This window comes from Sphingomonas sp. PWP1-2, assembly GCF_049898305.1.
Taxonomy (GTDB): Bacteria; Pseudomonadota; Alphaproteobacteria; order Sphingomonadales; family Sphingomonadaceae; genus Sphingomonas; species Sphingomonas glacialis.
Genome location: NZ_JAFCXM010000007.1, coordinates 112,944 through 166,712, shown reverse-complemented (window position 1 = coordinate 166,712; position 53,769 = coordinate 112,944). Strand labels below are relative to the sequence as shown.

The window sequence follows — 53,769 nt, the reverse complement described above, 5'->3', positions numbered from 1 at the left end:
GCGCATTCCGCTGGCTATGCGGAGGGCGTCGCCGCCGCGCAGGCCGAGATGGCGGTAACGGGCGAACGTGACCGGACGCTGCTCGCCTCGCTCGCGCAAGCGCTCAAGTCGGATGATCGCATCGATCGCGACGCAGTGGCGCAGCGGTTGCGCCAGACGGTCTTGTTTCTTGTCACCCGCCTCGTCGGCGAAATCGGCGTCGAGCCCGACTTGCTCGCGCGCCGCATCGAGGCCGCGGTCGATCTGCTGAGCGATGCCGCCGAATCGGCGATCCTCCATGTCCATCCCGACGATGTCGCGCTGCTCGAGGGCAAATTGCCGCGCCAGATCTTCGCGGTCGGCGATGCGAGCCTGGCGCGCGGTTCGTTCCAGCTCGAAAGCGCGTCGACGATCGTCGAGGACGGACCCGAGCTGTGGCTCGAACAATTGGCGCACGCGATCGATCGCGTCGCGGTGCCGGCGGCATGATGTCCCCTCTTCCTGCGTCCCATCCGTCACCCCCGCCCTTTGGCGGGGTCCACCGTGATGCACAGCCATCGGTCGCAGCACGCGCGTCCCGGTGGGCCCCGGCACAAGGCCGGGGTGACGGTGGCACCTCGTCATGCTGAACCGCTTCACCGACTCATACCTCGAATCGCTCGGCATCGCCGACTTCGCGCCTGCGCCCAAGGTCGCGGGCCGGCTCGCTTCGTTCGACGGACTGCTGATGGAAGCGGTCGGGCTCACCGTCCCGGTCGGCACGGTCTGCCAAGTCGGCGATCGCCACTCGGGGGTCGAGGCCGAGGTGATCGGCTTCCGCAACGGCCGCACGCTGCTGATGAACCTCGGCGGCCCCGCCGCTTTGCTCCCGCAAGCCCCGGTCCGCCCGGCCGGCGCCCCCGGCGAGGCCGAAGTCGGCGCAGCCCTGCTCGGCCGCGTCGTCGATGGCGCGGGAAAGCCGATCGACGGGCTCGGCCCGATCCGCGGCGCAGGTCGCTGGCCGCTTGCGGGAAAATTGCAGTCGCCGCTCGATCGCGGCCGCGTACTCGCGCCGCTCGACGTCGGCGTGCGCGCGATCAACGGCTTGCTTACCGTCGGCCAAGGCCAGCGTATCGGCATCATGGCGGGCTCTGGCGTCGGCAAATCGGTGCTGCTCGGCATGATCGTGCGCGCCGCCGAGGCCGACGTGATCGTCATCGGCCTGATCGGCGAGCGCAGCCGCGAAGTCGCCGACTTCCTCGAAACCAAGGTCGCGGGCGACGCGCGCAAGCGCGCCGTCGTCGTGGCTGTGCCCGCCAACCATTCCCCCGTGCTGCGCATCCGCGGCGCGCTGCGCGTCCATGCGATCGCGGAAGCCTTCCGCGCCGAGGGCAAGAAAGTCCTGCTGATCATGGATTCGCTCACCCGCGTCGCGCACGCCGGGCGCGAGATCGGCCTGGCGCTCGGCGAACCCGCGAGTGCCCGCGGCTATCCGCCGTCGGCCATCGCGATGCTCCCCAATCTGATCGAACGCGCCGGGACCGACGTCCATTCGGGCGGATCGATCACCGCGATCTACACCGTGCTCGCCGATGGCGACGACGGCAACGACCCCGTCGTAGACTCGGCGCGCTCGATCCTCGACGGGCATATCGTGCTGTCGCGCCAGCTCGCCGAGCGCGGCGTCTATCCGGCGATCGACATCGGCCCGTCGGTCAGCCGCGTGATGACCGACATCGTCGACAAGCCGCACCTGAAAGCCGCGCGCACGCTGCGCCGCCACCTCGCGACGTATGAGGAAAATCGCGATCTCGTGCTGATGGGCGCATATCGCGCGGGCGCCGATCCGGCGATCGACACCGCGATCGCGTGCCACCCGGCGGTGATGGAATATATCAAGCAGGACCCCGACGAGCAGGTTTCGTTGCCCGATGCGGCGGCGGAACTGATCGGTGTGTTCGGCGCCGACTGAGATGGCCAAGCCGACCAAGCTCGAGCGCATCCTGCGCGTCCGGACGCTCCAGCTGGGCCTCGTCCAGGCCGAGGAAGCGCGCGCGCATGATCGCACAGCGAGCGAAACGGCGCTCAAGGGCCGCATTGCGCAGCTTGTTGCCGGTGTCGCCCCCACGCCCGAGCCCGTTGCGGGCTTCTCGCTCGTCGCCGCAGCGCATTTTCGCGAGCGCCTTCATCAATCGGCGCACGCCGCCGAGGGCCGCCTGCGCGCAGCGCAAGCCACCGCCGAGCGCGCAGTCGAAGCAACGCGCGAGGCGCGTCGCGACCAGAGCGCGGTCGAAAAGCTGATCGCGCGCGCCGATGCGCTCGAAGTGCTCCGCGAAATCCGCGCACTCGAAGCCGCGCCGGCCGGCCGCAAGAACCGGCACGATCCTTGCTGATCACCGGGTAACGGCCGTTTGCGGCCTGCCCGGAGTTCCGATGATCGATCCTCTGCCCGCTTTGCCCTCCCCCGTTGCTATCGGCCCGACCGCCAGTGCGGCCAAGGCGGCAGCGCGCGCGCATCCAGCGCGATTCGGGCAAACGCTCGCGTCCTTCCTCGATTCGCGAGCCGCCACGCACGATCGCGGTGCCGGCACACCGCGCGAGGACGACCGGCACGACACTGCCGCCGACGGCAACGCCTTGCCGAGCAAGACCGCTTCAGCCGACGTCACGCCTCCGATCTGGATGGCGCCGCCGGTGGCGCCGTCCCCGCTTTCCGCGCCCGTCGTGATAGCCGAGCTCGCGCCACCTGCTGACGGCCAGCTCGTCGGCGGCATAAGCTCGGCGGCGCCGACGCCGACCCCAGTCCCGCCATCTGCAGCCGCGGGACCACCCGCGCAGACAATCGCCGACAGCACCGGCGCGATCGTCGCGCTGACGCCGCCAGCCTCCACGCCGCACACCACCGCTGCGTGGTCGAGCCCGCGGACCGGCAGCCAGCCTCGGCCCCTGCCGGCGCTGGCGGATATGCCCGAGCTATCCGGCACGCTCGCGGCAACCGGCGCACCCACCAACCAAGACGCGCGGCTCGTTCTGCCACCGCTCGATCCGGCGATCACCGCCGCGCTCGACACTGCGCTGACGCGCGCGGCGGTGGCGCGACAGGACGCGGCGTCGCCCGCTCCCGCCACCGCCGACGCCCCCCAACCGCTCGCACTCGCTTCGTCGGGGCCGGCCGACGCGGCGGTCATCGCGAGCGCCGTGCCACAACCCGCCGGGCGCGTGTTCGCCGCCGCGCTCGCCACCGCCTGGCGCGATCGCGCCCAGCGCAGTGGCGATCCCGAGGCATCCGCCGATACGATGACGCCAGGCGTCGGCGCGCCGACGCACGCGGGCGACGCGGCGAGCGTACCGGCTGCGGGAAATGCCAGCCAGGCCGGGCTCGATCTCACCCGCGACACCGGGCTGCAGCGCATGATCGAGCATATCGAGACGCTGCGCGACGATGCCGACGCGCGCGACACGCGGATACGGCTCGTCCCCGATGCCCTGGGCAGCGTCGATGTCGCGGTGCGGCAGGTCGGCGACCGCGTCCATGTCCACTTCACCGCCGCGCAGGAGGCGACGCGTGCGCTGATCGCCGATGCGCAGCCGCGACTGAGCGAACTCGCCGCCGCGCGCGGCGTGCGGATCGGCGACACCAGCGTGTCGGCCGATTCGGGCAGCGGCACCGGCGGCGCGCCACAGCCGCGCCCCGCCCCATCCATCACGCCAGCGCCGCGCGCGCTGGCTGAAGAGACCCAAACCCCATCCGACGCTCGCGTCGCATAAGCTTTGAAGGAGTCAGATCATGAGTGAGACCGTCACGGAAACCCCCAAGAAGAAGAAGGGCGGAATGATAAAGATCATCCTGCTCGTGGTCGGCGCGCTCGTGCTCGTCGGCGGCGGCGTTGGCGGCGCGCTGTACGCGATGAACGCCGGACTGATCGGCGGTGGCAAGGGCGCCGCCGAACCGAGCGGCCCGCGGCTCGTCCCCAAGACCGAGCAGAAGCGCGCCGGATCGGGCGAAGGCGGCGAGGCCAAGGAAGGCGGCCACAAGCCCCCCACGGGCACCGGCGGCGACAAATATGCCTCCAATTATTACGCGATGGACAAGGAGTTCACCTCGAACCTCCAGGACAGCGTGCACTTCGTCCAGGTCGGCATCGCGGTGTCGACTCCGTACGACGATACCGTCGTCGAAAACATCAAGACCAATGAAATCGCCGTCCGCTCGGCGATCCTGATGGCGCTTGGCGACACTACCGAGGAGCAGGTTTTTTCGAGCACTGGCAAGCAGTTGCTCCAGCGTCGCATCGCCAAGGCGATCAACGACACGCTCAAGCAAAAGGAAGGTTTCGGAGGCGTTGGTAACGTTTACTTTACCAATTTTGTTGTTCAGTGAGGCATGGTTAACGAAGGCCTTCAGCACGCACCAAGCGACCGGCGCGAACGTCCGCGCCGCGAGGCCGCGCATGCGACGCTCGGGGCCGCCAATCTCAACCCGTTCGGCGATCTGCATACGGTGCAACATCTCTCGGCGCGGCTCGCGCGCGGGGTCCGTGCCGTGTTCGAGCCGCTGCTGCGCCGCGAATGCCGCACCTGGGCCGAGCCGCTCGTCGTCCAGCGGCTCGCCGATTACCGCGCGGAACGCCCCGACGGGCTGACCGCATGGCTGCCGCTGACGATGGCGTCGGCGGGCGCGCTGCCCTCGGGCCAGGCGCTCGCGGTGCTCGACGGGCGCTTCGTGCTCGAACTGCTCGATCTGTTCTTCGGCGGCACCGGCGCGGTGGCCGGCGATATCGGCAGCGAATTCACGCCCGCCGCCGAGGCGATGATGACCCGGCTCGGCGCGATGCTCGCGCTGCCGATGCAGGCGGCGTGGGAACCGCTCGCGCGGATCGAGTTCACCCCCGGCCGCGTCGAGGCGAACCCGTCGCTGATCCCCGAACTCGATGTCGAGGATGCCGTGGTGATCACGCGCTTCGGGATCGCGGTCGGGACGGCTAAGCCGGTGTTTCTCGACCTGCTCTATCCGGTTGCGGCGTTGAAGCCGCACGGCCCGTCGCTCACCGGCAAGGTCCACAAGACCGCCGAGCCCGATCCCGCGTGGCGCAACAGTCTCACCCGCGCGGTGATGGACGTGCGCTTCGAGGTCCGCTCGGTGCTCGCCGAGCCGATGGTCTCGCTCCAGCTGCTGATGGACCTCAAGGCCGGCGACGTGATCCCGATCACCGTCGGCCAGGACGTGCCGGTGATGATCGGCGGCGACCGGCTCGGGGCGGGGACGGTCGGCACGTCGAACGGCAAGGCCGCGATCCGGCTGACGACAATTTCGAACGATTTAGAACGTGATCTCAGGGGTGGACTGCAATGAGCGAGATGAGCGGCGGTTTCCCCGTCGATACCAGCCTGGCGGCCAATTTTCGGCTGCTGCAGGATGTCGACGTCAAATTGACCGTCGAGATCGGCTCGACCTCGCTGACGCTGCGCGAATTGCTCGCTTTGGGCGAGACGAGCGTGATCGAGCTCGACCGTCAGGCCAACGAACTGCTCGACGTGCTGGTCAACGGTACGCTGATCGGGCGCGGCGAGGTGGTGATGGTCGGCGACCATTTCGGTGTGCGCATGACCGAGCTGGTCAGCCCCGAAAAGCGGGGCTGACGCCATGATGTGGTCGTACATCCTCAAGCTTATCGTGCTGCTGCCGCTCGTCTGCGGGCTGATGATCGGGTGCCTCTATGCGTGGCGCAAGCTCGAGGCGCGCATGCCGGGCCAGCCGTCCAACCGGATGCTGAAAGTCGTCGAGACGATGATGATCTCGCCGAGCGTGCGCGTCGCGGTGCTCGATTTCGAGGGGCGCAAGCTGCTCGTCTCGGTCAGCCGCACCGGCGTTGCGCTGCTCGATCGCGGCGACGGCAAATGAGCGTGCGCGTCGTCCGCAAGGGCTCGGGGCCAGCGCTGATCCGCACGCCTGCGCCGCGCGTCGCGCCGTGGGGCAAGATCGCGCTCGTCGTGCTCGGCATCCTGTTCGCGCTGATCGTCGCGCATCCTGCCTTCGCGCAGGCCGCACCGCTTGCCACGCCGCCCGCGCCCGCGCCCGGCGCAGGTGACGCGGCGGACCGCGCGCTGAAGGATCTCGGCGGCGGCAATGCGCCGCTCGCGCTGTCGCTGCAGCTGCTCATCGTCATGGGGCTGCTGACGATCCTGCCCGGCATCCTGCTGATGATGACAAGCTTCACGCGGATCATCATCGTGCTGTCGATCGTCCGCCAGGCGATGGGGCTCCAGCAGACCCCGCCGAACCAGGTGCTGATCGGGCTCGCATTGTTCCTGTCGTTCTTCGTGATGGCGCCGACGATCAACCAGATCAACGCAAGCGCGATCCAGCCTTATGCCGCCAACAAGATCGGCGCGACCGACATGATTAAGGCGGCGGGCGTTCCCTTGCACGCCTTCATGACCAAGCAGACGCGCAAGAAGGACATCACGATGTTCGCCGGCATCGCCAAGAGCGGGCCGTATCAGAATGCCGAGCAGATTCCGTTCTCGGTGCTGCTGCCGGCGTTCGTGACGAGCGAGCTCAAGACCGCGTTCCAGATCGGGTTTCTCGTGTTCCTGCCCTTCATCGTGATCGATCTCGTCGTCGCGACGGTGCTGATGTCGCTCGGCATGATGATGCTGTCGCCGACGATCATCTCGATGCCGTTCAAGCTGCTCCTGTTCGTGCTGGTCGATGGCTGGGCGCTGACGATGGGCTCGCTTGCCAACAGTTTTGTGAACTAGCGCGATGGACGCGGATTATTTCCTGACGATCGCCAACCAGACGATGTGGGTGCTCGCGCTCGCCTCGGCGCCGATCCTCATTCCCGCTTTGTTGGCTGGGCTGATCACCGGCATGATCCAGGCGGCGACGTCGATCAACGAGCAGACCTTGTCGTTCGTGCCCAAGCTGCTGGTGGTGGCGGTTTCGCTGCTGGTGTTCGGGAGCTTGATCATCGGGCTGCTGTGCGATTTCACGCTCGGGATCTTCGAGCGGATCCCGGACCTGGTGCGATGATCACCGTGGGGGGGCGCTCTTCTGCTCCCCTCCCGCTTGCGGGAGGGGCTGGGGGAGGGCCTGTCACAAGCGCTTCGCACGCTTCCAGGTCATTCCCTCCCCCAACCCAGTTCGAGGTGAACGATGCCCCGCATCGTTCAGGTCATGCCGGGGGCATGACCGACCTCGAACTCGCAAGCGGGAGGGGGATTTGAGTCCCTTAGGCTTCGGCCTGTCGATCGAACCGCAGCTCTGGGCGTTGATCTTCGTGATGGTCCGCGTCGGTGCTGCCTTCGTCGCCGCGCCCGTGTTCAGCGCCGTCGCGATCCCGCTTGTCGTGCGCGTCACGCTGTCGGGCGCGATCGGTGTGCTCGTGCTGAGCGTCCACCCGATCGCCCCGCCCGAACACGTCTTCGCGCTGGCCACGATCCTTTCGGTCGCCGCGGAAGCACTGGTCGGGCTCGCGCTCGGCTTCGTGCTGCAGATTGCGTTTGCCGCGCCGATGATCGCGAGCGAGCTGATCGGCACGTCGATGGGGATCGGCTTCGCCTCCGCCATCGACCCGCAGAACGGCAAGTCGACCCCGGCGCTCGGCCAGTTCTTCTCGATGATGCTCACGCTGCTGTTCCTCAGCGTAAACGGCCACCTGATTCTCGTCGAGATGATCGTGAAAAGCTATGTCGCGCTCCCGCCCGGCGGCGCCTGGCTGAAACCGCAGCAGCTCGAGAACATCGCCTTTTTCGGCGGCTACACCTTCCTCGCCGGGCTCCTGCTCGCACTCCCGGTCGGCTTCCTGCTGCTCTGCCTCAACCTCGTCGTCGGAATGATCTCGCGTTCGGCACCGTCGCTCAACCTGTTCGCGGTCGGGCTGCCGGCCAGCCTTGCGGTCGGCGTCGTCGCGCTCGCGCTCGGCTTTCCGGCGATGGGCGATTACCTGCTCGTCATCATCGATGAAGGCCTGGCCGCGACACAATCGCTGGTGCTCGGCTGATGGCAGACGAATTCGGCGAAAAGACAGAAGCACCAACCGCCAAGCGCAAACGCGACGCGGCCGAAAAGGGCGACGTCCTCAAGTCGCGCGAACTCGCGACGGCGCTGATGATGCTCGCCGGCTGCGGTTGGCTCGCCTTCATGGGTCCCTCGCTGGTCGGCGCGTGCAAGGACGTGATGACCGCGAGCTTCGCGTTCGATCACCGCGACATCGAGGATTTCTCGCCCTTCCGCCCGCTCGTCCAGAGCGGCTGGAAGCTCGCGCCGTCGTTGATCTCGCTGCTCGCGATGACGATCGTCGCGGCGATCGTCAGCCAGGCGGGGCTCGGGCATCTCAGCTTCAACGGATCGCTGCTCGCCCCCAAGGCGTCGCGGATCAACCCCGGCGCGGGATTGAAACGGATTGTCGGGCCGCAGGGCTGGATCGAGCTTGGCAAGTCGCTGCTCAAGGTCGTACTGCTCGGCGCGATCGGCTGGCACATGCTCGATCAAGTCGCGCATGCGACGATCGGGCTCGCCTCGACCAATATCGGCACCGCGGTCGGCGTGCTCGGCAGCACGTTTACCGGCGTGCTGTTCGCGATGGCGGGCGGGCTCGTCGTGATCGCCGGGATCGACGTGCCGCTGCAGATCTTCCAGCTGCTGCGCAAGTTGCGGATGTCGAAACAGGATCTGCGCGACGAGCATAAGGAGAGCGAAGGCTCGCCCGAAGCCAAGGGCGCGATGCGCCAGCGCCAGCGCGAGATGTCGAAACGCTCGATGCGCAGCGCGGTGAGCGAAGCGCACGTCATCCTCACCAACCCGACGCATTTCGCGGTCGCGCTGCGCTACAATCGCGAGACCGACCAAGTCCCCGTCGTCGTCGCCAAGGGCCGCGGCGTGATCGCGCTCGCGATCCGCGAGCTCGGTGCCGAGGCGCGCGTGCCCGTGCTCGAATATCCCTCGCTCGCTCGCGCGGTCTATTACACCAGCCGCGAGGGCCAGGAGGTCCGCGACGATCTCTACGTCGCGCTCGCGACGATTCTCGCCTTCGTCTTCGGGCTCAACAGCCAGGCGGGCGCCGCGGCAGTGCCGCCGTCGGTCCAGGTTCCGCCAAGCGCGCGCTTCGACGAGAATGGCGTGAAACAAAGCTAAATTTTCGAGGCGTTTCGTCGTTCTTCCAACTGAGCGCTTTTCCGGGACGATGATATGGTGACGACCACCGCGACCACTCCGACGACCTCGACCGCCACGGTGTCGGGCTCGTCGATCCTGACCTCGCTCGGTGCCGGATCGGGGGTCGATACGGCGAGTCTGATCAAGTCGCTGGTGAGCGCACAATTCGCCGCGAAGAACGCCTCGCTCAGCGCGCAGGACACCGCGCTCACCGCACAGATTTCCTCGGTCGCCAAGGTACAGAGCGCGATCACCAGCTTTGCCTCGGCGCTGACCTCGCTCGTCACCGGCGGATCGCTCGCATCGCAGCCGACCAGCTCGGACGCGTCGGTGCTGACGGCAACCGCGCTGCCCGGCGCAAAGCTGGCTGGTCTGTCGACGCAGGTGACCGTCAACGCGCTCGCCACCGCCCAGACCGCGATCGCGGGTTTTCCAAGCGGCGCGCCGACCTTCGACGCGGGCACGCTGACGCTCACCTTCGGCACGGCGGCCGACAGCGCGGTCTCCTCGCTCACCACACCGTCCGCTCCGATCCAGATTGCGATCGCCCAGGGCGCCAAGCTCACCGATGTCGCCGCGGCGATCAATACGAGCGGCAAGGGTCTCACCGCGAGCGTGGTGACCGACGTCAACGGCGCGGCATATCTGTCGATGAAGGGGCCGACCGGAACCGCACAGGCCTTCACGTTGAGCGGCACTGGCAACCTGTCGCAGTTGAACGTCGGCGGCGGCAGCGGCACCGCCGCCGCGAGCATCAACAGCAATGCCGGCAATGCCAATCTGACCGTCGACGGCGTGAGCGTCGACCGCACGAGCAACACGATCAGCGACCTTGTCGCCGGGGTGAAATTGACGCTCACCGGCGTCTCCCCCAGGACCAGCACGACGACGTCCAGCGGCACCACTTCGGTCGCCAAGCCCGTCTCGCTCGGCAGCACGACGCCGCGCGACGGGATCGCGCAAGCGGTCACCGATTTCGTCACGACCTACAACCAAGTGCTCGCCGAGCTGAAGACCGAAACCGACCCGGCGACGGGCCCGTTGCGCAGCGATTATAACGCGACCAACTTGCTGCGCTCGCTGCGGGGCCTCACCGTGACGCCGCTGTCGAGCGGGGGCGCGGCGGGCGATCCGGTCAATCTCGCCTCGATTGGTGTCGCGACCAACAAGGACGGCACGCTCAGCGTCGATTCGACCAAGCTCAACACCGCCTTGCTCAAGACCCCGGCCGCGGTCGAGGCGCTGTTCGCCAACGGCACCGGCGCGACCGGCGGCGGCCTCGCCGCCGCGCTCAACGCGATCACCAGCGCGGCGACCAACAACAAGGTGATCGTCAACGGCCAGGCCCAGAGCACCGGCCTCGTCGGCAGCACTGCGCTCTACACCGCCAAGCTCGCCAAGGTGAACGACGCAGAAGCACAGGTGACGACCGATACCGCCGCGTATCAAGACCGCCTGACCAAGCAATATGCCGCTTCCGACGCGATGGTCGCAGCCTATAAGGCGAGTGCCAAGGCGCTGCAGTCCCAGATCGACCAGTGGAACAAGACCGGCGGATGAGCGTCGCTTATGCCACGGCCTTCGGCCGCAATCCCGAGGCGACGTATCGCCAGATCGAGCTTGCCGGGCAAACCGCCGAGGCCGATGGGCCGGCGTTGGTCCAATTGCTCTATGACGAAGCGATCCGGGCCTTGCGCGGCGCGGCCTGGGCAGCCGAGCACGGCAATTACGCGATGAAGAGCGACAAGGTGACGCGCGCCACTGCAATCCTCTTCGCGCTCGAGGCCGGGCTCGATTTCACCGCGGGCGGCACCGTCGCCCCGGCGCTCGCCAAATTGTACGGCGGGGCGCGGCACACCGTCGTCACCGCCGCGATCGGCCAGGATCCGCGGCCGTTCCGCGATGTTGCCGACACGCTCGACGAAATCGGCCAGGCGTGGCGCGCGGTGCGCGCGGCCTGATCCGTCAGCCGAACCAGCGCTTTACCGAGAAATAGCCGATGATGCCGACGGTGATCGCGATGCAGATCCCGCCGATCACATCGAACGCCCAAGGCTCCTTGGCGAAGGGCAGTCCCTCGACATTCATCCCGTACAGGCCGGTGAGGAAGGTCAGCGGGAGGAAGATCAACGCGACGATCGAAATCAGCAGCGAGCGCGAATCGATCTGTTCGGCGCGCAAATCGGTCAGCGCCTCGTGCATCAGCGCCGAGCGCTCGCGGATCGATTCGAGTTCCTCGGCCATGCGCGCGGCGCGATCGGCGGCGGAGGCGAGATGCAGCCGGTCGTCATCCTGCAGCCAGTCGCACGGCAGCGATGCCAGCTTCTCGAGCGCGGCGCGCTGCGGCGTGAGGAAGCGGCGATAGCCGATCGCGGCGACGCGCACCTTGGTGACGTTGCGGCGCAGGACGAACACCTTGTCGGCGTCGAGATCGGCCTCGCAATCATCGAGGCTGTCGCCGAGATCGGCGACTTCGGGGTCGAGCTCCTCGGTAATCGCCACCGCGAATTCGGCGATGAGGTCGCCCGGGTCGCGGATCGTGCCGCCTTCGATCTGTTTGGTCACGTCGTCGACGGCAGTCAAAGAGCGCCGCGTCACCGAGATCACCCGCCCCGCCGTCGCCCAGATGCGCAGCGAGGCAAGCGGGTCCGATGTCGTCATCGCCTCGTTCGAGCGGCCGCGCAAATTGAGGATCGCGCCATCGCCGAGTGCCTCGCAGCGCGGCCGCGATTCGCTCGTGGTCAACGCCTCGACGACATAGTCGGGAAGCTTGGCGACGTCGCCCAGCCATGCCTTAGCTTGCTCGTTATTGCTGGTGAGATGCACCCAGACCAGATCGCTCGGCGTCTCGAGCGCGTTCTGGATATCGACGCGTTCGGCCGTGCCGTCGGCCACCCGGTACGCAAACCCGCTCATTCCATCTCCACCCACAGCGTCAGTCCTGGTTCGCGCGTAACGGGCGGCGCGTCCGAAACGATCCGCACGGCGTCGGCGCGCGATCGATCGAGGATCGCCGCGGGCGCGTGGGGCGGCGCGTAAATCCGGTCGGCGAGCGCGAGCGCGCGCGCTTCGCCGAGTGTCAGATCGTCGGGGTCGGCCGAGCGCACCCGCAGCGTGACGAGCCGATCGGTCGGCGCGGCGGGCGCCGTCAGCCACGTCTCGACGGCATCGGGCCCCGCCGCGAGCGGATCGAGCGCACCGCCTTGCGCAAACGCCGCGCCGAGCGCGCGCCGTCGTGTGTCGAGCGCGGGCAACGCCAGCCGGATCGCGGCGCGCAAGGCATAGAGCCGGTCGGCGAGCGGCCCGAGCGTCGCCGGGAGCAGCCCCTCGAGGCGTTGCCGCAGCGCCGCTGCGAGGCCAGCCGATGCACCGCCGGTGCCGATCGCGATCAGCACCGGGCTGCGATCGATGATCGCGGGCAGCGTGAAATCGCATTGGTCGGGCCGGTCGACCGCGTTGACGAGCACACCGCGCGCTTGAAGCCGCGCGATCGCCGCCTGCGCTTGCGCTTCGTCCTCGATCGCGACGATCGCCAGGGCGGCGCTCGCTTCCTCGCCGACGATCACCGCGCCCGCGCGTTCGAGCAGTCGCCGTTTCGCATCGGCGGGCTCGCCCTCGCCGAGCAGCATCACCGGGCGGCCCGCCAGCCGCACGAACAGCGGCAGGCTGTGCAGGCTCACGCCTTCAACCAGTCCGGAATGCGCTCGGCGGCGAGGATCGTCTCGGGCAGGATTCGGTCGGCGACGACCGCGAAGCGATCACCATCGACGAGCACTTCGGGCACCAGCGCGCGGCTGTTATAGGTCGACGCCATCGTCGCGCCGTACGCGCCGGCGGTGCGGAAGATCGCGAGATCGCCGCTCTTCACCGTATCGATGTCGCGCGCCATCGCGAAGGTGTCGCCGCTTTCGCACACCGGGCCGGCGATGTTGGCGGTCATCCGCGCGCCCGTCGGCTCGACCGCCTCGAAATCGTGCCACGCATCGTACATCGCCGGGCGCGCGAGATCGTTCATCGCGGCGTCGACGATGACATAGGGGTTGATCGCGCCGGGCTTGACCCAGATCACCTTGGTCAGCAGCACGCCGGCGTTCCCTGCAATCACGCGGCCGGGCTCGAACATCAGCCGCACGCCCCACCCCTTGGTGACGCGCGCGACCATCGCGCCATATTCGGCCGGGCTCGGGAACACCTCGCCCCCGCGGTATGGCACGCCGAGCCCACCGCCGAGATCGACGCGCTCGATCGGATGTCCCGCCGCACGCAGCTCGGCGACGAGCGCGCCGATCCGCGCATAGGCCGCCTCGAGCGGGGCGAGCTCGCTCAGCTGGCTGCCGATATGGATCGCCACGCCGCGCAGCGCGAGCCCCGGCAATCCGGCGAGCCGCGCGAAGATCGCCGGGGCCTGGTCGATCGGCACGCCGAACTTGTTCTCGCGCTTGCCGGTCGAGATCTTCGCGTGCGTCCCGGCATCGACGTCGGGATTGACGCGCAGCGTCGCATCGGCGCGCATCCCACGCGCGGCGGCGAGCCCAGCGAGCACGACGCCTTCCTCTTCAAGCTCGAGATTGAACTGGCCGAGCCCGACATCGAGCGCGGTCGACAATTCGCCGATGGTCTTGCCGACGCCCGAAAACACCACGTCCTTCGCCGGGATCCCCGCCGCCAGCGCGCGCGCCAGCTCGCCGCCCGACACGACATCGGCACCATAGCCCTCGCGCGCGAGCACGCGGAGCACGGCAAGGTTGGGGTTGGCCTTGATCGCGTAGGCGAGGTGGACATCCCCCGCCGGCGCCAGCCCTTCGCGAAACACGCGCGCATGGCGCTCGAAGGTCGCGGTCGAATAGACATAGACGGGTGTGCCGACCGCTTCGGCGATCGCCGCGAGCGGCACGCCCTCGCAGTGCAGCGCGCCGTCGACGAGCGAAAAATGATCCATCGAATGAAAGCCTGTCAGTTGGGAGGCGGAAGGCTGAACTCGTCGCTCCGGCGTTCCGCGGAATTGGTGAGCACCTCGTCGCTGCGCATCGGCCGTTCCTGATTGGTCGGTTTGAGCAGCTCGGCGGGAGTCGGCGTCTCTTTCGCGCCATATGGCGCGACGGGGAGCGATCTCCCCTCGGCCGGTTTCAACCCCGACGCAGCGCCACACCCGGCGAGCAGCAGCGCCGCGCAGAACCCCAGAGCCAGACCGTGCTTCATGCCGTCTCTCCCGATCGTGCGGCGGCGATCGCTGCGCGGACGCGGACCGGCGCGGTGCCGCCGAAACTCACGCGGCTGGCGACCGAGGCATCGACCGACAGCACGTCGTAGACGCGCTCGTCGATTCGGCTGTCGATCGCCTGCAATGCGGTCAGCGGCAGCGCATCGAGCTTGAGCCCGAGCGCCTCGGCGCGTGCCACTGCCTGGCCGGTGATGTGATGCGCCTCGCGGAACGGCACGCCCGCTTCGCGCACCAGCCAGTCGGCGAGATCGGTCGCGGTGGCGAAACCCGCCTCCGCCACTTCGCGCATCCGCGGCGTACGGAATGTCGCGCTCTCGACCATCCCGGTCATCGCGACGATCGACAGGCCGAGCAGGTCGTGCGCCTCGAACACCGGCGGCTTGTCGTCCTGCATGTCCTTCGAATAGGCGAGCGGCAGGCCCTTCATCGTCACCATCAGCGCTGTCATGCAGCCGAGGATGCGCCCTGAATGCCCGCGCACCAGCTCGGCGGCATCGGGGTTGCGCTTCTGCGGCATGATCGAGCTGCCGGTCGACCATTGATCCGACAAAGCGACGAAGCCGAACGGCTGCGACGCCCATAGCACGAATTCCTCGGCGAGCCGCGAGAGGTGCAGCGAGCATTGCGTCGCGCAGGTCAGATACTCGATCGCAAAGTCGCGATCCGAGACGCCGTCAAGCGAGTTGCGCGTCGGCCCATCGAAGCCGAGCGCTGCCGCGGTCATCTCGCGGTCGATCGGGAAGCCGGTGCCCGCGAGCGCCGCCGAGCCGAGCGGCGACAGGTTCATCCGCTTGCGCGCATCGGCGAAGCGGCTGCGGTCGCGCGCGATCATCTCGTGATACGCCATCAGATGATGGCCGAGCGTCACGGGCTGCGCGCTCTGGAGATGCGTGAAGCCGGGCATGACGCTGTCGGCATGCTCTTCGGCGCGCGTCAGCAGTGCGTCCTGGAACGCGGCGAGCGCGGCCTCGACCTCGTCGATCGCGTCACGCACCCACAGCTTGAAATCGGTCGCGACCTGATCGTTGCGCGAGCGCGCGGTGTGGAGCCGCCCAGCGACCGGGCCGATCGCCGCGGCGAGCCGCGACTCGCTCTGCATGTGAATATCTTCGAGCGCCATGTCCTCGGCGACGCCGTGCGCCTCGTAATGCGCCGCAACCCCGTCGAGACCCGCGGAAATCGTGGATGCATCGGCAGGCGAAACGATACCCGTGGCACCCAGCATAGCGACATGCGCCTTCGACCCGGCGATGTCCTGCCGCCAGAGCCGCTTGTCGAACGGGATCGAGGCATTTATCGACCGCATGACCGCGGCCGGACCCTCGGCGAAGCGCCCACCCCACATCGCATTGGACGTGCCCATGTTGTTTCGCTCGGTGATCGCTTCGGTCCTGCTGCTCGTGCTAGCCGGGTGCGATAAGCAAGTCTCGTCCAACGGGCAAGCAGAGGTCGCCGCGAACAGCACCGCAACCGCCGCCGCTACGGCCCCCGCCGAGACCAGCAAGATCGACCGAAGCCACAAGGGCGAGGCCGCGCCGACGCTCGGCTTCGAGGATCCCGCGGGCAAGAAGACGACGCTCGCCGCGTTCAAGGGCAAGCCCGTGCTCGTCAACCTGTGGGCGACGTGGTGCGGCCCGTGCGTCAAGGAAATGCCGACGCTCGACCAGGCCGCCGCAAGCATCGTCGTCGCGACGATCAGCCAGGACAAGGACCGCCCGACCGTCGCCGCCTTCTTCGCCAAGGAAAAGTTCACGCGACTCCAGCCGTATCTCGACAAGGAGCTCGGCTTCAGCCTGGCCTATAACGCCAGCCTGCCGATGAGCATCCTGTTCGATTCGGCCGGCAAGGAAGTGTGGCGCAGCACCGGCGGGATGGACTGGACCAGCGCTGTCGCCAAGGCGGCGCTCGCCGAGGCGAAATAAGCGGCGCTACGACCCACTGCGCCTCGACGTAATCACCCCACGCCGTTCGGGCTGAGCATGTCGAAGCCTGCTCGCAATAGACAGGGCGCCCCCTGGCGGGAGCAGCCCTTCGACAGGCCCAGGGCGAACGGGGTGATGGTCGAGCGCGACTGAAACCCTGTCGTCGCGCCTCAGATGCAGCGCGAATCGCGCTCGGGGGCAGCGGCGCCGCGCGTCTTCCACTGGCCATCAGGACCCTTGTACTTCTCGCCCGGCGCGGTCTGGCCGATCAGATTGCAGCCGCTGGTGAAGGCGAACTGCTCGACCGTCGCACCCGAGCTCGCGCTCTGCTGCGTATAGGCCGCCTTGCGCTGGATATTGATGCTGTTGACCATCGCGCGCACTTCGGCGCTGACGCTGCCGACCACGCCGAGATAGCCGTCGGGCTGCTCGCCGACCTCACCTGCGGCGCGCGCCGCCTGATAGGCCGGGCTGCGCTGCGCCAGCGCCGCGGTCGCGGTGCCGATCAGGGCGATGGCGGCAAGCGGGGCGGCAAGGCTGGTGAAAATGCGTGTCATCAGAAAATCCCCGGTTGTGCCTGGATCAAACTCTTGGCCTGACCGTCGAGACGGTAGACGACTTCCTGCGTGACGCTGATGTTGAGGTTGATCACGATCGGCTTGTCGGGCGCGCTCACGGTTACGCACGCGCTCTGCGCCAAAGCGGCCACCACTATCGCGGCCATCGTCATCGTCCTCGTCATCATGCGCGTGGTCGGTCGATCCTTGGTCTTCGTCAATGCTGTTTCGTTCATGGCACGATCCTGCTGTCGGAAGGCTGAATGGGGGTAGGCGGCTTGGCCCGCTTGGTCTGCTCCTCGAGCAGCGTCGGCAGGTTGCGTTCGATCAGCCGGCGCGGGTCGTAGAAGCTCTGCGCCGAATCGATCAGCTGGCGGAAGGGCGCGCTGATCCGCACGTTGAAGATCAGCGGCAGCTTTTGCAGCCGGTCGAACAGGAAATTGCGCTTGGCGCCCGCCCCCTGCCCGATCCCGGCAAAGCGCACCTCGGTAATCATCTCGCCGGCGAGCGGCCCGTTCATCACGATCTCGAGGCTGCGATAGCGCAGCGATTTGAGCGCCTGGAACGCGAAATTGCCCCAGAAGCCGACATCCTTCTGCGTCACCTCGCCGACATAGGCGACCGTGCCGCCACCGGGCCGCACGGTGAGCCTGCCCTGCGCGATCCGCCCGCCGGTCGAATCGAACACCATCGGCAGCGCGCCGTCGAAGATGCCGGTGGCGTTGAGGTTCTTGAAGTCGAATTGCTGGAGGAACTGGTCGGCGCGCATTCCGTCGACGCGGAAGGTCATCCGCCGCTCCTGCGCCTTGTCGAAATCGAGCAAGGTCGGCTCGAGCGTCAGCGTGCCCCCCGCAAACGGCCAGCGCCCCTGCTCGACCGCGATCCGCGTGCCGCGCAGCAATTGATAGCGCACCACGCCGTCATTGACCGCGATCCCCGGGTTGAGCGTCTTGATCGTCGCGACTTGGCCCGGCGCGCTTTCGAGCGCGAGCAGATCGGTGAAACGGACTTCGCCCTTGATCCCCGTCGCCGGGCCGAACGCCGCGGCGAGATCGGTGCCGGGGGTGCGGAACACGCCGTCGCTCGTCACGCCCTGCGGCGTCCAGCGGATATGCCCCTCGCCATTCACCGACCCGACGACGTTGGCGATCACGCCATAGGTCAGCCGCGTCAGCGCATCGGGCTGGAATTGCGGACCGAAGACGATGCCGGGGACAGTGAGATCGGCATGCCCTGCCCCGGCGCCCAGATCGTGCGCGATCGTGACATCGGCGACCTTGACGCTCTTGCTCGGCTCGAACAGCGTGCCGCGTGCCGCGATCCGGTTGTCGGCGAGCGTCAGCGCGACACCGCGCGCGGCGAGCGGATGGAAGCGCGGATCGGTCGCGCTGTCCGCGACGATCAGGCCCCCATCGAGCGCCAACACGTTCGCGGCAAAGCGCCAGCGCCCGGTCGCCGCGGACAGCAGCAACGGCACCGCGCCGATCTGTCCGCTCGCCCCATCGAACGTCCCCGCGAGGCCTCCAGCCGCGAGGCTTCCGCCGAGCGTCGCGACATCGAGCCGCGTCACCCGTTCGGGCGCGCCCAATCGGACGCCGAGCCCCGTCGCCGCAAAGCGCCGTGCGCCGAACAGCCATTCGCCGTGCTGCAGCGTCACGCCGATCGGCGCGAAACCGAGCCGCCCGGCGAGGCGGATCGGACCGATCGTGCCGCCGCCGCGCACCGCGCCCTGCTCGAGCCGCAGCAGCGCGCCGTCGCGCGGGCACAACGTCACGCTCGAGCGCGGCAGATCGAGCCCGCCGAGCGCGAGCCGCTCGAACGCCAGCGGCGCGCAGACCGGATTGAGCGTCAGCCCGGCGCGCCCGTCCCAGCGCGCGTCGAGCGGGAGGCTGAGCGCGGTGACCTGGCCAGTGCCGAGCGGCCCGCTGAGCGCGGCACGAGTCGTGATATGCGTCGCGCCGCCGGTGGTCGCGCTAAAGTCGATCGGGGTCAGTGCGAGCCGCGCAGCGCCGGCGGCATATGGCGCGACGATCGCTCGCCCAACCAGCGGCGCGCCGAACCCCGCCTGGCGCACGCGGACGCTGGCGTCGGGCAACCCACCGCCGCCGAGCGTAACGGTGCTGTCGATCCGCACGCCGCCGGGCCAGCGGTAGAGCAGGCCGTTCCCGCCAGCGAGCGTTGCCCGCGCACCCGACGCCGCCGCAAAGGCGAGCCGCGAGACGATCACTTGCCCGCGCCCGGCATTGAGGATCGTCGAGACGCGCGCATCGACATCGCCCGATCGGCCCGCGGCCTGCAGCGCAGCGACCGCTTGCGCGACGATCGGCCCGATCGGAGTTCCGGCGCCCACCTCACGCAGCGGGTCGAGCCGCGCGCGCCACGCTGCTGGCAGCCGCGCGCGCGTCGCCTGCGCGCGCCCATCGAACGCGAAACCGCCGTCGGCGTAGCGATAGCGCCCGGCGAGCGCGGTCCGCAGCGCCGCGACGCCCGCCGCCGCGGCAGGCCCCGAGCGCAGATCGAGATCGCCCGAAACATCACGCGCCGAGCCGACGAAATCGACCGACCCCGCCAGCCCGCGCAGCTCAGCGCCGCCGCCATCGAGTGCGGCGATCGCCAGCCGCGCCGATCCGCGCCCGCTGTCGAGCTTGGCGGCAAGCGTCGCCGTCAAATCGGCGCGCGCCGTGGTGATTCGGGCGCCGCCGCAGTCACCGCGCGCGAGCGTGACGGGGCCGGTCAAGCTCGGTTGCGCCGCGCGCACCTGGATTTGCAGCACCGCATCGAGCGTAGCGAGACGGCAGTCGCCGAGCTCGAACGCCGCCGCTTTCGCACCGAGCGTTCCGGCAAAACCGTCGTCGAGGCGCCCCGCCCCGACCACGTGCAGCGCGACCGGGCCGTACGGGGTCGCAAGCGCGATGCGGCCATCGGCGATCTCGGCCTTGATCGCTGGAAGCGCGAACGGCTTGCCCGACGGCGCGGGCAGCAGGCGATCGATCGTCCCGAACGACACCTTCCCGTCGGCAAGCGTTGCGCGCATCGTCACACGCCCGACGCGGATCGCAGTGACGCTCGCGCCCGAAACCCACAGGCTGGTGTCGACCTCGATCCAGTCGGCCAGCAGATCGGGATGGCGCGGATCGCCGATGCGGACATTGGTCAGCCGCTGCGTGCGAAACCCGATCTGCGCGATCTCATAGCGCGCCGGAATGCCGCGCGCGGCGAGCGCATCGTCGATGAAATGCTCCGCCACGGGTTTGCGCGCGAGCCACGCTGCGCCGAGCATCGCGAGAAACACAAGGACCGCACCGCTTATCCAGCGCCAGCGGCCGCGGCGGGGAAGGGAAGCGTCCGCAACCGCCGCTGCGCCTGGTACACTGTCGGTCACCCGCTATCCCTATTGCGCGACGCTACCGCTCGCAAGCGATCGCGCTGGCGCTCGGTACGTTGAGGTGTGCGATTGCGCCACCGAGCGCGTCGAAGCTTTGTCGAATTCGGTGCCGTCCGACGACCTGAAAATAACAAACCGCAATATCGAAATATAATACGATCCCTCCTTACTCGGATACTAACCTAAGACGTTCAGATACTTTATCGATTACTTTTTGGAACAATAGTGGCGCGATCGTCACCGATCGGGAATATGCAGGGTTTGAAAATCGGTTTTTGCGAGAATCAGTTCGAAAAACCATCATGATCGCGAGGTGGGCAGTGGCAATTGTTTCCTTCGAGCCGAATTTCATCTTCATCAAAACTCGGAAAACCGCCGGAACTTCGCTCGAGGTGCATCTCGCGGAAGCGTGCGGTCCGACTGCGATCGTCACGCCAATCTATCCCGCCAACCCACTTCACGCGCCACGCAACTGGACGCATTACTATAATCACATGCCGGCTCGTGAGATCCGGGTCGCGCAGCCGGAGCGATTCGTCTCCGCCTATAAATTCGCCTTCGAGCGGCATCCTGTCGACAAATCACTGTCCTACTACGCGATGCTGCGCCACTCGCCGCACCATTACAGCGCGACCGGACCGCAAAGCTGGCGCGACTATGTCGATCAAGGCGAATTCCCGGTCGACGACGGCCTTTACACCGATGACGATGGCACACTGATCGTCGACCGCCTCTATCGCTACGAGGAACTGGACCAGAGCCTGATCGACATCTCGGACCGGACGGGGCTTCGCCATCGCCCGCTCACGGCCCGCGAGAAGACCGGCTTTCGCCGCGACGATATCCCGAGCTTTGCCGAGGTCATGGCGGATGCGGCGATACGCAATCGGATCCTGCAGGCCTTTGCCTCGACGCTGAGTCATATCGCGTATTGAGCCGCAACCCGCCTGCCTCCACCGCGCGCCGCGATCGGTCGCGGGCCAGCGTCGCCGCTTATTGCAGCGGCGTCGTCGTGGTCGGCGGATCGCCGGTCGGAATGACGTTGTTGCCGAACGAGCGAACCACACCGCCCGACAGGATATCCAGCGACTTGACGCTTCCCAGGATCTGGTCGTTCGCGATGAACACGTCGTTGCCCGCACCGGTGACCTTGACCCCGTCGGTGGTATTCCCAACCAGCAGCGAATTGAACAGCTTCACATGGCCGAAGCCCGGCGTGGAGTTCACGATGATGCCATTGAGGCTTCCGGTCAGCAGGCTCTGATCGACGGTCACTCGCGACTGGTCGACGGTCTGGACCAGGATGCCGGTATCGAAATTGCGGATATCGCAGTCGCGGATGAGGACTTCCGCCGCCCGCGTGACCAACACCCCCGACAAAGGCGGCACCGAACCGGCATTCTTGAGCCCTTCGAGGTCGAGCCCTTCGAGGACGACCTTGTCGGTCGCCGCAGCGTTGATGACGATACCGTTCGTACCGGCGACCAGCACCCCGGCTTCCACGCCGACCGCGCGCAGCGTGATCGACTTGGTGATCGTCACGCCACCGAAACCGCCCGAATCGATGACATTGATTTCGCCGCCCGCTGCGGTCTTGGAGATCGCCCCGGCGAAGGTTTTGCACGGCGCCGTGCGCGAGCATGGATTGGCATCGTAGCCGACCCCGGAAACCCAAGTCCGCGTCGCCTGCGCGAACGCCGGGGTGGCACCCGCCAACAGCACCACGACGAGCCAGACGCAGAGATTTCTAACAGTGCCGCGCATAATCCCCCCGCAAAGACGAGCGTACGCACTGTACAAAGCAAGAGAATGTTTATCACACCCACAGCCCGCACCTAAACACTTATTTTATCGGTATTTCCACAAGCATATTATTAACACGCGTAATTCCGGGAAACGACAGTCGGATACTGGAGAAAAGGTGCGCCTTTCGCCACCTGCCGTTCCTTCTAGGGGAATTGCTGCACGCGCGTCGCGACAAACACGCTCCGCTTCCACAGTCCCGCGCCGAGCCTGCACCCACGAAATACGCGCGCAAGCCCGGACAGAGGCTTCTCCAGCGGTCGATTTGCTATGCTGGAATGTGCTCCGCTAGACCGAGCGGACAATGGCTGGATGCCCCGTGAGGACTATAAGTAAATGTTCGCCGACATTCGCTACTGCCCGCGAATGCCCTGAGCGTTCTCTCTGGGTTCCGGTTTGATCTTTCGCCATGTTCCGCTAGTGTTCGCCGGCAACCGCGCTAAAGTGTGGTATCGGATGTGGGGCCAATATGGGTAAGTTGACCGTCGCCTTCGTGAAGAGCGCCAAGCCGGGCCGTCACGGAGACGGCAAGGGGCTATGTCTGATCGTGAAGCCGTCCGGCGGCAAGTCTTGGGTGCTGCGCATCCAACACGGCGGCAAACGCCAGGATATAGGCCTCGGCTCCCTCGACTTGTCAGCGCGCTCGCCCGAGGACCGGCGTGAGTCCGAGAAGATGTCCATCTTATTACGGCGCGATCTGACGCTCGCCGAGGCGCGGGAGAAGGCGGACGAGCTTCGGAAGTTCGCCAAGTCGGGCCGTGATCCCATCGCCGAGCGTGATCGAGATCGTGCGGCCACACCCGATTTCAAGAAAGCGGCGGAGCTTGCGCACGCCGCGCTCAAAGATGGATGGGAGGCGAAGAACGCCGCCGCCTTCCTTTCGCGACTTGAGACTCACGCCTATCCTCTGCTCGGCAAGGTGCCGGTCGACGAGATCGATAGCGGTGAGATTCAAGACGCTCTTAAGGCGATATGGCTGAGCAAGCCTGCCATGGCGCGGAAGGTGCGGCAGCATATCGCCACCGTGCTCAACTACGCTAAGTCGAAGAGCTGGCGTGATAGCGAGGCGCCGAGCAAATCGGTCAGCGTTGGCCTCCCAAACCAACCCGAGGGCGGAAACTTCGACGCCATGCCCTACGCCGAGGTGCCGGCATTCGTGGCCGATTTGATGTCGAAACCCGACACCAACGGCAGGCTGGCCTTGTTGCTTGTCATCTTTGCCCCTGCCCGCCCCGGAGAAGCCCGGCATGCACGGTGGAAGCATATCAATTTCGATAAGCGCGAGTGGAGCCGCCCCGCGGAGATGATGAAGAACAAGAAGGCTCACACCATTACGCTGAATGCGCCGGCGATAGCGCTGCTTAAGCGCTTAAAGGACGAACGATCGCCGAAGCCGGACGATCTGATTTTCCCCGGCCGCGGTGGCAGCCCGCTATCCGACATGACCCTTACTGCCGCGCTGAAGACTGCAAAGCAGCCCTACGACGCGCACGGTTTTCGCAGTTCGTTTCGCGATTGGGCCGCCGAGAAGATGCCGGCCATGCCTGATCCTGTCGTGGAAGCAGCGATGTCCCATCTGGTGCCTGACAAAGTGATCCGCGCGTACAAGCGGACCAAGTTCATCGAGATGCGGCGCGAGCTGTTGGATGCTTGGGGGCTGTACGTTATCGCACTACAGAGCGTCGGGCTTCGCTGATGACGATTAGCGACCCTAGAAAGCTTAACCTCCGCGCGTGCCTTGCCTTAGCGGGAGCAAGCTTAGACTGGCGCGCAGACGTCCTGGCTCTGCTGCGATCGGACGAAAAGATAGAACCGATGTTTCGGCAAGCGCTAGCTGCTGCTGTCGCAAACCAATCTGGGCCCGGACCTCGGCTCGATCTTCGAAACCTGAAGCCGAAAAGCGACCACTTTGACAAGGTTGCCAGCCGTCACGACTGGATGCGGATTGGGCGCTGGATAGAAGCCCGTCACGCCGAAGGTGGGACCTACGAAGAGGCCATATGGCGCGCCGTTGAGAACTTCACCGGTAGCGACGGAGCACCGATTAGCGAAGGAAAATGCAAAAAGGCGCTAGGCTATTATCAACGTGCGAGCCGCTGGGTGGAAACCGCGATACTCAGCCCGCAAGGTGCAGATCTGGGGCGAGATGGGCTCGAGAAGTTTCACCATGAAATGGACGCTGCCCCCGTGGGCAGTGCGTTCACGCAGTACAACGCCAAGCTGATCGAGCAGTTGGGATACCGCACTGAAATGCGATAGGTGGTCCCCGCTTCCGCCCTGCCATAACTGATTTGCCGTCCGCCAGCGACCGTGCTGGTCCATCGGAGTACGGCAATATGGAACCTATCACTGTAACCATCGCCGACACGCAGCGTGTCACCGGCCTGGGGCGCACGAAGCTTTATGAGCTGATCGGTAACGGTCGCCTTAAGACTGTGAAAATCGGCCGCCGCACATTGGTTAGCACCGACAGCATTCGCGCCCTCGTCGGCGAAGCTGCGTGATTGATGCTCGCGACATCGGTCGGGGCGCCGCAGCCCTGTAAGCAGAAAGGCCGCCCTGTGCCGGGGCGGCCTCTCACGGATTTCATCAACAGCAACGATCGACCAGATAGCACCGCGACCATTCGCCTTCAACATTTGAATACCCGTTGCGGGGTTAACGGGAACCGCGCGCACCTCATCGCAGGCTTGGCCTGGGGCGAGGCGTTCGCATGAACATGCAGTCTTACCCCCATGGTGCGGCAGATGGCGCCACCGACACTTCGCGTCGGGCGGCAAGATCGCTCGACGTTGGAGTCAGTCGCCTCCAGCGCATCGCTCTTGTCGCTATTCGCGAGGCGGGCGGACGCGGGCTTACCACGCACGAGCTGGCGGCGCGGGTCAACATACACCGCGATACCATGCAACCCCGCACGTCGGAATTGCGGAAGCGCGGCTTGATCCGGGACAGCGGCGGCCGGCGGCATAATTTCAGCGGCAAGTTTGCGATCGTATGGGTCGCGGGGGGCGGATCATGACCCACGAGTTCGCCAACCATCGCGAGGCGGCGATGGCAGTCCTCACGAGCGGCGCGGTCCTCAGTCGGAAAGAGGGGCAGTTCCTCGGCGGTTGCGCTTTCGATTTCGGGCCGCTGACGGAAAAGCAGATCAGGTGGCTGTCGATCTTGCTCGATCGTCATGCCGTTCGGGCCGCGGTCCCCGCCGCCGTTCCGAGCGGAGCCGTGCATTGAGCGCGCGCATCTATTGGGGCGCTGCATGGAAGCGCGCCCGGGACCTTCGCGCAAGCCGCGGAAAGGCCCCTCGCCTCGCGGTTCGCCGTGCTATCCTGCTTCGGCAGGGTGCGAATGGATCGTGGATCGTCGGCATCCATGAATGGCGCTTTGGCATCTGGAAGCCGCCGACCTGGCTATGCGGATGGAGCACTCTGCCCGATGCGCGGAAGGCCGCGCTCGATGCCTGGGACCAGCACCGGCTCCCGCTGCTGTGGGCTTACCACGGTGAACGCAACATGCGTCCGTTCTTCCGCAACCTCAACGAGCCACCGATCCATGCCGCCGCTCGTTCATCCGATAATACAATCGAGAGGGCCGCATGATGGCGACCGCAGCAAGCCTGCCCGAGCCGCTCGACTTCGCGCAACTGATGCCCCAGGTCGCGACCCGCCTGCTCGGCACGCCCAACGAACGCATGTCGAAAGGCTCCCGCCTCCGCTTTGGCACGCACGGATCGATGGAAATCGACACTGACGAAGGTTGGTTTTGCAACCACGAGTCGGACGGTGACCGCAGTGCGCGCGGTGGCGTTCTAGACCTGATCCAGCATCGCCAGCGCTGCGACCGAGCAGGCGCGCTGCGTTGGCTCGAGGATCAGGGCTTGAAGGATCGCACCCCCGTGGTCGCTGGGACGATCGCCAGAAAGTTCTACGATTATCGCGGGCCTGATGGGACCGTTCTGTTCCGCGTCGAGCGGCGCGGCAAAGACATGTCACCGCCGTTCCTGCAGCACGGTCCGGACGGGCGCGGGGGCTTCCATTCCGCCCGCGGGTGCATGCAGGGCGTGGCTCGCGTGCCCTATCGCTTGCCCGAGCTTCTGGCGGCCGATCCTGCGGCGATCGTCTACGTCTGCGAGGGCGAGAAGGACGTCGACCGCCTCACGCGCGAAGGACTGGTCGCGACCACCAATCCGGGCGGCGCTGGCAAGTTTACCGCAGATCTAGCCGTCCATCTCGCCGGGCGTCGTGTCGTGGCGCTCGAGGATAATGACGCGCCAGGCGCAGCCCATGTTGCCGCGGTGCTGAAGGTGCTTGCCGGTGTCGCCGGCCAAGCGGCGGCGCTTAAGCTCCCCGACTTGCCGCCGAAGGGTGACGTCAGCGACTGGCTCGACACCAAGAGCAGCATAGGTTCGAACCGCGTGTTTGATTTGACGCAGTTGGCAGAGGGCGCCTTGACCGCGCCTGTGGCGAAGGCCGACATATTCGACATCGCCGACCTGGCGGTATGGGCACGCACTGCGCCGACCCCAAAGGCGTTCATCATGGCGCCGTTCATTCCACGCGATGATGTCGTGATCATCACCGGCGACGGCGGGACCAACAAATCGACGCTCGCGCTGCAGATCAGTGCCTGCGCAGCGGCCGGGAAGCGGTTGCTCGGCATGGACGTCGTGCCCGGCCCCGCGCTCTACATCACCGCCGAGGACGACCAGCGCGAGAACCATTGGCGGCTCGACAAGATCGCCAACACCATCGGCACAACCGTCGACCGCCTTATCGGCCGGTTGCACATTGTCAGCCTCCGTGGCCGGATGAACAATGAGCTGGCGACTTTCGACAGCGAGGGGAAGTTGCGTGCGTCGCCCGCATACAAGACGCTGCGCGCCACGATCGAGCACACCGGCGCCAAGCTAGTCACCCTCGACAACGTTGCTCACCTGTTCGCCGGCAACGAGAACGACCGCAGCCACGTCACTGCATTCGTGAACCTGCTGTACCAGATCTGCGGCGATCTAGGCGTCACCATCCTGCTGATCGCGCACCGCAACAAGGCTGGCGATTCCTACTCGGGCAGCACGGCGTGGCTCAACGCGGTGCGGTCGCAGCTCCTTATGGAACGTCACAACAAGGACGACCCGGACGCCCGCCGGCTGTCACTTGGCAAGGCGAACTATGCGCGTCAGGGCGAGTCCGTGGAATGTCGCTGGCACGATTTCGCACTGATCCTGAATTCCGACCTGCCCGAAGATCAGCGCCGCGTGCTGGCCGCCACGATCCAGGCCACCGCGGACAATGCCGCCTTCCTCGCGTGCCTGGCAGAACGCACGCGACAGGGCCGGGCAGTGTCCGATGGATCAGGCACGAACTATGCGCCGGCGGTGTTCGCGGAGATGCCCGAGGGGCGCAATATCGGCAACGATCGGATGAAGGCTGCAATGGAACGGCTGTTCCGGATCAACCGGATCGAGAAGGCAATCCTATGGCGGGACAAGGCGAAATCGCGTGACGTTTCGGGTCTGCGCGAGGTGGCCGAAACTTCCCCGACCGACCACCCCGACCGCCCCCCGACCACGCTCCCCGACCGCCCCCGACCAGTACCCCCGACCGACACCCCAAACACACCCTCCCCTAAAGGGGATAGCGGCGCGGCCTCACGGGCCACCGCGCCCGCTAATTCCAGGATGATTTTAGCGCCCGGCGAAGGGGGCGACGATGTCGATCTTTAAGCTAGTTCTATTCGGGATTTTGGGATGACCCAGCCACGTAAAACTCACGCAGGAACGCGCGGGAAGCCGTTCGCGCCAGGCAATCCCGGCCGCGTGCCAGGTAGCCGCAACCGGGCGACTGTGGCCGCGGCCGCGATGCTGGACGGTGACGCCGAGGCATTGACCCGTAAGGCGATCGAACTTGGCCTTGAAGGGGATACGGTGGCGCTTCGCCTTTGCCTCGAGCGGCTTGTCCCGCCCCGAAAAGACTCGCCAATCGTTTTCGATCTCCCCCCAGTCACGACCGCGGCGGATGTCGTCAGCGCTTCGGCTGCGGTGCTTAGCGCCGTCGGCGCTGGCGAGATCAGCCCGGACGAAGCCGGCCGCGTGATGACCCTGCTGACCGCGCATCGCGCGATCATCGAGACCAGCGACCATGCCGAGCGCCTCGCCGCGCTGGAAGCTGCCGCCAGTACCCCAATCAACCGAAGGAGAGCATGATGTCCATATCGACCCGAATCCGAAAGCTCGAGGATGAGCTTGGCCCTGACGGGCGCCTTATCGTCTGTTCGCGTCCAGCCGACATGACCGACCCGGAATTGGAAGGGTATCTCCATTCCTTCGGCATTTCCACGACCGCTCAGGATCTGATCATCTCCATAGAACGCTTTGGCGACCGACACCCTGACCCGTGGGTGATGATCGACGGTCGCGCGGTGGCCGCTCCACGCGATTAATCGCCAACCAATCACAGGAGATTGATGATGTCAGCTATCGAAAATCGTATCGCGAAGCTCGAGCAGAAGCGGCGAGGCGAAACCATCGTAACCAGGCCGCCCGGCATTCCTGCTGATGCAATGCAGACAATCAGGAATGCGGCCGCGGCCTGCGGTACTGTCAAGGAACTCAGCGCCTATCTGAAGGGCCTTGAGGACAATCCAACCGATCACATCGTATCGCTAGACGACCATCGCCGATCCGATACGGTGCGATCTGCATTTGCCAGAGCGTTGTTTGACGAGATGAACGGGTAACGAAATTCGACAAGGACAATGCCGTGCGGCACGTACTCTTCCCAGCTGGCCTGAACATGGGCCTGTTCGCCCCGACCAGCCGGCGCGCCGAAGTCGTTGAATTTTGCCAAGACCAGCTGCATCGGATGCAAAATTAGGGGGCGGTTCATGCGGTCGGGTCATCGTCTTGTCTTGGGAATGCTGGCTCTGTGTTTGGCCGGATGCGGCGAGTCCCGCGTCACCGTTCTCGAGCGCGAAAATCAGGAACTAAGGGATCAGATCAGCGAGCTGCAGCAGAAAATCGAAACGACTACAGAGGCAGCTGAGGAAGTGAAATCTCATGCGGATGCGGTGGAGAGCGCAAGTGATGATCTGCAATCCCAGACGGCGCGACTGGATAGCGAAAACTGGAAAGACGTCGTCGGCGACGTGAAATCGGCGAGTGACGATGTTGGTTCAGCCAAGGACGACCTCAAGGCGGCCACCTCTGACCTCGACGATGCAACCAGTTCAGATTGAATACATCTTTATCAAGACGGTGGCCGACAGCTCTACGCTTTGGGCATACACCGATGCCGTCGTACCGCTCGGCGCATAGCAACACATCGTCCGACAAATGTAATTAGCACTTGGTCCCAGATATAAGTGTGTTATGATAGTCCCGATACAGCGCGGCTGACTTCGGCTTCACGCGCTCCACCAGTTGGAGCGTTATTGTGGTCAGTCTTGTGAGCGCTGAAGTTATCTCGCAGCCTGCATCCATGCCGAACGCTTCCTTCGAAAGCTAGGAAGTAGGCGAAATGCGTGCCTCTGTTCAAAACGTTCCCATCCAGTTCCGGGCGAATGTCAGGTTGCTCACGGCAGCCCGCGCGAAAGCCGATCGGGAAGGGATGAGCCTGTCGGAATTGATGCGCGGCGCGCTTCGGCGCGAGCTTTCCCATGGCAGCAACTGAGATGGCCGGCGCGCACGCTGGCACCACGATCGACGGCGTTGACGGCCTCGAGGTGCCGCCATTCGATGCCAATGCCGGCGTAGGGCTTGTGGCCTCGCTGGCCTTGCTCGGTTCAGCTACCGGCGACCTGAGCGCGCAACGCTATATCCGCGATGATTGGTCCGCCAACCTTTACGCGCCGGAACGGGAAGGCCCCGATTCCGATCTTAGGGACGCTGGCGGGCTGCTTATGGCTCGGCTGTGTGCCGCGCATGGCGATGCGACGGACGCTAACACGCTGGCAATGCTCTTGTTCAACGTCGGGCTTCGGTTCCGCGATCGGGGCCGGTTCTCAATCGGTTGGGAGTGCGTTGCAGAAGCGCTGAGCCTTTACGAGCGCCTTGGCGCTGCGGGTAATGCGGAGGCGGTCGAGACAGCAAAGGGGATTATGGCATCTATCCCCGTCGAGGTGGTCGCCATGGCTAAGAATTACTCTCTCCAGGGGAAAACAGATGGAGCCGAACCGGTCCCCACTTGCCTCCGCGCCGTCCATTAAGACGGTGGCGGAATTGCTCGCGCAACACCCTTCGGCCGAATTGTTCCGAACCCCCTTGCCGACGCCTGGGGGAATGATCGGGCTGGCTGGCCCTCTCGAAAAGCGGGAATCGAAGTGATGGCAGGGATGGGTTCTTTCTTCGGCCGCATCAATCCCGGCCTCCAGGGCGATTTTACAGGGTACATGGGGCAAGACCAGCTCGCCGGGATGCCACCGGCACCGGCGCAGCCCGCAGCCGCTCCTACACCGTTCGTTTGGGGGCAGGGAGGCGCAAAGCTGACACCGGCGCAGTTGCTCCTACGGCAGCAGCAGGCTGCGCAGCTCTCGCAGCCCGACTATTCCCCGGTTTCGTCCGTATGGCAGGGCCTCGGCCGCATCGTGGACAACGTGCGTGGGGCGATCGACACGCGGGCAAACAAAAAGGAAGCCGTGGCGCAGCAGGCGCAACAGTCGGCGGTTGCTCAGGCCCTGCTAGACGGAACGGGCGGCAACGCCGCGATCAGCGCCGCCTATGCCACCGGCAATAAGGACCTCGCCGAGCTGGGCGGGAAGGTCTTTGACTTTGGCCACCCGAAAGCCACCGCGCCGCACTATTGGGAAACCAATAACGGATCGCTCGGCATGGTCGGGGCCGATGGCAAGCCCGCTATCGTCTATCAGGACCCGACGCCTAAGATCAATTGGATCACTGCGGACAATCCCGATCACACCAAAACGATTATCCCGGTCGGTCCTAATGGTCCGTTGTCGGCGAGCGGCATGGGCGCACCCGGCGCCGCGGCGGTGGCACCACCGGTCGGCACTGTGGAGGACGGCCACCGATTCCTAGGTGGAGATCCTGCGGACGCAAGCAACTGGCAAGCCGTGGCGCCGGGAGGTGCGGCCCCCAGCGGGACCGCCACCTTTCGCTAGCTGGCCTGACCCGATGAAAGCCCCCGGCACTGTCACCAGCGGGCGCAGGACCGTAGCGGGGAACGCGGCGGTCGGCGGCGCTCCGCATAGCCACCATTTGGATGGCGATGCGGTCGATTACGCCGGCGCGAGCCTTCACGACCTCGAGCGCTACTATGCTGGGACGCCTGCCCGCTTCCTAGACGAAGGCAATCACGTTCACGTCACGCTGCCCGGCTATGGGCGCGTGCCCCTCTTCGGCAAGAATGGAACACGATAATGGCCGGCCCTTGGGACAAGTATCGCACGCAAGCCGCAGGCCCAAGGGGTAGCTTCACGATCGGGCAGGCCGATCCCTATGCCGCGCAGATCGAGAAGGAACGGCTCGACAACGCGCGCGCCGACAACGCCCGCACGCCTTACGACAAGCGCACGGCGGCGGCGAACGCGACGAAGGCCGAAGCGGACGCTAGGAGCGCGCCGACTATCCAGGCGGCTGACGCGCGTATCAAGAACGCTCAGGCGGACGCGATCGAGCGCGCCAATGCGGAAGCCGCGGCGGACGCTGCGGCGTCAACGATGAAGCCAACGGGCAAAATGCGGCTTGAGGATCTGCCCCCGGCCGCGCGCCCGATCGTGCAAGCGATGCTATTGGGCAACCTCCCCGTAGGCGCTCGGTCTGTCACGTCGCCCAAAATGCTGCCGTATCTGCAAATGGCGATCAACGTAGATCCTAACTTTAGCGCGGCCACGTTCCCAGCTCGAGCCGCCGCGACCAAGCAGCTTGCGGATATGAAATCGACGGGCGGCTATCTCACGTCGCTCGCGGCCAATATCGATCACTCGCGCGAGGAAGAGGCCGCAATCGAGCGTCTCAACAATCCCGGTGGCCTCTATGGCCGCTGGGGCGGTGCCGCGCTCCATAACTATTTCGTCAACAAGGGTGGCCCGGCTGGGGCGGCATTCGACCAGGCAAACCGCGTCTATTCGGGCGAACAGGTCAAGAGCATCGTGGGCAATGTCGGCTCGGCCGGTGGCGGTAGCGCGCTGGCGGATCGCCAAGACGCTGAGCGGGCTATCTCCGCAGATATGCCGATCGATGCCCAGCGGGCAGCGCTGCGCATCGGCGCTATCCAGAATTACCAGAAGTACCGTGACGCAGACCAGGGCTTCATGCGGACGATGGGCACGCATATCCCCAACGCGCTTTCGCAGGAGCAGGCGGCGCAGTTGCTGCATATGATGCGACTGCAAGAGGACGGAAGCGAAGGGCCGATCCCGAAGGACGTTGACCCCGCTTTCGTGGCGCTCGCAACTGGCGGCAAGCCGGGCGGCAATGACCCCTCGCACCCGTGGCGCGACAATGGCGGCGGCTCGCCGCAAGCGCCTCGAGAAGAGGGCAGCATGGTTGCGACCAATGCGCAGTTTCTCAACCAGTCAGACCGGAAGGTTGCGCAGCAGATCGACGGCATGGTCCGCGCGGGCAAGTCGGCCGCGGAAATCAACAGCGTTTTGCAGCCGCTGGGCTATCCTGGCGTGGACCAGAAATCCGTAACGCTGGCGCAGGAGCATCACCGGAACAACCCGAGCTACAAGGGCAGTTACGGCGATGCGATGCACTACGTTGAGCAGGGGACAAACACCCGTGCTGGCAACGAGATCGGGCTTAGCACCTTGGGCTCCGGCGCGATCGGAGCATACGACGGCTTGAACTCGCTGACGTTCGGCAAGATGGGCGAAGCGGCCGATTACCTCTCTGGCAAGCCGGGGCAGTCTGAGCTTGCCGCGTACGCTGCGGGCGAAGTCCACCCGATCGCCAAGGGCTTGGGGCAGCTTATCGGCACCCTTCCGGCTTTCGCGGGCGCAGAGGCTGGCCTTGCTGGCTTGGCGGCGCGCGGCGTCGGCGGCTCGAGGGTCGCGGCCTTGCTCGCAAAGCCTGTTACCTCGGATCTAGTGGGCGGCGCATACGCAGGCGCCGGTAGCAGCCCCGACAATCGAGTTGCGGGCGCTTTGTTTGGCTCGATTGCGGGCGCTGGCGGTGGCACGATCGGCCGCAACGTCGTCTCGCCTGTCGCGGCGGCGCTTGCTCGTACCAGCGCAGGAAAGGCCGTCACCGGGGCAGCAAACGAAGTCGGCAACGCAGGCCGGCGCGCGCTCAACCTTCCGGAAGTCGTGCCAACGGTCGCGCCGCCCAAGCCGTCCGTTGCCGAGGCGCTGATTATGAAAAAGGCGGGCAATGCCGGTGTCGATGGCATCGCAGCTCAGCTAGCCGAGGCGCAGCGCCTGGGGGTGCCGCTGGCGCTCGCTGACACGCACCCGGCGCTGACCTCGCTGTCGGGTGCCGCGGTGCGCCGCTCGCCTGACGCTGCGGCCACCGCGGAAGGCGCGCTATTGCCGCGCGCTCGAGGCCAGATTGACCGGTTCGGGAACGCCGTAGAGCGGGACCTTGGGCCTATCGGCAATATCCCGCAAATCAGCGCGGATATGACTGCGCAGGCGCGTGCCGCAGCGGGGCCGCTATACGATGCTGCTTACGCCAACCCTGTGCCCAGCACGCCGGAACTTGGCGCCACGCTCAACACACCGTTCGGGCGGCAAGCGCTTGGCCGAGCGCAGACGATCGCGGCCAATGAACGGCGCGCGCCCAGCGAACTTGGCTTTTTCCAAGATGCCGAGGGCAACACGATCCTCAACCCACAGCCGAACCAGCAGATCGCTGACCATTTGGCAGCGCGTGCGGAACTGGATGACGCGCAGAACGCCTATCGCATGGCACGCAACGGTGCCGGCGACATGGGCCAAGCACAGCAGCGCGTCGTCATGGCGCGGGAAGCGCTGCGCCGCGCAGAAGGTGGTCTAGCGGGCGCTCCCGATCCTTCCGCGGCAGCCAGCGTGCCCAACTATACCACGCAGACGCTCGACTATGTAAAGCGCGGCATGGATGACGTGCTCGAGCAGCATCGTAACCCAATCACAGGACGCCTTGTGTTGGACGAGGCTGGCCGTGCCCAGAATCAGGTCAAGAACCAATTCCTCGGGGAAGTCGATCGACTGAACCCGGCTTACGCTGATGCGCGCGGCGCATATGCTGGACCGGTTCAGGCCCGCGACGCGATGGCGCGCGGGCAGGACGCGTTTTCGCTGAACCCGGACGAGCTTGGTATGCAGGTCGCTGGGCAGACGCCCGAGCATCTTGCTCAGATGCAGCTTGGGTATAGAGACGCGTTGATGAGCAAGGCTAACGCAGTCCGGTATTCGACAAACCCATTCGATGCGACGCTAGGCACGCCGGCCGCAGAACAGCGATTGGCAGCACTCCACCCGGATATGCCAAGCATCGCCGACCTTCTGCGCCAGCGCGATCTGGAGGGGCAGCTTGCCCGCACCAACACGGCTGTCCTTGGCGGATCGCAGACCGCAGGGCGCGTTATCGCCGACCAGGACTTTGCTAATCCGATCGTAGAGGGCGCGCTGCACGCTGGCGCCGCCGTGGCAACACACGGTGCGTCGATTCCCGGCACCGCCGCGCGTGTGGCTGGTGCGGGCTTGCGAGACCGCATCGCCATGGGCTTGGGCGAAGGCGCCACGCAGAAGGCAAGCCGCATCGCTGAGTTGTTGCTCAACCCTGACCCAGCAGCATCAGCGGCTACGCTTGCCGACCTCGCGAACGCGTCTCAGCTCTACAAGGATTACATCCGGGCTAACAACACTCGCTTTGGGGCTCCGCTCGGCGCTGCCGGCGGGGGATGGGTTGCCTCGGGCGGCGCGTCGAATTGACGAAGCCGCCCTTCTCCTTGGCCATAGCCCAACAATCACAGCCTTTAAGGCGCAAGCGCCCGCGATCTCGAGTGCGGTCATGAAGCGGTTGTAGCCGATTTGTTCTTCAGCGCCAGCCTAGCCCGGGATGCAGAAGGCCTGAGGAACATTATAGCTTGTGATGATTGCAGGGGGTGGATTGTTACGTCGCGCATCCGCGATCCGTCGTGCGCTTTCGGCGTTGATCGCGCGAACGGCCAGTTGGCATCGGCTTTCTGTCGAATAGCCAGTAACGGCTACTCCTTCACCCCATTGCACAACCAATTTCCAAGCGTTGGCGTCGCCGGGCGTTTGGGCTGCGATAAGCATTGCGAAAAAATACATAACGCGGCCTTCACTAGTGTCAGGGGCGGTTCGTATGTACCCGGGTGCCTCGCTTGATCAACCATCCTGCAAGCTCCCCTATTCAGAGGGGGCGTCGTGGAGCGATGCGACCGTGCCGCCGTTCGATGGAACAAATATTGGGTCCGCTATCATATGGGCGAATGCCGGTGATGCCCGTCGCCCAACCCGATTGACCGGATAACCTGCTAGCCGCATTATCGAAGTGCGGCGAACGGGTCGCGCGGAGGGGGAACATGAAACTGATCGCGGTGGAGGCGACGCTCGCAATACTTTTGGCTGGAATGCCTGGCGTGGTTAGCGGGCATCGCGGCCCACCCGTCCGCGATCGGATCGAACGGCCGCCGCACGATCACACCCGGCATGGCATGTTTATTGGAGCATTCAGTGGGTTAGGCAACCGTCCCGGACACCACCGCGACTTTGGGTTTAGCCATCGGTAGAACGGAAGGCCCCCGCCCTCCACTTCGTAGGTTTCCGCGGCAACGAGTACAATTCCGCCGTGAAGATCTGCTGCAAGGTCGACTTCATCCACACAGTTTGGGACGGGTGGGCGCAACAGGACATGCACCCGGCTGACACAGTCATCTTAGCGCGGGGGACCGAGGCGGACCCGGTGGCGCGTTTCAATTATCCGCACGGGATTAATGTCCGTTTTTAAGGTGCGAGGGCAGTCCGGTTTCCCGCCTCTTAGTAGTTGACCAAGTTGCTGAATCAGCGTGAACTTCGGCCACGCGGCGACTCGACCGCTGAACAGGGGAAGATCATGAAACGAATCGTAGCTATTATTCTCGTCGCGGCTTTGTCGGCTTCAGCGCAGGCTAAGGGTGGCCCGGGACACGGCGGAGGACATTCGAGCCATTCCACTTCCGTGCGCTCAACTGGAAGCACCGGCGAGCATTGGACGACGGGGCATACGACGAAGACTGGCACCTACGTGCAGGGTCACTACTCAACCAACCCGAACGCAACCCGGAATGACAACTACTCCAGGATCGGTAACGTCAATCCTCACACCGGTGAAGCTGGCACGAAGCCGGGGGACGAAGACCCTAAGTAAGAGCCGGCTTGGGCGCGGGTTGACCTGCGCCCAAGGCAACTGGCGTCCGTCACAATGGTCGGAGGGATCATGCCAAAACTACTGAACTTTATCGCAACAGGAATGATGGTCCTGTCGCTCACGGCGGGCATTGCCGACGCGCGACACTATACGCATCGGACCCACCACACCTACGGCTCCTATCGCGGGGGCGGTGGTCACGATTATTACACCAACGTCAGCGGGCACAGCGTGCACCGCCCTGTCCAATCCTCTAGTGCGCCAAGTGGCGCGACGGCAAAGTGCGGCGACGGTAGCTGGAGTTTCAGTGAAAATCACCGCGGAACGTGCTCGCACCACGGCGGGGTCGGCCGTTGGCTTTAAGGTATCGCAGCGTGCAGTGCGGCAGCAAATCATGACGGTAGCACCTTGGGAATTCTGGTCGCTCGCTACGATTCTGATCGGCACCCATGGGGATCAGGCCGAGGAGGAAGCGGCGGAGCGTCTTCGCGTTGCCGAGGCAGAGGACGACACAGGGCAGAAGGTTGTTTGGACCGAGGTGATCCGTAAGTTGAAGGACATTCGGGCCGAGAATGCATAGCGAGAAGCGTGATTGCACCGTCAGGCTTATCAAGGCAGACTACGATCGATAACCGGGGAGATTGATGTGAAGCGCATTCTTTTGGCCGTCGCAGGCCTTGTGGCCCCCCTCGCACTCACCGCCGCGCCAGCCCACGCGCAGGCCGCCCGGCATTACGACTGCACGAAGGCCGGCAACGCCAACAAGACTGTCTGCAAAGGCGCGGTCGCTGCTCCCGCTGCCAAGCCTGCAGCGATGCCGATGGCGCCCGTAGCGACGTCCGCGCGCCACTATGATTGTTCCAAGGCGGGCAACGCCACGAAGGCCGCTTGCAAGGGTGCGACACCGCCCCCGGTAGTGGCGAAAGCTGCACCAGCCGCGCCAATGGCTGCGCCTGCCGCTCGACACTATGACTGCTCGAAGGCTGGAAATGCGAACAAGACGGCATGCAAGGGAGCCGTCGCCTCGGTCGTGCCAGCTCAAGCGCCTCAGTCGGCCCCGGTCGCCGCACCGGCCGCACGCCCCGCGCCGACGGCCCCAGCGGTTCGGGCGCCTGTTGCCGGCCAGAACACCAATCCCGCAGGTCCGAACGGTGCGACCGCGAAATGCCGCGACGGAACGATGAGCTTCTCGGCACACCGGTCCGGTACATGCTCGCGTCACCAGGGCGTCGCGCAGTTCTACTGACCCAACGCCCAACCTGAGCGATGCCGAACCTCTGGGCCAACCTAATGCCTCCTCAGCCGGGATGGAGGATCGCGCTAGCTCGGGCAGAAGCGATCCTGATCGGCGCCCTGCTTGCTGTCGGTCTCGCGTGCGGGATTGTCGCCGAGATCAAGACTTGGTGACGCCGCAGCACGAACGCTGGGCCGAGGCGCTTCTCATTGAAAAGACGCATGGCGCCGATGCGCCGCGCTGGATAGCGGATCGCATTGGGGCGCTAGCGCATCAAGGTGACGAAGATGGAATTGCCCGGTTGCAAACGATCGCAGCGCTGCTTGACCAACTGCGGCAGCCGAGCGGATGATACTGAATCCGAATCGAAAGGACCGCTGATGCTCCGCCTGACCCTTGCGCTCGCCGCCGTCTCAATGCTCGCGACGCCCGCTCTGGCTGCACCCTGCCGCGACGGCCACGGCAAGTTCATGAAGTGCCCGCCCAAGCGCGCAAAGCCGGTTCGTTGTCGAGAAGCGCACGGTCGGTTTGTGAAGTGTGGAACGCCCGGCGCGCGTCCAGGCTGAGCTTCTATCTTGCCAGCCTGATGCATTTGCGTCGAAACCGCTGGCGTTCTTTCCCGTGGAGTCCGCGCTGATCGGCTTCTGCTGAACATTCCAGCGATGCCGGAGTGCGGCCGCTCTCGGCGGCGCGATCCGATGCCCCGGCGACGGGTGCGGTCACCGCGGGGATAATGCCCGTGGTCGAGATCTGCACCCGCGCCAGCGCAAGGTTCAGCATCTCGCCGAGCCGGACGCCGGCCCGCTCGAGTTGAAGCGCGGCAGCAGCTTGTGCCCTGGTGTCGTAGCCGTCAGGGAGCGCAACGGGCGCGCCGCTATCGCATCCGGGCGGTGACCCGATCGTGTAAACGACCGAGCGCGCCACAATGAACGCTTCCTGCGCCCACGCTTGCGCGTCGGCTGCCTGCCACAGCGCTCGCTGCGCAGGTGTGATCCTGCCGCGCAGCATCATCGCGATTGCCGCAGGATCGGACCCGAGCGCTTCGACCACAGTCGTGTCCCAATACGCATGTAGGTTCTGGGTACGAACACCACCGAGCGACAGCAGGACGCAGTTGCCGCCGCGGTCGTGATTGTCGGATGCGTGCAGGGGCTGGTGCAAATCTCCGGCGAAGTGGAGCAGGAACTTCAACGAAAGTAGCCGTTCGCCTGGGCTCGTGCCCAGCGCCCCCAGTTCGCTTTCGAACTCGCGCACCTTGTCTATTACGCAATCCCGCTCCGGCCCTGCGCTTGCGGGGCTATTGGCGGTGGGATGGCCGAAGCACGCAGCATCGACATCGGGATGATCTAACTCGGTGTCGACGAAGTGCCATTGCGCCGTCTCACGATGACCGTGCGAGCGGAACGCGTCCGCCCATGTCGCCTCGGCCGCCATGTCGTGGCCGGTGAGTGGGTCGGTATCGCCTGCCAGGATTGCGTCGACCTTTGCGCGAACAGCGGGCGTCAGTTCCGCGCGCGCGATGTCGGCGACGACTTGATGGCCCTTGTAACCCCAGGCGGATGCGGGCCCGGGGAATGCGGAGACAAGGACGGCTAGAGCGATCAGAATGCGCATGCGGTGCTCTTGCCACTTAGGGCGCCTCGCGCAAGGTTTGCGTTACGGTCACCCGGCCGGAGGCGAGCTTGGCGGAAAATAAGGCGACCGGTGATCAACCCGGCTGGCGCTCCCATTCGCCGTCGCCGGCCCGACACCAAGCCTCCGTCGCAGACCGTGCAGCCGAGTCATTCGTTATGTAAACATTGCGGCATGTCCGATCTCCGGTCGTCGTGGGCGAGCTGACGACCGCGAAGCCTCGTTCCCCATCCGCGCGCCAAGCTATCGCTTTTCCCGCTTCGAGCGCGTCGATCCGTGCAATAGCGATCGCGCCGCCAATGTTGTTCGACCCCGAGGCTGGTCGACGGTCATCCTCACTCGGAGAAGGTGTCGTCCGCGGCTCTTCTGCGATGGGAGCTCGGCCTCCTTCGACTTCTTTCTGAGGCGTCTCCGCCATAGGCCGCGTATCCAGGTCGGCGTCGCCTTGGGTCGGTTCGGCGCTGTTGAACGCGTCTTCGCTGGACCGTAGCGGCAGAGCTTCCGCCCCGTTCGAATCAATGGCTGCGGTTTCGTTGCCTGCTGCCAGAGGCGCAGGCGTAGGCAACCTCAAAACAAAATAGATCACAGCGCAGATGATCGCGATCGTAGCGATTCCGGTCCTGATTGCCCGAGCGCGCTGGCGCCGAAGCATTTCAAGGTATGCGGGATAGCAGTTTGCGTAGCAGAGCTTCATTTTCACGTGGCGATAACGCGTGCTGCTGCCCCCACCGACACCTAAGCCGCCTTTCGTGCCCCGATAGACTCTGGTCGAGCTGCTTGTGCTCGACACCTCCCGGATCGTGACCTTGGCAAATTGATCGGCGGGATAGATGTCTCCGCACTCGTCGCATGACCACTCAGCCTTCGCCATCAGCTCCCCCAAAAAACTTCCGCCGTTGCGTCGGCAAGCGAGACTATTCGGATGGTCCCTGGTAGTCGATGGTGAACGCTACGGCCGAGCCCTCGATGATCAAGTCCTCGCTCCACTTCATTCGTTCCGCGGCGAAGGGTATCACTCGGCCGTGCAGATACCCATATGCCTTGCGGCGAGGGAGTTTTCCGCGCGGCGGAGGGTGTAGCCTTGGAAGAACGCGAAACTGCGGGTGCTAAGCCTATCCATTCGAGGAAGCATGGCAACGAGTTCCCTCAAGAAATAGTGACACGGCAGGATGCCGCTCGACGCCAGCTCACCACGGCAATTGACCTTGTTCTGGGCATCGGCGATGCGGTGTCCGCTAATGTGCTGGCTTGGTCAGCGGTGGAGATGTTGCGAGGTGTCGCCAAAGCCCGAGGTGTGGACACTTTTAGCGGCCAGCTGGAGGACCGAATTAAGCCCGAGTTTCTAAGATATTGGCGCAATATACTTAAGGAGCACTACAACTATTTTAAGCATGCGGATCGCGATCCTGAAGGTGTAATCACAGATTTTACGCCTGAGTCGACCACTTGGACTTTGTTCGGAGGGGTGCTCGATTACGTTCATATTTATAAGACCAGGACCTGGTCGATGTTGGTCTACCAAATCTGGTTCCTTTCGCGGCACCCCGAGATTACCTTAGATGAAACTGCGGAAATGGTTTCGGCGCTTGCGCCCGGCCTTCGCTACCCCGCCGGCAAGCCGCTTGACGAAGCTGTCCAAGCGGCGTTCGAGATGGTGGATAATGGTCGCAAACATCCCGAGTTGCTCGCGCAACTAGGACCTGCCTGGCTGAAGACGCTCGAGCCGTAGGCTTGGGCGTCTGGGCGTATAGAACTTTCGGTCTGGAATGAATTCTCTTCGAACATCGCTTTGTCAGCGCAACGGAGACGGCACCATGAACGCCCGCAAAGTGCCTTATGCCGTCGGCGACCGAGTCTTTTTCTGGTCAGGCCGCGGCTCGCAAGGATATGCAGTTATTCGCGAGATACGGGGCAACCGAGCGCTTCTCGACCCGGAGCCTGATGCTTTACGGGGTAGCGATTACCGCCTGTTCACTCAGCCGGCCAAGCGCATCGATGGTTGGACCCCGCGCGACTACGGCCTGCCGTTCTCTCAAATTAATACGCCACCAAGGCCGTGGTTCCAGGACAACTGACCAAGCTGCCTGCCTTGCGGAGCCGTCCTCCATCGGTCACCCACCATTTACGACGTTTTGCAGGGAGTTTCCCACCCTCACGCTCGGAATACCCCCATGCGGCGGCTCAGGATGGCGCAGGGCGCGCAAAAATTATTTTTACCCCATCGACCCCCACAAAGGTCCACTAGCCCCCTATTGAGCTTCCTAACGTACCTATGACCGTAATGTCGATTGCTCCGGTTCGGCGAAAGTCAAGCGACATTTGACAAAAATGCGGTGGAACAGCATATCTTCCAACGGGCCTAGCCCACGAGGTCTCCGTAGGAGGCTGCATAGGGCCGCATCGAAAGGTGCGGCCCTATTGCGTATGGGTCGTGAACCCGTCGAAACAGCTGTATTTGATGCCACCAACCGACCGCTGGTCCTCCGGCAAATGAGCTTCGATAAGCTTCCCCGCGTCGCGCAAAGCGGCGTACGGACGGTAGGAGCCATCGTAGGCTCCCTTGCAAAGAGGGTACAGCATTAGGTCGGCAAGCTGGACCATCGGCGATGTCTTACGCTTGAATTTCAGGTCATAGAGCTTCGACTTCATGACGGCTCCGTCTAACGGACGGTACTTCGGATTGCCGCCGGCGGCGAAGGGCATTCCCTCCATCCGCATCTCGTCGAAGTACCCCTTGAGCAACTTCTCGGAAGCCTTGTCGGAGCGCTCGACATAAAGCCTGACCCTGCGATCGTGCGCGACGGCAAACTTAGCCGCCCGTTCGGCAATAATAGGAAACGCCGTCTTGCAGAGAGACCAGCGCTCGGTTCCGTAAATTGGCGTATATCGGGCATTATAACCCGGCCGATGGATGACGCAGGCCAGTGCTATAATAGGCGATCCGACAAGCAAGTCTTCCAGATCGCCGTAGAATCGATGCTGGTCCGCCTTCTCGAGCTGCCCAATCCAAGCGAAATTCTCGCTTCGATGTCGAATACGGACCGAGTGCAATGGGTAGGTGATTTCCCAGCGCTGGCAGAAATCAGCGTACCGCTGGCGAATTGAAGCCTCGTCTTCGCTTGCCACGAGAATCCCGCCCAGCGCGAACCAATCTCCGCCAAAGTGAGAAGGGCCAGGCTTTCGATCTGGGTTCCGCGTCCCCGAGTCGTCGATGTAAAAGTTGAATTCCTGCATCGACGCGATTGATGTCCTGTGAGCGCAATTTCTCAAGCGCGGGCGGTGGGATAGGCGCCGCTGTCATACGCCGCGGCCACAAGATGTACAAACACCTCTCACTTAGGGTCGGAAGGCTCCAAGCCGCGCGGCGCGGCTAGTCCCGCGCTTGGTGACATTCGCGTACCGATTTGATCTCTGGGGCAGTTGGATTTGATCGCCGCCGCGCCGCCCTGCATGGGGAGAGCCGCCACCACGCATATGCCGCTCCAGCCACAGGAGACGACATTGCCCGACCATTTCCAACCCGCCGTTATGACGGTTCAAGACTTCAGCCGATGGGCGCGCCTAGGTCGCACCCGGATCTATGAGGAGTTTAACTCCGGGGCGCTGAAGTGCTTCAAGCTCGGCCGCCGAACCCTGATCCGGCGCGTCGATGCCGAAGCATGGCTTGATCGGCTACAGCAGCCGGCGCAGGAGCCCAATAAAATCACGGCAAACCGTTTGTGACCGGCCGTCCGCCCCTGCTGGAGCTGCGCACTGCTCGGTTCCAGCCCGCAAATCAGCTTTCTGAAGAAGGTGATCCCCGCGAAATGACTGCGGCAATCACGTGGCTGATCAAATCGCGCATCCCCGTTTATCGGGCGTCAGCAATCCAGCTGAAAATCGGCTCACTCTCTTTCTACCCATCCACGGGAACGATCAATTTCGACAACTGCCGACGCGAACCGGTGCGCGGCTTAGCCGGTCTGAAAACGACCCTCGAGAATGCGCTCCGCCGAGAGCTTCCGGCAATCGACTAAACGCTGGGGGAGTTGGGTGTCGATGCGGATGTCGAGCGCGTGTCTAAACGCCTATTTATATCAACACCTTACTGCTTACACCCCTTACCTTAATGCCTTTACCTACCCCTATACAAACCCTGCCTTCCCCTGCCGCTCGGGAGAGAACCATTGTTCAAGCAAGTCGATTTCTCCATGCCGCCCCCGCACCCGATGGCGTGCGTTGATCACGAGGCCGGCGTTGCTCCGCCACCGTTCGATCTGCTGGTGTCGCTACTGCCGCCACTCTATCGGGCAGGCGTGCATGCCCTAGTGGATGCGGGTTTTATCGACGCCTATGTCGCAGGCGGGCGACATTGGATCAAGCGGGTGGACTTGGAAGACTGGCTAAGCGACGATGGGCACACCACCTACGATCCCGCCGACCCGGCGTACATTGCCTTGAGCATATCGAACGATACCTGAGCCGATCGAGCATCATAACGCAGGGATTTTGGGTTCGGTCTATAGCACCTTCAGTCAACTCCGTAGCCCAGCAAGCCACGAGAAGTGCTCCACTTTCTGTCCTCGCGATCCTGGGCGTCTGTCATCGCACGGAGCTGGCAGGTAAGGCAGTCGCTTTCGCCGGCGGGTGCAGACTGTTGCGGATATGGCTCACGGCGGGTCATGAATGTGTAGAAATCGTGGGAATAAAGCTCCCGCACATCCCGCACACCGTCCTCGAACTTCGATCGAAACGGTGTAGGCACAGGCACGGTGCCGTTGGCCGCGAGTTCCTCATCGGTGATCGCTGGTCTCGTTCCGTCCACGTCGATCAAAAGCGCGTTAAACCTTTGCGGCAAGATGTGCTCAAGACCGTCGGGAGCACCAAATAACCGTCGTTGGGGTCCGAGGTTGTGCGAGGCTCGAACCCGTCGCCTAGTCGCCACAGGGCCAGGATCTCCATAAGGCCAAGGCATGAGATCGCGCAGTTGCAGGTCGAGACCGTCCGGCGACGACCGTCGCGACTGCACTAGAGCAAACTGATCGCACCCTTTCAGCAGATATGTGACAACCAACCAGTGCGCGCGAGGGCTGGCAGCCAGACCCCCTTTAGCTGCGATCGCTCGTGGCACATGCCTTCCAATCTGGCGAGCAGTGTACCCAGTTGCCCACCGTCTAAAATCGCGGCGGGGCGGGTCTTTATCGTCGTCGCGGGTTTTGCCCGGCACATGCAAAGCCACATGTGCATGGTAACTTAAGACACCGTCGCGTTGTCCCATTTCAATCGAGTAGATCCATGCTGCCGGAAACTTCCCCCGGGCATAGGCGCCGTAACATTTGATGAACCGATCAAGCTGAAATTGAACGTCGACTGGATCATGAAACCCCATGAGCCCGAAGTGTATCGTGACGTGCATATCGAGTGACAATCCGGAGGCCAGTGCAAAATCTGCCGCCGAATAGACCGATTCAAATTCTGCGACGGTAATGTCTCGGGCTGTCCCCGGGCGCGAAATCTGCTTCCCAGCGCCCCAACGCCTCCGCCGTTTGTGAACGAATGTATGTGGCCGTTGCCACACCAATGCCGCCCCAAAGGCTTCGTCACCTTCTGGGTCATCTTCCAGGGTAGGGGTAATCCAATCGGCCAACGCGGGCGCTCCTTCTCAGCTCAGGATCAGCTGGCAACGTCTGAATTACCGATCAAATCCGACTTCTCGGTAAACAGGCGCGCGTCACAGATGAATTCTCCCTGCCCGTCATCCCGTCGGGCACGGAAAGACACTTTGAAACGAACCCATCTTCCGCTCGTGCCGGCTGAGGTGCTGCGGCGCCACCGCGTGCTCGAAAGCTTCGATAACCGCTTCCGCGCCGCCGCGCGCCTACTGCAGGCCCTGTGGCGTGCCGAAAATGAGATCCCGATCGGCACGCACGCCGCCGCCGATGGCACCAGCCGCAAGCTCGGCTCACGCATCAGCAGCACCGTCGGCGCGTCCGGGCGCAACTTCATGACGCCCGAAATCGCTCGCCTCGCTTGGCGCGAACATGCCTACCGCGAGCCCGGTGCGATGGTCGACGAAGAGCGCCTGTGGACCAACCTGCTGTCGTCGCACCCGTTGGTGTTCAATGCGCTCGGCCCGCTCCGGCTCGACCTCTCGCTCGCCACGAAGGTGCTTCGCGCCATCTGCCCCGACCTGGGCGACGCCGACGTCCAATCGGTTGCCTTCGAGCATTCGCCAGGGCGGCGGGTCCCGGATCTGACCGGCGACCGTACGGCCTGGGATGCTGTGATCATCTATGTCCGCGGCACGGGCAAGATCGGTTTTGTGGCGATTGAGCTGAAATACAGCGAGAGCGCATGGGAGCAGCAGAAGGAGCTGCGCGAGCGGTACGCCGAGCTGATGCCAGCCACCGGCCTATACATCGATCCCACCGCCGCGGCGCTCCGCAAGCCGCCGCTGCAGCAGTTCATGCGAGAGCATGTCCTTGCCCAGGCGTCGATTATGCGCGGCGACTTCACTGAAGGACGGTTCATCGTCATCGCGCCGGAGCTGAACCTGCCCGCGCAGGATGCATGTCGGCGATACGCCTCCCATCTGGTCACTCCGACCGACCAACAGGCCGGGTTCGCGACGGTCATGCTGGAGGGGTTCATCGCGGCCCTGGGCGAACATGGTGACGCCGGTTACGCCGACGCTCTCTTCCGCCGCTACTGCGACTGGTCGCTGGTGGATGACGAGATCGAGGCGAACTTTCCGGCCAAGCTGGCGGGTTGATCGGGGCAGGTCCGCTGGGCGCGTATGCCTGGCGGATCAGCCTCCGCGAAGACGTAGGCCTTCTCCTCCATCTTGTGATGCGGCGCCCGTTGGAATGAACTCGACTCCCGCAGCTTCGAAAGCGCGGCGAATCTTATCGATCGAACTCTGCCGCACAGTTTCGCCACCTTCAAACCTGTGCACGGTCATGACACCAACCACGGCGCCATTCGCCAGATCGGCCGCGGACCACCCGAGCATGGCCCTTGCTGCGCGACACTGACTGATTGTGATGGCCATAGGGTGTCATAGCATCCGCGCGGCGCGAACGGCCACGGGCTATTGCGCACGCCCACGAATACTGGTAGATAATATACCAGTTGGCCGAACCGGGAGATTGAGCCCTCCCGATCCGACCTGACCACCACCGTCTATTTGGGAGACGAATAATGGCTACGAACAACATAACGGCACCCGTGCGTCCGACCAAGACGGTCGATTGGAATGCTGTCGTTTCAGCATATCGCTCTGCGGCTTCCGAGCGTGACGCCGCTTCCCCCAACGATTGGAACGACGCAACGCAAGAATCCACGTGGGAAAAACTGGTCGATCGTGCGGGCAAGGCGCTTCGCGCTGTCACCGCGTGCCCCGTCACGACGCTCACGCAGCTCGCCGAAAAGTGCGCGCTTGTTAAAGCCGAGTATCCGGATGCGATGCACCTAGACGGCGGCGACTGCGAGGCGATCATTACCGACGTGCTGCGCCTCGCGTCACCGGACGCGATCCGCACGGCCGGCGAAAACCCCGCTCTTGTCGCGGCGTTCGAACGGTATCGCGCCGCCGCCCGCGTGATGCGGAATGACCCCGAGGCCACCATGAGCGGGGAGGAAGACGCCAAGCTTTATGCGGTGATGGACGTTGCCGACCACGCGCTTAATGCCGAACCAGCGCGCACGATCCCCGGCGCCCTAATGAAGCTGCGGCGCGTGTTCCTCGGCACTGCCGGGGAGCTGTGGTCAGACTTCGCCGTGTTCGATGATCGCCCCCCGGCCTTCGCCGAAGGTCTTGCGGTGGCGGGCCTCTACACCCGCATGTTTTGGGGCGCGATCGAGGATCTGCAGCGCATCGCGACCGACAAGCAGGACGCCCGCCTCGCGAACGGTGGCGCTGCTTGGGATGCGGCTTTCGCGGCGATGGAAGCGGCAAAGGCCAGCGCCGAGGCCTTCGAGGATGCCAATAGCGACGCGGCGGAAGCGGCCGACGAGCGGTACGCAGAGGCTATCTTTGAATTGCTGGAGACCCCGGCGCCGGACAACGCGGCTTTGCTGTGGAAGGCGGAATATCTCTTCGGCGAAACGACCGACAAGGGGCAGGATAGCTATTCCTGGCGTGCGGACGTGCTCGCCTCCTACATGGCTGACGTGCGCCACCTCGCAGCGATGGAGGGTTGAGCGATGGACAATCATCCCGCCACCGCAACGCGCCGGGCCGTTCTCGGTGCCGCTATCGCGCTCCCCGCGCTCGCTGCCAGTTCGGTTCACGCCGCGCCGACCTTGGAGGCCTCAACCTTCAATGAACGGCTCGAGGCGTTCAAGCGCGCCAATGCGGCTTTCTGGCGCCTCTCTAACACCGCATGTTGCAGCGACAGTGAGATCGACGCGGCTTGCAGCGCAGCCGGGCGTGCATACGACAACTTGATGGCAACGCCGGCCCCCGACCTCCGCGCGACCGTCGAGAAACTGAACGCGCTGGCGGTATGGTCGGAAGATTGCGAAATCCCGCCCGAAGAGGTTCTGATGATATTCTCCGACGCTAAGCGCGTCCTAGCGCGGGGAGGGGCAGCATGAAGGCGCTACTCTCCCGCCCGTTCCTAGGGAGCGGTCTTACCTTTGGGGGCGCTGCGGCGTCCCTGACGGTGGCGCCCGGCCTTTGGGCACTGTTCGCCCTCGCATTCGTGGCGATGCCGTCGTGACCGCCGCCGCCGTCCGCCAGATCGGCGCGCAGCTCGCCGCGTTTTGGGAGGAAATGGCCCCGGCTATCTCCTACCAATACGATCGCCACGGCCTCGAGCGTTGGGACGGTAAAGGCGAGGGGCCTTGCCACTGCCTCGCGTTCGAAGGGTTCGGATTGTCGTTCTCTCTGTTCTTCGGCCGGATGCCGAACAAGGGGGGCCGCTGACCATGGGAACGCAGATGCAACCCGCCTTCGATCCCGCCGCGTGGCTGTCGGCATTGGTGGCGATCGGCGGTGGCTATGCTCTCGCTTCGGGCCGCAAGCTCTGGTTCGTGGTGCAGGATTGCCCTGCCGACGAGCTGACCACGGTCATGTCGCATATCGTCGGCCAGCCGGAACGCGTCGAGGCTGTGCGCTGGACGATCGAACGCCGGCAAGCCGGTGAGGTACTGTGATGGGCCATCCCGTCCACACGGTCCATAAATGGGGGCATCGGCGCGGGTCACTGAGCCGAACACGCCACCGGCCGTGGATACGTCCCAACGACCCGCGGCACGCGAATACGCTGCTCGCTCGAATCCCGTCACTGCCCCGATCAGCCCTCGCTCGGCTGACCATGCTGATAATCGACCGAATGGACGAGATCGACGGCGATCCCGATCTCGAGGATCTCCGCGACGACGACGAAGACCCACACGACCGAGAACAGGAGGAGGCTTACGAGTAGTCCCGCCACATGGCAGCCAGCGCAAACTCGGTTGCCGCTTCACCAGCCCGTCGCCCGTCACAAGCGGGTGGCGGGTTTTGAGCGTGTGCACCGCTTCGAGGACAGCCACGCGCTGGCCGCGAGCTACGGACCGGACTGGTGGATACCGCTATACCGACGCGCCTTCCCCACGCTCATGTCGGCCGTCGCGATCGAGCAGGACGGCTGGGCGCAACGAGCGGGAATCGATCGCCTGCTAACCCTGGCTTGTGGTCGCACCTTTACAGTCGATGAGAAGATACGCACGCAGGATTGGCCCGACGTGCTGCTTGAGCGGTGGTCGGACGAGAAGCGCCAGATGCCCGGCTGGGTGCAAAAACCTCTCGCCTGCGACTTCATCGCCTACGCATATGCGCCGGCCGCAACATGCGTGCTGCTGCCAGTGCCAGCGCTGCAGCGTGCGTGGCGCCAGCACGGGCGGCAGTGGATTGGGCTTTACGGTCAGCGGAGGGCGCAGAACCGCGGTTACACGACGGTCAGCGTGCCGGTACCGCGCGGGGTGCTTATGCAGGCGATCGTGGAGGCGATGTTTGTAAGTTGATGCCCCCGATGCCGCGCGGTCGGTTAGCCGCCACTTCGCACTTCCTGAAGTGCGCTCCATCCTTTGGCGGTCATGGAATAAAGCTCAGGGCCGAAGTCGACCAGGCGTTCGGTGCGGACAATCCATCCTCGAACGAGAAAGTTCGTGCGGGTTTGGATCGCAGCGCCCTTAGGCATTCCACAGGGTGAATTGATGGCGAAATGCTCTAGTGCCATCCGATCTCGCTTATGCATGTCCCCCCCTCGGAGGTGGGTTCGTCAGACCGCGGGTGCCGGTGCGTACGGTTGGAATGGCATCCGATCGTCCTTTGGCCGACGAAGATGTCGCTCTAATGCAAGGTCAATCTCTCGAAGTCCTTCAGGGCTCGTCATACACACTCGGGTGACATTGTCGCCAATTAGCTTCGAAAGGTGGGTATGAGACAGGAGGTTCAAGTACAGATAACCACCCATCGGCAAAAAATCGGCTATCACTGGAATATAGACGAGCCTGTTTACGTTTCTTGCCGTGACATGGCTCAGCAGTTGACCCGCCGCATTATCGTCAAGGACCCCCTCAAGATTTTCGACAAACGCTTCAAGTGGGATAACTGGGCATATAATCGCTGCGTCATTCATCACTCGGGAGTTATCTTGCTCGAGATCGCATTCATGCGTGAGCACCAAGACCAGACCCCGCAGGACCCCGAACCGGCTTTCGCTGGCGACGTAAGCCGGATACTCAACATTATCGATCAGCATACCCGCGCCGACCGCCGCGTCGTTAACCGCACCGTAAAAGCGGCCCGCGCTCGGCGAAGGATTAGCCGTAGCTATGTCAAACGCCGTGCGAGCCTGCATCGATATATCAGAGCAAGGTCACAAGCGTCGTCGATTGCGCGAGCGCCTGCCGTAGCGCGCCGTCAATCTCGCGAGTCACCTCAGCTAATGCCTTTCGGGGAAAGACCCTGGCAGCGGGAAGTGAGTCCGAAAGAAGGATCGGGGCAACCGCGGGCCGTGTCGCGACTTGCATAGCGCAACCAGACGCAAGTGCGCCGGCGAGCGTCATTCCGGATGACATCCACATGTCAGCTCTCCCTCAATGCGGTTACAGTTTGCTCTCTCAGCAAACCGAAAAAGGTACGCTTTTCTGCAGCGTGAGCTTTCTCGAGCCAAGTTCCGACAGAAGCCATAGAAACATGCGCCGTAGAATCTGGCGTGAACATGTCAATGTCTATCACGGCCACGGCGCCAGGAATAACGATGCCCTCGACGAAACTTGGGGTTACAATTCGAACAAGTCCCTCAAGATCGCCGCCCTCAACGACGCGGTAAACGAGCTGCATGTCCGAGCTGGGTTCGCTACCCGCGACCTCGACCTTGAGATTGAGATCCCACGCCGAATGCACATTATGTGCGGCCGTGGGTGCGTTGATATAACGCAGTCCGAGGCGGACCGGGGCCACTGAAGAAACCGCCTCTTGCACGCTCGCAACGGTCTGCAGCAGCTTCGGCAGGAAGCGATCCCACCCAATATAGCCACCGACGATGTGGTGCGAGACCACGTGCGGACCGATCCGAATGATTTCCGAGCGATCGCCGGAACAGAGTTCGACGGTCGCAAGGATACGAAGCGCCGTGTCGGCTTCGCGGATTTGATCGGGGATTTCTGCGACGGGCAGCCGCACTGCGGTCCAGCCTTCTGCTTGGAATTTGGACGCAAGCCTACCAACGATGAGCTGCACGAGTTCCGCGTGCTCGAACCGCACCTCAAAAAGCGCTTCATGGATCATATCTGGCGTTAGCTTGGAAGGCAGGATCACCGTCGTACACCAGATTGGAGGTTCGTATTTGAATCACACATTGATTGCGGTGTCCATGGTTAGGGACGAGGCGTTAACAACCAAATGAGTCCTCTTCGAGGTAAATCGGACGAGCCCGCCCTGCCCCTCTGCTAAAAAGAGCTGCCGACCATCACGCCGTGTCGCGACCTCGTTAGTAGCATGAGTTTCAGGTCGATCCGCTAACCTGACTCGCTCGAACTAGTGCCCACGATCGAGCGTGCCGCTCGGGCCCTGCGCGTCCCCTACTCCCGGTCCTCGGTCGAGAAGTTCGGCGCGGGCTGCGTCTCGATTGCCGCGTTCGCGGCCATACCCTTTTTGCCAGGCACGGTCGGGTCGCCGCCGTTTATCAACTCGCACAAATCTTTCCCCGCCTTGAACCAAGGAACGCGCCGATCGCTCAATTCGACGGACTCTCCAGTACGCGGGTTCCGACCTGTACGAGCTTGGCGCGTTCGGGTTGAGAACGAACCGAAGCCGCGGATCTCGGCGCGTCCGCCGTCAGCCAGCCGCTTCGTGATCGTATCGAAGAAGGCGGAAACGATTTTCTCGATGTCGCGCGCCGACAGATCGGGATATTGATCTGCCAAAAACCTGATGAGATCAGTACGAACCATATGAGCTTCTCCGGTGGCCGGCATTATGTCCGCATCGGGAATAAGCGAAAGTCGGTATCGTCAACTGAACGAAAAATTGATGACTCGCGCAGTTCTAAGATCGCGACTGAACGCCAACAACCGTCACCGTTCGCAACGGAGTGTGGTAGTAAGTGTGGGATCGGTTTGGTCGACGACACAAGAATATGGCGTCTTATCAAGCTCTTAGGAGCCAGTGGCTGGATGCCCCGTGAGGATTCGAACCTCAATAGGCGGTATCAGAAACCGCAGTCTTACCATTAGACGACGGGGCAACGCCGGGCCGCGATCTACGGGGGTGTGCGGTGGCTGTCAACCGATCGCGTGAACTCGCCCGCGCATCGCTTGCCGCATCTCGGGGCTTGAGCTAGGATCGCCGTCAAGCACCGAACGGCGCGCCATCCGGCGAGCCGCGACGGCAGAACAGAATAAGCGAGTATCACGGCATGGCGGATCGATCGCCGGATGTGCCGTACCGGCAGGCGAAACCTGCCCGTTCGGCGCCGTCCAACGGAAAGCCCCCCGGCAGGCCGCCGCCCGCCAAGCCGCAGGTCGCCAGGACTCCCCCGGCGCGGGGCGGCGCGACGCGTGGTCGCGAACCGCGGCATTTTGCCGCACTCGACCTCGGCACCAACAATTGCCGCCTGCTCATCGCGCGGCCACAGGGCGACGGGTTCGCGGTGGTCGATGCCTTTTCGCGAATCGTCCGGCTCGGCGAAGGGCTCGCCGGATCGGGACGGCTGAGCGATGCCGCGATCGAGCGGACGATCGCCGCGCTGAAGATCTGCGCCGACAAATTGCGCCGCCGCAACGTCACCCTGTCGCGCGCGGTCGCGACCGAGGCGTGCCGCCGCGCGAGCAACGGCGCCGATTTCATCGCGCGCGCTTATGCAGAGACGGGGATCCTGCTCGACATCATCACCGCCGAGGAAGAGGCGCGGCTTGCGGTCCTGGGATGCCATGCGCTGATCGAGCCGGGCGAGGACCCGGCTTTGGTGTTCGACATCGGCGGCGGATCGACCGAATTGGTGCTCGTCGACACGCGCGCCGAGACGCCGCGCGTGCTCGACTGGCACAGCGCGCCATGGGGCGTCGTGTCGCTGACCGAGAGCGCCGGGCACGGTCCGCCGGGGCAGGATGGCGGCGCCGAGGGCCGCGCCGCGGCTTATGCCAAGATGCGCAGCCTCGTCGCCGAGAGCATGGCGCCGTTCGCCGCGCGGCTGCCGCGCGGAATTGCGGTACCGCGGCTGCTCGGCACGTCGGGCACGGTAACGACGCTTGCGAGCGTCCATCTCGAGCTGACGCATTACGACCGCGCGCAAGTCGACGGGCTGATCGTGCCCGCCACCGCGATGCGACGGATCAGCCGCGATCTCGCCGGCATGGACTTGCGCCAGCGCGCGCAATTGCCGTGCATCGGCACCGAGCGCGCCGATCTCGTCGTCGCGGGGTGCGCGATCCTCGAGACGATCATGGATTTATGGCCGGCCGAACGGCTCGGCATCGCCGATCGCGGAATCCGCGAAGGCATTCTCCGGCGATTGATGGGAAGTACGGCATGAGCAACGACGGCGGCGGACTGCGCGTCCGCGTCAAGACCGCGCGCAAGCGCACCGCGCAATCGACGCGCTGGCTCGAACGCCAGCTCAACGACCCCTATGTGAAACGTGCCAAGGCCGACGGCTTCCGCAGCCGCGCGGCGTACAAGCTGACCGAGCTCGACGAGCGGTTCGGCTTCTTGAAGGGCAAGCGCCGCGTCGTCGATCTCGGGCTCGCACCGGGCGGCTGGGCGCAGGTCGTCCGCCGCCAAGTGCCCAAGGCGGCGATCGTCGGAATCGATCTGCTCCCGGTCGATCCGATCGAGGGGGTGACGATCCTCCAGCTCGATTTCATGGACGATGTCGCGCCCGAGCGGCTGATGGCGGGGCTCGGCGGCACGCCCGATCTGGTGCTGTCGGACATGGCGGCCAACACCGTCGGGCATCCGCAGACCGACGCCTTGCGCACGATGGGGCTCGTCGAGGCGGCGCTGGCATTCGCGATCGACGTGCTCGCGCCCGGCGGGGCGTTCGTCGGCAAGGTGTTTGCGGGCGGCGCGGATACCGCGCTGGTGGCGGAGATGAAGCGCAACTTCACGACCGTGAA

At 64.6% G+C, this 53,769-nt stretch carries 65 protein-coding genes and 1 tRNA gene (2 of these 66 running past the window's edge); 48 read left to right on the top strand and 18 right to left on the bottom strand.

Features of this window, described 5'->3' with window-relative positions; translation table 11 throughout:
* The 14 genes from ACP7C5_RS17285 to ACP7C5_RS17220 all read left to right on the top strand — a co-directional run.
* A protein-coding gene (locus tag ACP7C5_RS17285) for a FliH/SctL family protein (protein WP_426265177.1) crosses the window boundary here: on the top strand, window positions 1-468 show its 3' portion. Its footprint begins 270 nt before the window's first position; 468 of the gene's 738 nt are visible here — the last part of the coding sequence; the start codon falls outside the window, past its left edge; the stop codon is at window positions 466-468.
* Between the two features lie 133 nt (window positions 469-601).
* Window positions 602-1,930, top strand: a complete 1,329-nt coding sequence (locus tag ACP7C5_RS17280) for a FliI/YscN family ATPase (protein ID WP_133190994.1) — start codon at window positions 602-604, stop codon at window positions 1,928-1,930.
* A 1-nt stretch (window position 1,931) separates the two neighbouring features.
* Window positions 1,932-2,351 (top strand): hypothetical protein, encoded by a 420-nt coding sequence (locus ACP7C5_RS17275; RefSeq protein WP_189676603.1) that lies wholly within the window; start codon window positions 1,932-1,934, stop codon window positions 2,349-2,351.
* Window positions 2,352-2,391: 40 nt separating this feature from the next.
* Window positions 2,392-3,726, top strand: coding sequence for a flagellar hook-length control protein FliK (locus tag ACP7C5_RS17270; RefSeq protein WP_426265176.1), 1,335 nt, complete (start codon window positions 2,392-2,394; stop codon window positions 3,724-3,726).
* Between the two features lie 19 nt (window positions 3,727-3,745).
* Window positions 3,746-4,339, top strand: coding sequence for a flagellar basal body-associated FliL family protein (locus ACP7C5_RS17265; protein ID WP_426265175.1), 594 nt, complete (start codon window positions 3,746-3,748; stop codon window positions 4,337-4,339).
* A 3-nt stretch (window positions 4,340-4,342) separates the two neighbouring features.
* Window positions 4,343-5,311, top strand: coding sequence for a flagellar motor switch protein FliM (locus ACP7C5_RS17260; RefSeq protein ID WP_133191002.1), 969 nt, complete (start codon window positions 4,343-4,345; stop codon window positions 5,309-5,311).
* The gene (gene fliN / locus ACP7C5_RS17255) at window positions 5,308-5,598 is read left to right on the top strand and encodes a flagellar motor switch protein FliN (protein WP_133191004.1); all 291 of its coding nucleotides are present in this window, start codon (window positions 5,308-5,310) and stop codon (window positions 5,596-5,598) included. The genes ACP7C5_RS17260 and fliN overlap by 4 nt, the downstream gene beginning before the upstream one ends.
* A 4-nt stretch (window positions 5,599-5,602) precedes the next feature.
* Complete coding sequence (locus tag ACP7C5_RS17250) at window positions 5,603-5,860, top strand: flagellar biosynthetic protein FliO (protein ID WP_426265174.1); 258 nt, start codon at window positions 5,603-5,605, stop codon at window positions 5,858-5,860.
* Window positions 5,857-6,720, top strand: a complete 864-nt coding sequence (gene fliP, locus ACP7C5_RS17245; protein ID WP_426265173.1) for a flagellar type III secretion system pore protein FliP — start codon at window positions 5,857-5,859, stop codon at window positions 6,718-6,720. The genes ACP7C5_RS17250 and fliP overlap by 4 nt, the downstream gene beginning before the upstream one ends.
* 4 nt (window positions 6,721-6,724) lie before the next feature.
* Window positions 6,725-6,994, top strand: coding sequence for a flagellar biosynthesis protein FliQ (gene fliQ, locus ACP7C5_RS17240; RefSeq protein WP_133191010.1), 270 nt, complete (start codon window positions 6,725-6,727; stop codon window positions 6,992-6,994).
* A gap of 190 nt (window positions 6,995-7,184) precedes the next feature.
* Window positions 7,185-7,964 (top strand): flagellar biosynthetic protein FliR, encoded by a 780-nt coding sequence (gene fliR / locus ACP7C5_RS17235; RefSeq protein ID WP_354287809.1) that lies wholly within the window; start codon window positions 7,185-7,187, stop codon window positions 7,962-7,964.
* Window positions 7,964-9,097, top strand: coding sequence for an EscU/YscU/HrcU family type III secretion system export apparatus switch protein (locus ACP7C5_RS17230; RefSeq protein ID WP_133191014.1), 1,134 nt, complete (start codon window positions 7,964-7,966; stop codon window positions 9,095-9,097). Before fliR ends, ACP7C5_RS17230 begins: the two co-directional genes overlap by 1 nt.
* A gap of 54 nt (window positions 9,098-9,151) precedes the next feature.
* On the top strand, window positions 9,152-10,678 hold the full coding sequence (gene fliD / locus ACP7C5_RS17225) for a flagellar filament capping protein FliD (protein ID WP_354287806.1): 1,527 nt from the start codon (window positions 9,152-9,154) through the stop codon (window positions 10,676-10,678).
* Window positions 10,675-11,079 carry a flagellar protein FliS gene (locus tag ACP7C5_RS17220; RefSeq protein WP_133191018.1) on the top strand — a complete coding sequence of 135 codons (405 nt, stop codon included), beginning with the start codon at window positions 10,675-10,677 and terminating at the stop codon, window positions 11,077-11,079. The genes fliD and ACP7C5_RS17220 overlap by 4 nt, the downstream gene beginning before the upstream one ends.
* Before the next feature lie 4 nt (window positions 11,080-11,083).
* On the opposite strand, the gene ACP7C5_RS17215 is transcribed toward ACP7C5_RS17220, so the two are convergent.
* The 5 genes from ACP7C5_RS17215 to argH are packed head-to-tail and all read right to left on the bottom strand — an operon-like array spanning window position 11,084 to window position 15,684.
* Window positions 11,084-12,034, bottom strand: coding sequence for a zinc transporter ZntB (locus tag ACP7C5_RS17215; protein ID WP_426265172.1), 951 nt, complete (start codon window positions 12,032-12,034; stop codon window positions 11,084-11,086).
* Window positions 12,031-12,798: a precorrin-2 dehydrogenase/sirohydrochlorin ferrochelatase family protein gene (locus tag ACP7C5_RS17210; RefSeq protein WP_426265171.1), complete on the bottom strand. Its 768-nt coding sequence runs from the start codon at window positions 12,796-12,798 to the stop codon at window positions 12,031-12,033. Before ACP7C5_RS17210 ends, ACP7C5_RS17215 begins: the two co-directional genes overlap by 4 nt.
* Window positions 12,795-14,057: a diaminopimelate decarboxylase gene (gene lysA, locus ACP7C5_RS17205; RefSeq protein ID WP_426265170.1), complete on the bottom strand. Its 1,263-nt coding sequence runs from the start codon at window positions 14,055-14,057 to the stop codon at window positions 12,795-12,797. The genes ACP7C5_RS17210 and lysA overlap by 4 nt, the downstream gene beginning before the upstream one ends.
* Before the next feature lie 14 nt (window positions 14,058-14,071).
* Window positions 14,072-14,317: a hypothetical protein gene (locus ACP7C5_RS17200; RefSeq protein WP_133191024.1), complete on the bottom strand. Its 246-nt coding sequence runs from the start codon at window positions 14,315-14,317 to the stop codon at window positions 14,072-14,074.
* A complete protein-coding gene (argH, locus tag ACP7C5_RS17195) occupies window positions 14,314-15,684 on the bottom strand; it encodes an argininosuccinate lyase (RefSeq protein ID WP_426265220.1) in 1,371 nt (456 codons plus the stop codon). The genes ACP7C5_RS17200 and argH overlap by 4 nt, the downstream gene beginning before the upstream one ends.
* A 16-nt stretch (window positions 15,685-15,700) precedes the next feature.
* Here argH and ACP7C5_RS17190 point away from each other — a divergent pair, with 16 nt between their 5' ends.
* The gene (locus ACP7C5_RS17190) at window positions 15,701-16,261 is read left to right on the top strand and encodes a TlpA family protein disulfide reductase (RefSeq protein ID WP_426265169.1); all 561 of its coding nucleotides are present in this window, start codon (window positions 15,701-15,703) and stop codon (window positions 16,259-16,261) included.
* 170 nt (window positions 16,262-16,431) lie between these two features.
* Here ACP7C5_RS17190 and ACP7C5_RS17185 read toward each other — a convergent pair whose 3' ends face one another.
* The 3 genes from ACP7C5_RS17185 to ACP7C5_RS17175 are packed head-to-tail and all read right to left on the bottom strand — an operon-like array spanning window position 16,432 to window position 20,200.
* Window positions 16,432-16,818: a YdbL family protein gene (locus ACP7C5_RS17185; RefSeq protein ID WP_426265168.1), complete on the bottom strand. Its 387-nt coding sequence runs from the start codon at window positions 16,816-16,818 to the stop codon at window positions 16,432-16,434.
* Window positions 16,818-17,054, bottom strand: coding sequence for a YnbE family lipoprotein (locus ACP7C5_RS17180; RefSeq protein WP_322161398.1), 237 nt, complete (start codon window positions 17,052-17,054; stop codon window positions 16,818-16,820). The genes ACP7C5_RS17185 and ACP7C5_RS17180 overlap by 1 nt, the downstream gene beginning before the upstream one ends.
* Window positions 17,051-20,200, bottom strand: coding sequence for a YdbH domain-containing protein (locus ACP7C5_RS17175; RefSeq protein ID WP_426265167.1), 3,150 nt, complete (start codon window positions 20,198-20,200; stop codon window positions 17,051-17,053). Before ACP7C5_RS17175 ends, ACP7C5_RS17180 begins: the two co-directional genes overlap by 4 nt.
* A gap of 278 nt (window positions 20,201-20,478) precedes the next feature.
* Here ACP7C5_RS17175 and ACP7C5_RS17170 point away from each other — a divergent pair, with 278 nt between their 5' ends.
* Window positions 20,479-21,138 carry a hypothetical protein gene (locus ACP7C5_RS17170; RefSeq protein WP_354287792.1) on the top strand — a complete coding sequence of 220 codons (660 nt, stop codon included), beginning with the start codon at window positions 20,479-20,481 and terminating at the stop codon, window positions 21,136-21,138.
* Window positions 21,139-21,196: 58 nt separating this feature from the next.
* Here ACP7C5_RS17170 and ACP7C5_RS17165 read toward each other — a convergent pair whose 3' ends face one another.
* Window positions 21,197-21,967, bottom strand: coding sequence for a hypothetical protein (locus ACP7C5_RS17165; RefSeq protein ID WP_426265166.1), 771 nt, complete (start codon window positions 21,965-21,967; stop codon window positions 21,197-21,199).
* Between the two features lie 508 nt (window positions 21,968-22,475).
* Between ACP7C5_RS17165 and ACP7C5_RS17160 the strand changes: the two genes are divergently transcribed.
* The 19 genes from ACP7C5_RS17160 (at window position 22,476) to ACP7C5_RS17070 (ending at window position 37,900) form a co-directional block, all read left to right on the top strand.
* A complete protein-coding gene (locus tag ACP7C5_RS17160) occupies window positions 22,476-23,702 on the top strand; it encodes a tyrosine-type recombinase/integrase (RefSeq protein WP_426265165.1) in 1,227 nt (408 codons plus the stop codon).
* Between the two features lie 119 nt (window positions 23,703-23,821).
* On the top strand, window positions 23,822-24,265 hold the full coding sequence (locus tag ACP7C5_RS17155; protein WP_426265164.1) for a hypothetical protein: 444 nt from the start codon (window positions 23,822-23,824) through the stop codon (window positions 24,263-24,265).
* Between the two features lie 77 nt (window positions 24,266-24,342).
* A complete protein-coding gene (locus ACP7C5_RS17150; RefSeq protein WP_426265163.1) occupies window positions 24,343-24,510 on the top strand; it encodes a helix-turn-helix domain-containing protein in 168 nt (55 codons plus the stop codon).
* Between the two features lie 511 nt (window positions 24,511-25,021).
* Window positions 25,022-25,237, top strand: coding sequence for a hypothetical protein (locus tag ACP7C5_RS17145; protein ID WP_426265162.1), 216 nt, complete (start codon window positions 25,022-25,024; stop codon window positions 25,235-25,237).
* Complete coding sequence (locus ACP7C5_RS17140; RefSeq protein ID WP_426265161.1) at window positions 25,234-25,602, top strand: hypothetical protein; 369 nt, start codon at window positions 25,234-25,236, stop codon at window positions 25,600-25,602. Before ACP7C5_RS17145 ends, ACP7C5_RS17140 begins: the two co-directional genes overlap by 4 nt.
* Window positions 25,599-27,725 carry an AAA family ATPase gene (locus ACP7C5_RS17135; protein WP_426265160.1) on the top strand — a complete coding sequence of 709 codons (2,127 nt, stop codon included), beginning with the start codon at window positions 25,599-25,601 and terminating at the stop codon, window positions 27,723-27,725. The genes ACP7C5_RS17140 and ACP7C5_RS17135 overlap by 4 nt, the downstream gene beginning before the upstream one ends.
* A gap of 24 nt (window positions 27,726-27,749) precedes the next feature.
* Window positions 27,750-28,205: a hypothetical protein gene (locus ACP7C5_RS17130; RefSeq protein WP_426265159.1), complete on the top strand. Its 456-nt coding sequence runs from the start codon at window positions 27,750-27,752 to the stop codon at window positions 28,203-28,205.
* Complete coding sequence (locus ACP7C5_RS17125; protein WP_426265158.1) at window positions 28,205-28,441, top strand: hypothetical protein; 237 nt, start codon at window positions 28,205-28,207, stop codon at window positions 28,439-28,441. Before ACP7C5_RS17130 ends, ACP7C5_RS17125 begins: the two co-directional genes overlap by 1 nt.
* A 27-nt stretch (window positions 28,442-28,468) precedes the next feature.
* Complete coding sequence (locus tag ACP7C5_RS17120) at window positions 28,469-28,738, top strand: hypothetical protein (protein WP_426265157.1); 270 nt, start codon at window positions 28,469-28,471, stop codon at window positions 28,736-28,738.
* Window positions 28,739-28,885: 147 nt separating this feature from the next.
* A complete protein-coding gene (locus tag ACP7C5_RS17115) occupies window positions 28,886-29,236 on the top strand; it encodes a hypothetical protein (protein WP_426265156.1) in 351 nt (116 codons plus the stop codon).
* Between the two features lie 281 nt (window positions 29,237-29,517).
* Window positions 29,518-29,670, top strand: coding sequence for a hypothetical protein (locus tag ACP7C5_RS17110; RefSeq protein ID WP_426265155.1), 153 nt, complete (start codon window positions 29,518-29,520; stop codon window positions 29,668-29,670).
* Window positions 29,657-30,205 (top strand): hypothetical protein, encoded by a 549-nt coding sequence (locus tag ACP7C5_RS17105; RefSeq protein ID WP_426265154.1) that lies wholly within the window; start codon window positions 29,657-29,659, stop codon window positions 30,203-30,205. The genes ACP7C5_RS17110 and ACP7C5_RS17105 overlap by 14 nt, the downstream gene beginning before the upstream one ends.
* 126 nt (window positions 30,206-30,331) lie before the next feature.
* A complete protein-coding gene (locus ACP7C5_RS17100; RefSeq protein WP_426265153.1) occupies window positions 30,332-31,117 on the top strand; it encodes a hypothetical protein in 786 nt (261 codons plus the stop codon).
* A 13-nt stretch (window positions 31,118-31,130) separates the two neighbouring features.
* On the top strand, window positions 31,131-31,376 hold the full coding sequence (locus ACP7C5_RS17095) for a D-Ala-D-Ala carboxypeptidase family metallohydrolase (protein WP_426265152.1): 246 nt from the start codon (window positions 31,131-31,133) through the stop codon (window positions 31,374-31,376).
* On the top strand, window positions 31,376-34,873 hold the full coding sequence (locus ACP7C5_RS17090; RefSeq protein ID WP_426265151.1) for a hypothetical protein: 3,498 nt from the start codon (window positions 31,376-31,378) through the stop codon (window positions 34,871-34,873). The genes ACP7C5_RS17095 and ACP7C5_RS17090 overlap by 1 nt, the downstream gene beginning before the upstream one ends.
* 1,495 nt (window positions 34,874-36,368) lie before the next feature.
* Window positions 36,369-36,677 carry a DUF3761 domain-containing protein gene (locus ACP7C5_RS17085; RefSeq protein ID WP_426265150.1) on the top strand — a complete coding sequence of 103 codons (309 nt, stop codon included), beginning with the start codon at window positions 36,369-36,371 and terminating at the stop codon, window positions 36,675-36,677.
* Window positions 36,622-36,894 carry a hypothetical protein gene (locus ACP7C5_RS17080; protein WP_426265223.1) on the top strand — a complete coding sequence of 91 codons (273 nt, stop codon included), beginning with the start codon at window positions 36,622-36,624 and terminating at the stop codon, window positions 36,892-36,894. The genes ACP7C5_RS17085 and ACP7C5_RS17080 overlap by 56 nt, the downstream gene beginning before the upstream one ends.
* 234 nt (window positions 36,895-37,128) lie before the next feature.
* Window positions 37,129-37,560, top strand: a complete 432-nt coding sequence (locus tag ACP7C5_RS17075; RefSeq protein ID WP_426265219.1) for a DUF3761 domain-containing protein — start codon at window positions 37,129-37,131, stop codon at window positions 37,558-37,560.
* Window positions 37,561-37,717: 157 nt separating this feature from the next.
* Window positions 37,718-37,900 carry a DUF6961 family protein gene (locus tag ACP7C5_RS17070; protein WP_426265218.1) on the top strand — a complete coding sequence of 61 codons (183 nt, stop codon included), beginning with the start codon at window positions 37,718-37,720 and terminating at the stop codon, window positions 37,898-37,900.
* Between the two features lie 218 nt (window positions 37,901-38,118).
* On the opposite strand, the gene ACP7C5_RS17065 is transcribed toward ACP7C5_RS17070, so the two are convergent.
* The gene (locus ACP7C5_RS17065; RefSeq protein WP_426265149.1) at window positions 38,119-39,162 is read right to left on the bottom strand and encodes a S1/P1 nuclease; all 1,044 of its coding nucleotides are present in this window, start codon (window positions 39,160-39,162) and stop codon (window positions 38,119-38,121) included.
* 94 nt (window positions 39,163-39,256) lie between these two features.
* Window positions 39,257-40,051, bottom strand: coding sequence for a hypothetical protein (locus ACP7C5_RS17060; protein ID WP_426265148.1), 795 nt, complete (start codon window positions 40,049-40,051; stop codon window positions 39,257-39,259).
* 210 nt (window positions 40,052-40,261) lie between these two features.
* On the opposite strand from ACP7C5_RS17060, the gene ACP7C5_RS17055 reads away from it, so the two are divergent.
* Window positions 40,262-40,909, top strand: coding sequence for a hypothetical protein (locus ACP7C5_RS17055; RefSeq protein WP_426265147.1), 648 nt, complete (start codon window positions 40,262-40,264; stop codon window positions 40,907-40,909).
* A gap of 85 nt (window positions 40,910-40,994) precedes the next feature.
* Window positions 40,995-41,255 carry a hypothetical protein gene (locus tag ACP7C5_RS17050; protein ID WP_426265146.1) on the top strand — a complete coding sequence of 87 codons (261 nt, stop codon included), beginning with the start codon at window positions 40,995-40,997 and terminating at the stop codon, window positions 41,253-41,255.
* Window positions 41,256-41,595: 340 nt separating this feature from the next.
* Here ACP7C5_RS17050 and ACP7C5_RS17045 read toward each other — a convergent pair whose 3' ends face one another.
* Window positions 41,596-42,414: a DUF3800 domain-containing protein gene (locus ACP7C5_RS17045; protein WP_426265145.1), complete on the bottom strand. Its 819-nt coding sequence runs from the start codon at window positions 42,412-42,414 to the stop codon at window positions 41,596-41,598.
* Between the two features lie 267 nt (window positions 42,415-42,681).
* Here ACP7C5_RS17045 and ACP7C5_RS17040 point away from each other — a divergent pair, with 267 nt between their 5' ends.
* The 3 genes from ACP7C5_RS17040 to ACP7C5_RS17030 all read left to right on the top strand — a co-directional run bounded on the left by ACP7C5_RS17040 (window position 42,682) and on the right by ACP7C5_RS17030 (window position 43,640).
* A complete protein-coding gene (locus ACP7C5_RS17040) occupies window positions 42,682-42,903 on the top strand; it encodes a helix-turn-helix domain-containing protein (RefSeq protein WP_426265144.1) in 222 nt (73 codons plus the stop codon).
* Window positions 42,900-43,196 carry a hypothetical protein gene (locus ACP7C5_RS17035; RefSeq protein WP_426265143.1) on the top strand — a complete coding sequence of 99 codons (297 nt, stop codon included), beginning with the start codon at window positions 42,900-42,902 and terminating at the stop codon, window positions 43,194-43,196. The genes ACP7C5_RS17040 and ACP7C5_RS17035 overlap by 4 nt, the downstream gene beginning before the upstream one ends.
* Window positions 43,197-43,346: 150 nt before the next feature.
* Window positions 43,347-43,640, top strand: coding sequence for a hypothetical protein (locus ACP7C5_RS17030; protein WP_426265142.1), 294 nt, complete (start codon window positions 43,347-43,349; stop codon window positions 43,638-43,640).
* A gap of 50 nt (window positions 43,641-43,690) precedes the next feature.
* Here the strand turns inward: ACP7C5_RS17030 and ACP7C5_RS17025 are convergent, their stop codons facing one another.
* Complete coding sequence (locus ACP7C5_RS17025) at window positions 43,691-44,806, bottom strand: hypothetical protein (protein ID WP_426265141.1); 1,116 nt, start codon at window positions 44,804-44,806, stop codon at window positions 43,691-43,693.
* Window positions 44,807-44,941: 135 nt separating this feature from the next.
* Between ACP7C5_RS17025 and ACP7C5_RS17020 the strand changes: the two genes are divergently transcribed.
* From ACP7C5_RS17020 to ACP7C5_RS17000, 5 genes are all read left to right on the top strand, one after another.
* A complete protein-coding gene (locus tag ACP7C5_RS17020) occupies window positions 44,942-45,931 on the top strand; it encodes a PGN_0703 family putative restriction endonuclease (protein ID WP_426265140.1) in 990 nt (329 codons plus the stop codon).
* Window positions 45,932-46,359: 428 nt separating this feature from the next.
* On the top strand, window positions 46,360-47,361 hold the full coding sequence (locus ACP7C5_RS17015) for a hypothetical protein (RefSeq protein ID WP_426265139.1): 1,002 nt from the start codon (window positions 46,360-46,362) through the stop codon (window positions 47,359-47,361).
* A gap of 3 nt (window positions 47,362-47,364) precedes the next feature.
* Window positions 47,365-47,757, top strand: a complete 393-nt coding sequence (locus tag ACP7C5_RS17010) for a hypothetical protein (RefSeq protein ID WP_426265138.1) — start codon at window positions 47,365-47,367, stop codon at window positions 47,755-47,757.
* 121 nt (window positions 47,758-47,878) lie between these two features.
* On the top strand, window positions 47,879-48,088 hold the full coding sequence (locus tag ACP7C5_RS17005; protein WP_426265137.1) for a hypothetical protein: 210 nt from the start codon (window positions 47,879-47,881) through the stop codon (window positions 48,086-48,088).
* 14 nt (window positions 48,089-48,102) lie between these two features.
* Window positions 48,103-48,318, top strand: a complete 216-nt coding sequence (locus ACP7C5_RS17000; RefSeq protein WP_426265136.1) for a hypothetical protein — start codon at window positions 48,103-48,105, stop codon at window positions 48,316-48,318.
* Window positions 48,319-48,458: 140 nt separating this feature from the next.
* Here the strand turns inward: ACP7C5_RS17000 and ACP7C5_RS16995 are convergent, their stop codons facing one another.
* Complete coding sequence (locus ACP7C5_RS16995; RefSeq protein ID WP_426265135.1) at window positions 48,459-48,599, bottom strand: hypothetical protein; 141 nt, start codon at window positions 48,597-48,599, stop codon at window positions 48,459-48,461.
* Window positions 48,600-48,621: 22 nt separating this feature from the next.
* Here ACP7C5_RS16995 and ACP7C5_RS16990 point away from each other — a divergent pair, with 22 nt between their 5' ends.
* Entirely contained in the window at window positions 48,622-49,170 is a 549-nt protein-coding gene (locus ACP7C5_RS16990; RefSeq protein WP_426265134.1) for a hypothetical protein, read from the top strand.
* Window positions 49,171-49,427: 257 nt separating this feature from the next.
* On the opposite strand, the gene ACP7C5_RS16985 is transcribed toward ACP7C5_RS16990, so the two are convergent.
* The 4 genes from ACP7C5_RS16985 to ACP7C5_RS16970 form a co-directional block, all read right to left on the bottom strand.
* On the bottom strand, window positions 49,428-49,910 hold the full coding sequence (locus ACP7C5_RS16985; protein ID WP_426265133.1) for a hypothetical protein: 483 nt from the start codon (window positions 49,908-49,910) through the stop codon (window positions 49,428-49,430).
* Window positions 49,911-50,236: 326 nt separating this feature from the next.
* A complete protein-coding gene (locus tag ACP7C5_RS16980) occupies window positions 50,237-50,971 on the bottom strand; it encodes a TIGR04255 family protein (protein ID WP_426265132.1) in 735 nt (244 codons plus the stop codon).
* A gap of 263 nt (window positions 50,972-51,234) precedes the next feature.
* Window positions 51,235-51,606, bottom strand: a complete 372-nt coding sequence (locus ACP7C5_RS16975; protein ID WP_426265131.1) for an HU family DNA-binding protein — start codon at window positions 51,604-51,606, stop codon at window positions 51,235-51,237.
* Window positions 51,607-51,825: 219 nt separating this feature from the next.
* A tRNA-Gln gene (locus tag ACP7C5_RS16970) sits at window positions 51,826-51,899 on the bottom strand.
* Window positions 51,900-52,070: 171 nt separating this feature from the next.
* Here ACP7C5_RS16970 and ACP7C5_RS16965 point away from each other — a divergent pair.
* Window positions 52,071-53,186, top strand: coding sequence for a Ppx/GppA phosphatase family protein (locus ACP7C5_RS16965; protein WP_189676590.1), 1,116 nt, complete (start codon window positions 52,071-52,073; stop codon window positions 53,184-53,186).
* On the top strand, window positions 53,183-53,769 hold the 5' portion of the coding sequence (locus tag ACP7C5_RS16960; RefSeq protein WP_133191036.1) for an RlmE family RNA methyltransferase. The gene runs 85 nt beyond the window's last position; 587 of the gene's 672 nt are visible here — the first part of the coding sequence; it begins with the start codon at window positions 53,183-53,185; the stop codon falls past the right edge of the window. The genes ACP7C5_RS16965 and ACP7C5_RS16960 overlap by 4 nt, the downstream gene beginning before the upstream one ends.

Excerpts from the sequence above, each read along its gene's own strand:
- ACP7C5_RS17135 (WP_426265160.1), top strand. The coding sequence starts at position 25,599 with ATGATGGCGACCGCAGCAAGCCTGCCCGAGCCGCTCGACTTCGCGCAA.
- argH (WP_426265220.1), bottom strand. The coding sequence starts at position 15,684 with ATGTGGGGTGGGCGCTTCGCCGAGGGTCCGGCCGCGGTCATGCGGTCG.
- ACP7C5_RS17115 (WP_426265156.1), top strand. The coding sequence starts at position 28,886 with ATGCGGTCGGGTCATCGTCTTGTCTTGGGAATGCTGGCTCTGTGTTTG.
- ACP7C5_RS17165 (WP_426265166.1), bottom strand. The coding sequence starts at position 21,967 with ATGCGCGGCACTGTTAGAAATCTCTGCGTCTGGCTCGTCGTGGTGCTG.
- ACP7C5_RS17060 (WP_426265148.1), bottom strand. The coding sequence starts at position 40,051 with ATGGCGAAGGCTGAGTGGTCATGCGACGAGTGCGGAGACATCTATCCC.
- ACP7C5_RS17220 (WP_133191018.1), top strand. The coding sequence starts at position 10,675 with ATGAGCGTCGCTTATGCCACGGCCTTCGGCCGCAATCCCGAGGCGACG.
- ACP7C5_RS16965 (WP_189676590.1), top strand. The coding sequence starts at position 52,071 with ATGGCGGATCGATCGCCGGATGTGCCGTACCGGCAGGCGAAACCTGCC.
- ACP7C5_RS17185 (WP_426265168.1), bottom strand. The coding sequence starts at position 16,818 with ATGACACGCATTTTCACCAGCCTTGCCGCCCCGCTTGCCGCCATCGCC.
- ACP7C5_RS17125 (WP_426265158.1), top strand. The coding sequence starts at position 28,205 with ATGTCCATATCGACCCGAATCCGAAAGCTCGAGGATGAGCTTGGCCCT.
- fliN (WP_133191004.1), top strand. The coding sequence starts at position 5,308 with ATGAGCGAGATGAGCGGCGGTTTCCCCGTCGATACCAGCCTGGCGGCC.
- ACP7C5_RS17160 (WP_426265165.1), top strand. The coding sequence starts at position 22,476 with ATGGGTAAGTTGACCGTCGCCTTCGTGAAGAGCGCCAAGCCGGGCCGT.
- ACP7C5_RS17280 (WP_133190994.1), top strand. The coding sequence starts at position 602 with ATGCTGAACCGCTTCACCGACTCATACCTCGAATCGCTCGGCATCGCC.
- ACP7C5_RS17150 (WP_426265163.1), top strand. The coding sequence starts at position 24,343 with ATGGAACCTATCACTGTAACCATCGCCGACACGCAGCGTGTCACCGGC.
- ACP7C5_RS17215 (WP_426265172.1), bottom strand. The coding sequence starts at position 12,034 with ATGAGCGGGTTTGCGTACCGGGTGGCCGACGGCACGGCCGAACGCGTC.
- fliP (WP_426265173.1), top strand. The coding sequence starts at position 5,857 with ATGAGCGTGCGCGTCGTCCGCAAGGGCTCGGGGCCAGCGCTGATCCGC.
- ACP7C5_RS16975 (WP_426265131.1), bottom strand. The coding sequence starts at position 51,606 with ATGGTTCGTACTGATCTCATCAGGTTTTTGGCAGATCAATATCCCGAT.
- ACP7C5_RS17010 (WP_426265138.1), top strand. The coding sequence starts at position 47,365 with ATGGACAATCATCCCGCCACCGCAACGCGCCGGGCCGTTCTCGGTGCC.
- ACP7C5_RS17045 (WP_426265145.1), bottom strand. The coding sequence starts at position 42,414 with ATGCAGGAATTCAACTTTTACATCGACGACTCGGGGACGCGGAACCCA.
- fliD (WP_354287806.1), top strand. The coding sequence starts at position 9,152 with ATGGTGACGACCACCGCGACCACTCCGACGACCTCGACCGCCACGGTG.
- ACP7C5_RS17100 (WP_426265153.1), top strand. The coding sequence starts at position 30,332 with ATGGGTTCTTTCTTCGGCCGCATCAATCCCGGCCTCCAGGGCGATTTT.
- ACP7C5_RS17260 (WP_133191002.1), top strand. The coding sequence starts at position 4,343 with ATGGTTAACGAAGGCCTTCAGCACGCACCAAGCGACCGGCGCGAACGT.
- ACP7C5_RS17075 (WP_426265219.1), top strand. The coding sequence starts at position 37,129 with ATGCCGATGGCGCCCGTAGCGACGTCCGCGCGCCACTATGATTGTTCC.
- fliQ (WP_133191010.1), top strand. The coding sequence starts at position 6,725 with ATGGACGCGGATTATTTCCTGACGATCGCCAACCAGACGATGTGGGTG.
- ACP7C5_RS16985 (WP_426265133.1), bottom strand. The coding sequence starts at position 49,910 with ATGCTGATCGATAATGTTGAGTATCCGGCTTACGTCGCCAGCGAAAGC.
- ACP7C5_RS17200 (WP_133191024.1), bottom strand. The coding sequence starts at position 14,317 with ATGAAGCACGGTCTGGCTCTGGGGTTCTGCGCGGCGCTGCTGCTCGCC.
- ACP7C5_RS17000 (WP_426265136.1), top strand. The coding sequence starts at position 48,103 with ATGCAACCCGCCTTCGATCCCGCCGCGTGGCTGTCGGCATTGGTGGCG.
- ACP7C5_RS17130 (WP_426265159.1), top strand. The coding sequence starts at position 27,750 with ATGACCCAGCCACGTAAAACTCACGCAGGAACGCGCGGGAAGCCGTTC.
- ACP7C5_RS17120 (WP_426265157.1), top strand. The coding sequence starts at position 28,469 with ATGTCAGCTATCGAAAATCGTATCGCGAAGCTCGAGCAGAAGCGGCGA.
- ACP7C5_RS17085 (WP_426265150.1), top strand. The coding sequence starts at position 36,369 with ATGGTCGGAGGGATCATGCCAAAACTACTGAACTTTATCGCAACAGGA.
- ACP7C5_RS17065 (WP_426265149.1), bottom strand. The coding sequence starts at position 39,162 with ATGCGCATTCTGATCGCTCTAGCCGTCCTTGTCTCCGCATTCCCCGGG.
- ACP7C5_RS17275 (WP_189676603.1), top strand. The coding sequence starts at position 1,932 with ATGGCCAAGCCGACCAAGCTCGAGCGCATCCTGCGCGTCCGGACGCTC.
- ACP7C5_RS17095 (WP_426265152.1), top strand. The coding sequence starts at position 31,131 with ATGAAAGCCCCCGGCACTGTCACCAGCGGGCGCAGGACCGTAGCGGGG.
- ACP7C5_RS17105 (WP_426265154.1), top strand. The coding sequence starts at position 29,657 with ATGGCAGCAACTGAGATGGCCGGCGCGCACGCTGGCACCACGATCGAC.
- ACP7C5_RS17090 (WP_426265151.1), top strand. The coding sequence starts at position 31,376 with ATGGCCGGCCCTTGGGACAAGTATCGCACGCAAGCCGCAGGCCCAAGG.
- ACP7C5_RS17180 (WP_322161398.1), bottom strand. The coding sequence starts at position 17,054 with ATGAACGAAACAGCATTGACGAAGACCAAGGATCGACCGACCACGCGC.
- ACP7C5_RS17230 (WP_133191014.1), top strand. The coding sequence starts at position 7,964 with ATGGCAGACGAATTCGGCGAAAAGACAGAAGCACCAACCGCCAAGCGC.
- ACP7C5_RS17270 (WP_426265176.1), top strand. The coding sequence starts at position 2,392 with ATGATCGATCCTCTGCCCGCTTTGCCCTCCCCCGTTGCTATCGGCCCG.
- ACP7C5_RS17265 (WP_426265175.1), top strand. The coding sequence starts at position 3,746 with ATGAGTGAGACCGTCACGGAAACCCCCAAGAAGAAGAAGGGCGGAATG.
- ACP7C5_RS17250 (WP_426265174.1), top strand. The coding sequence starts at position 5,603 with ATGATGTGGTCGTACATCCTCAAGCTTATCGTGCTGCTGCCGCTCGTC.
- lysA (WP_426265170.1), bottom strand. The coding sequence starts at position 14,057 with ATGGATCATTTTTCGCTCGTCGACGGCGCGCTGCACTGCGAGGGCGTG.
- ACP7C5_RS17155 (WP_426265164.1), top strand. The coding sequence starts at position 23,822 with ATGTTTCGGCAAGCGCTAGCTGCTGCTGTCGCAAACCAATCTGGGCCC.
- ACP7C5_RS17015 (WP_426265139.1), top strand. The coding sequence starts at position 46,360 with ATGGCTACGAACAACATAACGGCACCCGTGCGTCCGACCAAGACGGTC.
- ACP7C5_RS17050 (WP_426265146.1), top strand. The coding sequence starts at position 40,995 with ATGAACGCCCGCAAAGTGCCTTATGCCGTCGGCGACCGAGTCTTTTTC.
- ACP7C5_RS17190 (WP_426265169.1), top strand. The coding sequence starts at position 15,701 with ATGTTGTTTCGCTCGGTGATCGCTTCGGTCCTGCTGCTCGTGCTAGCC.
- ACP7C5_RS17110 (WP_426265155.1), top strand. The coding sequence starts at position 29,518 with ATGCGTGCCTCTGTTCAAAACGTTCCCATCCAGTTCCGGGCGAATGTC.
- ACP7C5_RS17145 (WP_426265162.1), top strand. The coding sequence starts at position 25,022 with ATGACCCACGAGTTCGCCAACCATCGCGAGGCGGCGATGGCAGTCCTC.